The following is a 57671-nucleotide window of genomic DNA, read 5'->3' on the forward strand; positions in this document are numbered from 1 at the left end:
TCCGACCATCTGATCGTAGATCAGGTCCGGCGTCATGCGAATGAGCGTCAGATCCTTCCGCCCCTGCCGGATCGCCTCGTGCGCAGCGGCGTGCGGGATCAGATGCGTGAACCCCTCGAAGGCGACGCTATCCCCGTCAGAGAGGTTTTCTGCGACGGCGTCGGCCAGAGAGCAGAACTTGGCCATGATTCCAGGCTCCGGGTTGTGTTATTTGGGTCGCGCAGGACCCGACCGCGTTGGCTGTGGTTACAAACAAGGTTTGATCTTACGCAGCGCGTCGAGGACCAGGGCCGCCATGTCGTCGACATCCTGCTCCGACATGGCCGTAGACAGGAATCCGGTGCCCGTCTCGACGACGAGAAGGCCGCCCTCGAAAAGATGCCCGACAAATTTCGAAAGAAGCGCAGCCCTATCCGGCGAGAGGTAAGCCTGCCGGTAGTTCTCAGGCCCCTCTGCGGATAGGTGAATCCGAAACATCGATCCACGACCGGTGACACAGGCGGGCACGTCCGCTGTCCTGATCGCCTCGCCGATCAAACTACGTGCGCGGTCGCCCAATGCGTTGAGCCTGTCAACAGCTTCCCGGTCGTACAATTCCATTGCCGTATGACCGGCGATCATCGTGACCGGGTTTGCCGAGAACGTGCCATAAAGCGGAAAAGGTGCCGGGCCGTTCAGCGGGTTCATCACTTCCATCACCTCGGCGCGTCCGGCAATACCCCCGACGGGAAAACCACCGCCTATCATCTTGCCCAAGGCAGTGATGTCCGGCTGAACATCATACCATTGCTGCGCCCCTCCGACGTTGGAGCGGAACGTGATGACTTCGTCAAAAACCAGAAGTGCCCCGTTCTGCTCGGTCCAGCGTCTCAGCGCACGAACGAAGTCTTTGGCGGCCGGGATCACACCAATGCGATGCGGGAGCAGATCGACAAGCACACAAGCCAGTTGGTCGCGATTTCCATCGAGTATCGCAAGCGCGCGTTCCACGTCGTTGAACGGAATGACCACGACGTCGTCGAGCGCGCGCCGAGGTGTCCCGCGCGAGACCGCCACGCTTGACGGGTGTTCCGGCTGCCCCCAGTTTTCCGGCTTCGCCGTCTGACTTACCTCGGCGTAGTCGTAGAGGCCGTGATAGGCTCCTTCCACCTTGGCGATCTTCGGCCGCCGGGTAAATGCCCGGGCGGCTTTGAGGCTCGCCATGACCGCCTCGGTTCCTGAATTGACGAAGCGGATTTTCTCGAAGGCAGGATTTCGGCCGCACATGTGCTCGGCATAAGCAATCTCGGCTTCGGTGCCGACGGTAAATGCGGTTCCTTTCCGCAGCTGCTCGCCGACGGCGGCAACAATCGCCGGGGGGGCATGTCCGTGAATCAGCGAGGCGACATTGTTTGCAAAGTCGGTTCGACGGACGCCCTCCACGTCATAGACGTGGCACCCCGCCCCGCGCTCGGCGTAGATCGGATGCGGCTTGCGCAGAATTGTATTGCGGCTGCAGCCGCCCGGCATGACCGCTTGCGCGCGCTCAAAAAGGGCGGCACTTTTCGATAATGTTGTATGCACCTTCGCGTCCATGCGCGTCTCCCGTTGGCAACTAACGCTCCAAATGGCTTAGCTTGCCCTGTACTCCATCCCACTCCGCTGCGTCGGGAAGCGGTTCCTTGGAATCGGTTATGTTGGGCCACAGCCGCGAGAGCTCTTCGTTGAGCTCCAGAAAGTGCTTCATGTCCGCCGGCAAATCCGTGTCCCGGTAGATCGCCTTTGCCGGACACACCGGAGTGCAGGCGTCGCAGTCAATGCATTCGTCGGGGTGGATAACGAGGAAGTTCGGCCCCTCGTAGAAGCAATCGACCGGGCACACATCGACGCAGTCGGTATATTTGCACTTGATGCAGTTCTCGGTGACGACGTAAGTCACAACCGGCTCCCGTAAAGTTTGAAAATGCCGGATACGTCTACCGGTGCCTACTCCGCGGCCTCGAGGAATGCTGGCTTGATCCCGTACATCGAATAGAGCCCAGCCTCGTCGAAGATCACGCGATCGTCGTAGCCGCTGAACCAGATTGCATCCGGGTTTCGACCGACGATGGTCACCTTGCACCGGTCCCTCGCATCCGCGGCGGAACGCAGCAGCTTGAAGATCACGACTCCTTTTTCACCACCAGGGACGCCCGGTACGGACTCGTTGGTGACGGCCGCCACTTCGGTCTTGCCCTTGTAGTGAGTGATCGAAAGCCGCGCATGCGCCTCGACGCCCGATAGGCCCTTCTGCGACTCGTTCAGGAGTTGCCATGCTCGCTCGATTGGGACATTGAACGCCTTGTGCCCGACTATGTCGCGACCGCAGAAAAAGTAGTGGTTGTGGATGCCGTTTCGAAGCATCTCGCGTTGCATGATCCGCAGCGCTTCGGCATCGTCGTTAATATCGCGAATGATCGGCGACTGATTGTGGATAGTGATCCAGTCGCGCCGGGCGAGTTCCTTGACCGCAACCCGCGTTTCGGCAATCCATTCGAGCCCACCGCCAGGATTGTCGAAATAGCCGCCATCCGGTGTCTTGCGGAGAAACTCGTCAGGATGGTTGAAGTGCACCATCATCCGCATGCTGACCTCCGGGTAGGCCTCATGAAAGGCATCGAGCATCGTAAAGAAAGTCTGGTCGAACCGCTGCGGATGAAACGCCAGTTCCTTGGTCCCGATGCGAATATTTTCGACGCCGGCTTCTGCGAGCCCGGCCAGCCAGGCAGCGATGTTCTTGTTCCCCAGAACCATGGGATCGCCGCCTGACATCAGGATCTCGCGAAGCTTCTCACGGCCGGTTTCTGGATGGCGGCCGCCATTCGCGGTCACCGCCCTGTTGTGCTCGCGAATGTATTCGACAATCTCGCTGAGCTGCGCCAAGCCTTTAGGAGCAACTGTCCCATCCTCGCGGGTGATTTCTTTGCGGCCGATCAGTTCCTCGCGATAGCAGAAGCGACAGTGGGCGGAACAGGTGGACGCCACATAGAGTAGACCAAGCTCGTACTTATGGATCAGCCCCTCGCGCGGGCTGTAGGTCATCTGCTTGCCCGGATCTTCGGCACCGTCGAGATCATAGGTTTCTTTCGGGCTGGCTTTCACCAGCGTCTGCATGGGTCGGCTGTATTGCGCCTGCTCATAATAGTGCCGTGTGATCTTGATCGGCATCCGCGCCTCCAGATCTCTCACGGTGCCTTTCAGCTCCAGGATCCGGTCTAATTCTTCTTGTGAATAGAACCGGCTCATATCCTGGGACACGTCACCGCTGGCGAACTTGGCTATGCCGGTGATGATCTGCCGGTCGTATTTACCGTTGACGACTTTGTCCAGAAACGCCTGCTCACGCTGCGAGGGCATGTATTTTTGTACGGTGCTCACGGCGCACTCCTCCTAGGCTGTGACATGCCACGTTGGCCCGAGACCAACGACTTGATTTCACTGCTTCAGTTTTGGATGCCTTGGCCCGACATACAAACGTATATTGATCACCAGTCAGTGACTCGCGCTCATGAGGACAGCTCGGGGTTGTGTGCGTCAAGTTCATGTGTGGATGGCAGCCGTTTTGCAAGGAAGAACCTGAAGCATTGGACGTGTGATCGAGTGCGGTCATGTGTCAGGCCTTTGGTTGCGGCCTTCCCATATGCCGCGGGCCGGTATGGTGATGCGCGGATCAGGTCCAAATCAGCAAAGCGAGCTTGCTTGGGCTCTCACCTTGACTCTGGTTTTCCTGACCCCGATCTGATCGATCATTTGCCCATGCAGTTCATGCCTTCCTTACTTCCCCGACGTCCCGGTCTCGAGTGCGCCGCGCGGGATCACGCAGGCACCGTCGCCGGATCCCGGTAGTTCTCTCGTTTCGTCAGCATGGCCCCGATGCCACGCGCCATCTTGTTGGCCAGCGCGATTGCCACCAGCATGCGCGACTTCTTCACCATCGAGCCGGCAAGCCAGGAGCCGTCGGGCGCGCCCTCCGAGATGCCCATCGAACCACAGCCATGGCGCCGATAATGAGCAACCGCCGAATATTCGCGCTGGCCCATCTTCGATACCTTCCCTAATCGTTGCTTGCCGGCGGTCGACCTCTGCCGAGGGACCAGCCCGCGCGAGCGGCGAAATCGCGACCGCACTTGAAGGTTTCCATCGGCGGTGCAAAGGTTTCGATGGCCAGAGCAGTGATAGGGCCAACATCGGGCATGGTTTGCAAGCGTCGAGAAGTTGCAGCTTCTTTTGGACAGCGCGTCGATCTTCTTCTTCAATGCTTCGAGCCGGCTACTCAACTGGTCAACTGGTCAATCTGGTCCAGTATGTCTCTGCAGATGTCGCGGACCAGAGCCGGCAGTTCTGCGCTCTCGTCCTCGACGATCTCTGCCGGACGCCGCAGGTGGCCGATGCCCTGCGGAGCAACATAACCGAACTCATAGAGGTGCGCGCAATGCATTGACCAATTCGGTTCGCTGATTCACGAACTGTTGTCTGGTGCTCTGGTGCGAAACACGATGGCCCGGGACTGCTGCCCCTCGGTATTCGGTTCGACAAGCGCATCGTCGGTCGTTGCGTTGCTTCGACGATCGCCGCCGCATCTGCGGCGTCGTTCTTTTGGCGCTTGATGAACGGTTTGACATAGCTCGGCGCAATCAGTCTCGGCTCATGGCCAATCAGCGCGGCAATCGCCCGCGCGACCCTTTTTGGCTTCCAGCAGGCCGATCTCTTCGGCGCCATGGCCGATGTCGCCTCAAGACTCGATCTGCTTACGCCTATCTCTCCCTGCCAACGGGGTCATCTAATGGCAAGGCGACCCCCGCCGGATGATTACGCCTTAGTGTTGGCCGGTCTGGCACGCCAGCGGAATGCTTGCTCCCATGGCGCCCTCCATTCGCTCCACGAGCTGGCGGAATCGTTTGCCCAGACGCTCATCCGCAAACCTACAATCGGCAAGCTCACGATCAAACCATGCGTCTGTCGCCCCGTCCCCCGTCCATGGCACCGTCCTCCGCGATTCGGTGCCAAACAAGGAATCATGGGCGATTCATGCCGCGCAAGAGTTGTGGGTAATTGAAAGCCTTATCGGACGGTTACGCTAAGCCAGGCATTTAGTGGTTTAGTGGTCCCGGCGAATGCAACTACCGACGCCGGTGATTGGGTGATTGATGTCTTCCGCTGGTTTGACGGTTTGACGGAAATCGCCATTAACTCCATTAACAGAAGAAGCAAGGCCTTGGACAGGCGCAGCAGATCCTTAGGCTCAGCATCCCGAACTCGGGTGCGCCTCAATTCAAGACGATGCAGTTGTCCACATTCCAGGAAAGAGTGACCGGCGTTCCGCCGGCAAGTTGGGTCTGCCCCCGATTTTGCTGCTTGACCGTAATGGTTTCATGTTCGCAGCGAACCGCATACCGCGTCATTTCGCCCAGAAACAGGGCATCCTCAACGACCCCGTCAAGGGCATTTTGAGCATGGGAGGTTACGCCGCGCGGGCTGATATCGACATGCTCAGGCCGCACAAAGAGCCATCCCGCATCGCCCCGCAACTGCCCGGACAAGCGAGCGACGCCTGCGGTGAGGTCGCCGATGGTCACCTTGCCCGCGCCATTTTCGACGCGGTGGACACGGCAGGGGAGAAGGTTGGATTCGCCGACGAACGACGCGACGAAGCGGTCTTGCGGACTGTAGTAGAGGCTCCTGCTGTCGGCGACCTGAACGAGTCTGCCTTCGTTGATTACAGCAACTCGGTCCGACATGGTGAGCGCTTCGTCCTGATCGTGCGTTACGAACACGACAGTCATATTCAGCTCGTCCTGGATGCGCATGATCTCGATCTTCATGTGTTCGCGCAGATTGCGGTCGAGAGCGCCAAGCGGTTCGTCCATGAGCAGGATGCTCGGATTGAAGACAACGGCGCGTGCCAGCGCAATGCGCTGCTGCTGTCCACCGGAAAGCTGATTAGGATACCGGTCGCGGTATTCGACCATCTTGACCAATTGCAAAGCGCGCAAGACTTTTTCCTCCGTCTCGGCCCGCCCGACCTTGCGGACCGTGAGAGGAAAGGCGACGTTCTCAGCCACGGTCATGTGCGGAAAGAGCGCATAATTCTGAAACACCATGCCGATGCCGCGCTCGTAGGGGGGCACGTCCACGATGGAGCGCGGACCGAGCAACATGTCGCCGCCACTCGGCGGTTCGAAGCCGGCGATCATCTTTAGCGCTGTGGTCTTGCCGGAACCGGACGGCCCGAGAAAGGTCAGGAATTCGCCCGGCTCAACGTAGAGGTCGAAGTCGCGCACGACGTGAAGTGCGCCATACCACTTCTGGATTTTCTTCATCTCCAGGCTTGTGGACATCATTGTCTCCTGTCGTTCATTTTCTGGCACTGGTTGAGGTACGAATTTCATGCCGTACCCTGATCCACTGAACAGTCAGGATCGATACGATTACGAGCGCGACGATGAAAGTCGAGGCCGTACTGAGGAGAGGGTCAACCTGGTACTTAATGTCGCCCCAGAACTTCATCGGCAGTGTTGGCGTCTGTCGTCCAAGCAGAAAGATGCTGACGAGCAGTTCGTCGAACGAGGTCAGAAAGGCGAGAAGACCCGCGGTAAGCAGCGCCGGCTTCAGGATCGGCAACGTTACAAGGCGAAGCACCTGCGTAGGGCGCGCGCCATGGACCGCCGCGGCCCTCTCGAGCGACTGGTCGAAACCGCGCAATGCGGCTGCCATGACCACGATGACATAGGGCACGGATAGAAGAACGTGTCCAAGCACCAGCCCAATGAAGCTGCCGAGCACGTGGATGCGCGCTTCGAAGACGTAGAGTGACGTGGCGACGATGACCACCGGTACCATGAGAGGAGATAGAGAGAACAGGAAAAGTGCCCTCTTAATAGGCAGTGTCGTCCGTACCAGCCAAAAGGCGCCCATGGTGCCGATGATCGTGGCAAGTAACGCAGAGGTGAGCCCGAGTTTGGTCGAGAAGAGGAAGGATGCCTGCCAGTCCGTGGCATTCGCCAACTTCTCCCACCACCGCAGCGAAAAGCCTGGAGGAGGAAAAACTACGAAGGAAGACGAACTGAAGGAGAGGATGACAACGACTATCAGGGGGGCCGTGAGAAACACCAGGACGACGACCGTATAGGCCCAAAGCCAACGCGATTTGTGGGTCAATAGGGGCTTGGTCGTCGCATGAACCAGAGTTTCGACAGCAATCAGAAGCGGTTGCAAGAACCTTTTCGCGCCTTTTAAGGCACGGGATCTCGCGCCAGGCGGCTGGTTTGACAGTTCGGCGATCGCGGGAGACCATATCATTTCGAGAGGAATAAAGAGGCTTGCAAGGAAGAGCGTAGCAATTGTCACTAGCAGGAGTACGATCGACGACGCATAGCTGAGTTCGAAATTCAGCAGTGTCGTCATCTGCGTGACTATCAGTTGCGATATCATGGTGTCGCTCGGCCCCCCGAGAAGGGCCGGCGTGATGTAGAAACCAATAGCAACGATGAAGATCAGGATCCCAGCGGAGAATACGCCTGGAAGCGACATCGGGAAATAGACGCGCAGGAATGCCTGGACCGGTTTCGCTCCAAGAATTTGCGCCGCGCGGGCGAAATCGTGATCGATCCGCGTCATCGACGAAAACATCGTGAATATTGCCATGGGAATAAACACATGTGTCATGCCGATGACCACTGCAAAGGTGGTATTAAGGAGCGGTAATGGCTCGCTGGCAATGCCCAGCCGGACAAGCGTGTTGTTGATAATTCCCTCACGGCCCAGGATTATGATCCAAGCGTAGGTTCGGATAAGAAAGGCGGTGAACAACGGGACGAGAATGAAAATCGTCACAATCGATAATGCGCGCGGCCTGATTTTCGTCAGCAGATACGCAACCGGGTAACCTGCCGCCAGTGACACTACGGTCACGATCAGCCCGATCTTCAGGGTATACAACAGGATCCTCAGGTTGGTCTCGTTGGATATTATGCGCGCGTAGTGCCCAAAATTCAGTTTGGTACCTTCGACGCTGCCCCACAGGACAAACGAAAGCGGAATCACGAGGAACCCAACCAAAAGCGCAACGAGCGGACCAGCAATGATGCTGCCACGAATCCAGCGATTTGCCAGCAGGATGTTCATGTGATTTCGCCCCTTGCTCGCGGGTGATGTGGCCGAAATAGCGGCTCTTTCTGTTGTTAACATCACACTCATGCAATATCGCTCCTGGTCGCATTGCCTACGAGGCCCGCATGGATGTTTCCGGGACGGCGGGTACCGAGCCCTCTTTTGGGATGGCCGGATGCGTCTGCGCCTAAGGAGCAGCCCCTCCTTTGCTCTGATTTCATTAGCGTCTTGCCGAATGTGACCGATCGCCCGGCTCGACACTGTATAGTACTCGCCAGCTACCTGGCAGTCGATCAGTCGATCTAAAGCTCTTCATTGCACAAGCCTCGGGCTTTTGGGATGGGGCTGAGGCTTCGAAGTCCAAAGATGCGCGCGACGTTTGGAGCCTCCTTTGGCGGGGAAGGAGGTGAACCCTCACCCAGCAGGCCGCCTGCCCGCCATCCGACACCAGCGCATTTGCCGGCGGTCGACGTCCCGTAGCCTCGTTGGCTGTACCGCTACATTCTGAGCCGCAGTCCGCTGTGGCATAAGTCTGCCTCTAAATCATAGCTTTATTTTCCTCGATACCTATCGCCCCCGCAAAAGAACCCTCTTTGATTGAGGGGTGCGTTACACGCCAGAGAACGAAGCCGGACTCCGGCGCGCTAAGTTCGGCTAATGGCTCGCCAAACATATTGGTGATCGTGCCGAGACGCTGCCCCTTAGTCACCCGGTCACCGGGTTCTACCTCAGAGTGGAAGTCTCCCCCCGCTGGGCTATAGATCCACAGGTAATCACCACAATGAATCTGAGCGTTTCGGGCTTCTGAAAGGGGTGTGCTGATGATACCGAGAGTGCGTGCAACGTTCAAAACTCCCTCAACGAAGAAGGAGACCGTATCTTCGGTGACTAGACCGTTTGCTCCAGCTTCCGGAAGCACGGCGAGTCGACCGTGGCGAGCGAAAGCCGAGGGAGAATATGTCCCCGGCCTATCCATAAAGGGCGCCGGTAGAGCAAGAACAAACTCGGCGTCAAAGCACATCGCTATCTGCCGCGCCCGGGCGTTGAGCTGAGGGTCCGGCGCATGTTGAACGATCACGAACTTCGAGACGTTCTCTCGCAAGTTGCCCCCGTGCATGTCTATGAGACAATCCGCGCCGGTGCACCATTCGTTCATGATCGCATCGCAAAGGGCTTCAGAAAACGTGCCGTCCTTCTTGCCAGGAAACGTGTGTTCGATATTTTTGCCGTCAAGCGGACAAACATAATCTGGATACTCAAAGAGCCCCGGCTGGTTGATGAATGGAATAATCGAAACACTGCCTTCCATACTCTCCGGGTCGAACGCTCTTTGAAGTCGCACGGCGGCTTCTATTGCCGACACCTCATTTGGGTGAATACCGGCGCATATACAAAGGCGTGGACCGGGTCTTTTCCCGCGGATTTCGCAAATCTCCCATTTGTAGCCTGCGAGCCGCGGACTTTCGAAACGTGCATAACCGCGGAAAAAGCCAGGTTGGCCGTATTCGCCGCTATTTCTAAGCGCAGTGACTTCCATACTATTTCCCTTTACTTTCGAAGTAGAATGTTCGCGCGCGCTCCGAACAAGGCCGACGGCATAATTGCCGCTGCAGGAGAATTGATCCTGCAGCGGCACACACATCACTGCGTAAGCAGAGCAACGCAGCGTTCCATCGCAACATCATAGTTGGTGCGGCCATCGGGGCCCTTCGTGCCCCACCATTCGTAGTTTTGGAAAACTTGGTTCTTCACAAGGTCTGGCGCTCCGGGCAGCGTCTCGGCCAATTCCTTCGGAAGAAACTTGAACGCATCTGGGTTCACGGGACCGTAGGAAATCGCCTCGGCAAATACTGCCTGCGCTTCGGGGCGGGACATGTAGGCCAGCAGTTTCGCCGCGTTTTCCTTATTGGGAGAATTCTTTGCGATTACCCAGTATCCATACTCCAACAGCGACTGCTCCCACGACATCGCAAGCGGCGCGCCTTCCTTCTTCGCAGCCACAATTCTTCCGTTGAAACTCGAAGCCATGTCGACCTCGCCGGCAATAAGAGCCTGCGGCCCGTCGCCACCTGCGACCATCCACCGACCCACATGTGGCATCAACTCCTTGATCTTGGCAAAGGCGCGATCCATGTCGAGAGGATACAGATTGTCCACTGGGACCCCGTCACCTAGTAGCGCCCCTTCGAGCAAACCACCCTCAACAATCTTTTCGCATTTCGACAGCCCACGCTTCCCTGGAAAGTCCTTTACATTGTAAAAGTCTACCCAGTTTTTTGGGTGCTTCCCGTCTTCAGGGAATTTGTTGGTGTTGTAGGCTATAACGGACGAATACGTGTAATTACCGAGCCCGTACTCGTTTCTCAACAGCTCCGGTATGCTGGCCAAGGTCTCCTTGTCGAAGTAGCTGTAGTCTATCTTCTCAAGAGAGCCGTTGGCGACCCAACTCGCAAGCTGACCGCCCGCAATGTCGGCGATGTCATATGCGGGTTGCCCGAGCTTCACCGAGGCCAACAGCTTTGCGCTATCCTCTGCCACTAGCACGACCTTAATGCCGGTGTCGCGCGTGAACGGATCGAAAAACGCCTTCTTTTCCGCTGCTTCTAAGGTCCCTCCGATCGAACCAAAAACGACTTCGCCGGTACCTTTGAGGTTATCAGGAATCTCCTGCGATTGCGCCGAAAAGGGCAACGCTGCCAACAGCAGCGCCGCACTGAGTGCAAAATGGGTTGTCGTTGTTTTCATAATCTCATTCCCCTGTTTTTGTGTTGGTGGCTCTTACTACCTCTTGTCGGTCCCGCACGATCTGAGCCTTTGACCTGCGGCGCACTGGCGCGCTACTTGCCTCCTTCTATGAAACCATGACAGCAAAACGCGACTGGTCCGGTCATGCGGACTTTGTCGCCATCCAGAAGTTCGATATCCAGCTTTCCGGCCGGAAGATGAACGGCGATTTTGTTGGAGGTGACGAGACCCCGCTTAAGAGCCGCATAAGAGGCAACGCAGGCGCCAGTTCCACATGCCTTGGTGAGTACGCCTGGTCGTTCCCAGACCTGGAGCCGGAGTGTCTGTCCGTCGAGGACCTGAGCTGCGCCCACGTTAGCACCCTCTGGGAAAAGAGGATCATTCTGCACCGCGGGCGCATAGCGGCCCATGTCGACGCTATCGAGTTGATCGACAAAGAAAACGGCATGCGGGTTGCCGATGTAGAGGGCTACGCCATCCGAGAGCGGTCCGCTTTCGATGGGCAAATGCAGCGTATCAACCTCTCGGGATAATGGAATCTTGCGCCAATCCATGCTGATCGGTCCAAGCGTGACGCTGACCTCCATTGGCCCCGCCCGCCGGCAGTGGACGGCGCCCCCTGCCAACTCCATCACCACCTCATCTTTCCCGGATTCCTCGAGCAGCAGATACGCCACGCAGCGAGTGGCGTTGCCGCATGCCCCAACTTCCTTGCCGTCGATGTTGAAGATCCGCATTGCCGCATAAGCGCCGGCGCGCAGCCCCTCTTCCGAGGCCCGTTCAATGGTCAGCAGCTGCTCGCCCCCAACGCCGACGTTAGTGCTGCATATGCGCACAATGTCATCATTGTTTAGAGGTTTGCTGCCGTCTCGACGGTCGAGAATAACAAAGTAGTTTTCCAGGCCGTGCATCTTGATGAATGGCCACTGGGGCGGCAACTCACCCGGGGACGGTAGTGAGAGAAGATCCGTATGCTTCATTGGCCAATCAACTATCATTTGTGGCAGGCCTGCGCCGCACGGTCAGCGCGATATATTTGCCACTGCTATTCTTCCTCGAGCGCAAGCTTAGGGCTCCTGTTGCAGATTGGTCTTCCCATTTTCCAACCAAAGATTTCCATAAATTTCTTAGGTTGGAAAATAGAATTTCACGGCGCTTTAATCCACTCTGGATATATGGAGGGGCCGCGCGACTTAGCCAGCGCCAGATACAGTTCGCGCACTAACAGAAGCCGTTCGGCATGCTCTCGGCCCCAATCAGGCGTTCAATCGTATTCGGCTCCTGAAGCGGCACGGAGATCCAGAAGCCGCTCGGCGACAGTGACAAATCGCTCGGCGAGGGCGCGTAGGCACTGGTCACGCCCCTCGCGGCGATCAAGATCGCGGTTCCGGTTTGTGGCCGCCTCAGTGAATGCAGCAAAACACGCGCCGGCGCGCCGGATATGTCCCCCGTCGGCCTCTGACGCTGCATCCGCAGGTTCTCATCCCATGCGCTCTGAAGCATAGGAGCCTGGCGAAGCGGGGAAGACCACCGTCTTGTTCCCGTTGAGGAAGACGCGGCGGCGAATATGCGCATGGATCGCGCGTGCGAGAACCTGGCTTTCAACGTCGCGCCCGAGCGATACATAGTCGGATGGGCTCTGGGCGTGGGTGACGCGCACGGTATCCTGCTCGATGATCGGCCCCTCATCGAGGTCGGCGGTCACATAGTGTGAGGTCGCGCCGATCAGCTTCACCCCGCGTTCAAATGCCTGCTTGTAGGGGTTCGCTCCTTTGAAGGAGGGCAGGAAAGAGTGATGAATGTTAATGATGCGGCCGGACATCTTCTCGGACATCTCATCCGACAGCACCTGCATATAGCGGGCGAGCACGACCAACTCTGCGCCGGTCTCCTCGACGATGCGCATCTGCTGCGCTTCGGCTTCGCGCTTATTCTCCTTCGTCACTTTGATGTAGTGGAACGGGATGTCGTGGTTCACGACCGGCTTCTGATAGTCCAGGTGGTTCGAGATCACCGCCACGATATCGACTGGCAGCGCTCCGATGCGCCAGCGGTACAGAAGGTCGTTCAGACAATGGCCGAAGCGCGAGACCATGATGATGACCTTCATCTTGCGGCTCTCGTCGTGGAAGGCGAAGTCCATTCCGAACGCCTCGCCGGTGTCGGCAAACCCATTGCGCAGTGTGTCGAGCCCAATGCCCTCTTCGGAACTGAAGCTGACGCGCATGAAGAAGTTGCCGGTCTGCGTATCGTCAAATTGCGAACTGTCGGTGATGTTGCAGCCGTTGTGGGCGAGATACCCTGCGATGGCTGCGACAATCCCGCGTTTTGACTCACAGGTGACCGTCAGGCAGTATTTGTCCATATCGATATTTCTCGCGTTTGAAGTAAAGATCCGCTCGGGCGCGTCGGGCGGAAGACCGGATGAAGGGGCTCATAAGGTCAGGCCCTCTGGTGCGGGCAACCCATGAACACGGCAGCAGGCGGTTATCGAATTGGCGAGCAGACACGCGATAGTCATAGGACCGACACCCCCGGGCACCGGCGTTATCGCGCCCGCTACCTCCACGGCGCTGCTGAAATCCACGTCGCCCACCAGTTGTTGCTTGCCGTCCCGCGCGATCCGATTGATGCCCACGTCGATTACCGTCGCGCCCGGCTTGATCCAGTCGCCGGGTATCATTTCTGGGCGGCCGACGGCAGCCACAAGAATGTCGGCCCGACGGCAGATTGATGCCAGATCGCGTGTATGCGAATGAGCGATGGTTACGGTGCAGCTATCTCGGAGCAGGAGTTGTGCCATCGGTTTCCCGACGATGTTTGAGCGCCCCACGACCACCGCTTCGAGCCCGGATAGATCGCCCAGATGGCCGCGCAGCATCATTAGACAACCCAACGGGGTACACGGCACCATCGCATTTTGTCCCGTGCCGAGAAGTCCGACATTCAAAATGTGAAACCCATCGACATCCTTTGCCGGATCGATCGCATTGATCACCAGGTCGGCGTTCAGATGTTTGGGTAGAGGTAGTTGGATGAGAATACCGTGAATCTCAGGATCGGAATTCAGCTGCTCGATTAGAGCAAGTAGATCGGCCTGAGAGGTTTCAGCAGGCAGCTTGTGCTCAACACCTTTCATGCCAGCTTCGATAGTCTGCCGTCCCTTGTTGCGTACATAGACTTCCGACGCAGGATCGTCGCCTACGAGAACGACAGCCAGGCCCGGCGTAATGCGGTGCTCCTCCTTTAGCCAGGCCACATGCCCAGCAACCCTCGACCGTAGCTGCACCGCGAACGCCTTTCCGTCGACGAGCTGCGCGGTCACAACACCTTCTCCTCCAGCCGCTTCGCCGCCGTTTCGAGTGCATGCCAGAGCGATCCGGCGGACGAGCGCGCGCCAAGCAGGGCAACATGAGTATCGCTGCGGCGGATAACGAAACAGCGCATATGCTCAAGGCCGGTACTTGTCGCGCGGCCCGGACCAAAAACCGCGAGATCGATGTTGGCGAGCTTCGACAGCAGGGCCTCGAGGGGGGCTGTTCCGCCCTGCGAGACAATCTCGAACGCGGCCCAGCCATCGGTCTGCTCGGTCACAGAGCAACCGGGGACGACCTGCCTAATCTCGGCGACGAAATCCTGCTCGCCCCTGCCTTCGGCCTCGATCATCCACTGATCCAGCCCGATCCAAAGGGCAGCGACCCCTTGCCCTGAAACCCAGCGGCCCGGGCCGGGAAGTGTGAGCCCGAAGGGCATGGGCTCACCGATTCCGCGGCGCAGCCCCAGCGACGCAAGCGCAAGATCCGGATTCTCCCGGATCTCCAATGCCCCAAAGGATGCCAGACGGGGCTGGGCGGCGCCGAGCGCCGTGAAGGCGTTAAGGTCAGTCACGCAGACGTGCTCCTTCAGGATCGACGAAATGTGCCGGCACAATGCGTAGGCGTTCGCTTTCGCCTTCGACCGGGTTCGCGGCGACGACCACCTCGCCTATGCGCTCGTCGCCGTTTTCCAGAAATCCGAGTCCGATCATGGACCCGACATGCGGGCTGTAGCAGGCCGAAGTGATCCAGCCCTGGTCGGTATCGAGATTTTGCGCTGCACCCTCGGCGAAGAGATGTGACCCGGCAATAACTTTGCCCTCATGCTCGACGGGCTGCAGACCCACAAGACGACGCATGTCTGCCACCAAGCCTTCACGCCGGGACATGATCGCGCCGATAGAGTCCTTCTTCTGCGACACCATCTTGCCCAGCCCAAGCATCGCGGCCGTGGTCTGGCCATTCAGTTCGGCACCGCCGACGTGGCCCTTTTCGACGCGCAGCACGGATAGTGCTTCAACCCCGTAGGGTGTCACTCCCAGATCAAATCCGCTCTGCACAAGCCGTTCCATCAGCGCATGGCCGTAGCGAGCGGGCACCGCGAGTTCGTAAGCGAGTTCGCCAGAAAAAGAGATACGGAAGAGCCGCGCACGCAATCCACTGCAGACTGTCAGTTCTGCGCAGGCCATGAAGGGGAAGGCTTCGTTCGACAGGTCGAACTCGTCTGCTATGCGGGCGAGCAGGACGCGCGATTTCGGCCCCGCGACGGCAATCTGCGCCCAGGCATCAGTCGTGGAGATTATCTGCACATCGAGTTCCGGCCACAGGCATTGCCGCGCGAAATCCATATTGCGGTAGACCAGCCCGGCGTTGGCGGTCGTCGTGGTGACCACATAGTGATCCTCGGCCAGTCGGGCGCAGGTGCCGTCGTCATAGGCAAAGCCGTCTTCGCGCAGCATAAGCCCATAGCGCACACGACCGACCTTCAGCGTGTCAACCACGTTGCTGTAGACCCGGTTCAGAAATTTTCCTGCATCCGTGCCCTGCACGTCGACCTTGCCGAGTGTCGAAACGTCGCACAAGCCCACCGCGCTGCGCACTGCCTTGGTCTCACGGTCGACGCTCTGGCGCCAGTGCGTTTCCCCGCGACGGGGGAAATATTCGGCTCGCATCCACTGGCCGGTCTCGACGAAAACTGCACCTTGCGCTTCTGCCCACTGGTGTGTCGGCGTCAGGCGGCGCGGCTGGAAATGCGGCCCTATATCGCCGCCGCCCAAAACCGAGATCGTCACTGGAGTGTAGGGCGGGCGGAAAATCGTTGTTCCCGTTTCCGGGATCGTACTCCCGGTAAGCTCCGCCATCACGGCTAGCCCGGTCACGTTTGAGGTTTTGCCCTGGTCCGTCGCCATGCCCAAAGTCGTGTAGCGTTTCAAATGCTCTACCGGCCGCATGTTCTCGGCATGGGCGATCTTGATGTCCTTCACCGTCACGTCGTTTTGGAAATCAAGCCAGGCGCGTTTCTTGCCCGGCACGTGGAAGATCGGCGCGATTCCGTAGCGCGACTCCTCTGCTCGCGGCAAAACGGGCATCGCTGCCGCAATTCCGAGTTCGTTCAGCGTGCGCAGTGCCGCTTCTGCGCCCGAGCGAAGTGTCTGGGCAGTCGAAAAATGCCCCGCCCCCGCGCCCGCTGGAACCAATCCCGCGGGACCATCCTCGCTTGGCAGGAACGCCTGTAACGGTTCATTCCAAACAGGCTGACCGCGATGATGCGAGGTCAGATGAACATTCGGGTTCCAGCCGCCTGAAACACCCAGCGCGCCGCACTCGATCCATTCGCGGCGGCCATTCGCGGAAACCTCTATCGCTGTCAGCCCGAGCCGCCCCCGTGAGCCGGTGACCATGCCACCGGCGATCACCCAGTGGTCGCCCGAGATTCTAGCCTCTGGGCGCGCGTCGATAACGGCCGCAACATGGACACCCTTGGAGGCAAGATCGCGCGCGGTGCGATGACCGTCGTCATTATTGGTGAACACGGCGACCGTCTTGGACGGGCAGGCCGCCCAGCGATTGGCGTAAGCTCGCATCGCACCTGCCAGCATAATGCCTGGTCGGTCATTGTCTGCGAAGGCTATAGGACGCTCTGTAGCGCCCGCCGCCAATATCACGCGTTTGGCAGTGATGCGCCACAGCGTCTGGCGGACCTTGTCGCCCGGCTCCGGAAGGTGATCGGAAACCCGTTCCACGGCACCGTAGATTCCGTGGTCAAAGACACCGAACACGGTGGTGCGACGCATCACGCGAATGTTCGGCAGGCTCTCAAATTCAGCCTCCAACGCGGAGATCCAATCGGTAGCCGGCGCCCCGTCCAGCGCGTCCGTCTCGGCCAAGAGTCTGCCGCCCAAACGGAAATCCTCATCTGCCAGGATCACGCGTGCACCGGAACGCGCCGCTGTCAGTGCCGCCGCAAGTCCGGCCGGGCCCCCGCCGATGACCAGGAGGTCGCAATGCAAGAAGCCCTTGTCATAGGCATCGGGATCAGCCTGCATGGACAAGCTTCCAAGGCCCGCCGCCTTGCGGATCGCAGGCTCGTAAAGCTTCTCCCAGAAGGCTTTCGGCCACATGAAGGTCTTATAGTAGAATCCCGCGGTGAAGAATGGCGACAGTAGATCATTGACCGCCAAGGCATCGAAGCTGAGCGAGGGCCAGCGATTCTGGCTTCGCGCCACAAGCCCTTCGAACAACTCCGCCACGGTGGCGCGCGTATTCGGCTCCTGACGAGCGCCCGAGCGCAACTCGACCAGGGCATTGGGCTCCTCGGACCCGGCCGAGAGCACACCACGCGGACGATGATGTTTGAAGCTGCGCCCCATCAGGCGCACGCCATTGGCCAGTAGCGCTGAGGCAAGCGTGTCGCCTGGATGACCCTGATATCGCTTGCCGTCGAAGGTAAAGTTCAGGATTTGAGAGCGGTCGACCAGCCCGCCGGCCAGCCGGGTCATTGACCGCTCCTTTTGCGCGCCACCGCGACCTCCCGTGCCAGTTCAGCGCCGAGGATTTCGTGCGTTACTGTGTTGCGGGTGATTAGCAGCCATGACCGATCGCCCTGCTCATGGAACCATAGTTCACGATGCACGCCCGCTGGGTTGTCGCGCAGGAAGACGTAGTCGCAGAATAAGTATTCGGCGTCGGGCCTGGTCGGATCGGGTCGGTCGAGGAGCCTGACATCGCCGAGATAAATGAATTCTCGCGCATCGCGCGAACCCAGAATCGGATGGGGAATTAGCATTCGGTTGACCTCAATGCAGGTTGGGCTGTGCCCCGGTGCCGGTTTCGTCAATTACATACCCGCGCGAGAATCGATCGAGCCGGTAAGCGCGCGCGGTTTCATGGGGGGATCCGGTCGCAAGAAGATGGGCAAAGGCATAGCCGCTGGCAGGTGTCGCCTTGAAGCCACCAATGCACCAGCCGCCGTTGAAAAAGAGGCCGTCAATGTCCGTGCGGTCAATGATCGGTGAGCCGTCCATCGACATATCCATCAGGCCGCCCCACATACGCAGCAGTCGCGCACGCCCAATCATTGGCATCAGCGCCATGCCGCATTCGGCCGCATGCTCGACCACAGGCAGGTTGCCGCGCTGGGCGTAGGAATTGTAACCGTCGATATCGCCACCGAAAACGAGGCCGCCCTTGTCCGACTGGCTGATGTAGAAATGTCCCGCTCCGAAGGTGATTACTCCGGGAAGGATGGGCTTTAGACCTTCCGAGACGTACGCCTGCAGGACATGGCTCTCGATCGGAAGTCGCATCCCCGCCATCGCCATGACCCGGCCCGAAGAGCCCGCCACCGCAACACCGACCTTACCGGCACCTATATAGCCGCGCGAGGTCTCGACACCGCGGATCTTGCCATCGACAATCCGGAAGCCCGTCAACTCGCAGTTCTGGATCAGGTCCACACCATGCAGATCGGCGCCACGAGCGTATCCCCACGCGACACCATCATGACGCGCCGTTCCCCCGCGCGGCTGCAACAAACCGCCACGGATTGGAAAGCGCGCATTGTCGAAATTCAAAAAAGGAACCATCGCGCGTAAATCTTTACGGCTCAACAGACGCGCGTCAGCTCCGGCGAGTATCACTGCGTTTGCGCGGCGTCGAAATGAATCGCGCTGCGAATCCGAGTGAAGAAGGTTGATCACTCCACGTTGAGAGACCATCGCGTTGAAGTTGAGTTCCTGCTCCAGTCCTTCCCAGAGTTTCATCGAAAATTCGTAGAAAGGCTCGTTGCCGGGAAGAAGGTAGTTTGAACGGATAATGGTCGTGTTGCGGCCAATATTCCCGGATCCCAGCCAGCCCTTCTCCAGCACAGCGATACGGGACTGCCGGAACGTCTTGGCTAGATAGTAAGCGGTCGCAAGACCGTGGCCGCCTCCGCCGACGACGACATAGTCATAGTCTGATTTTGGCTCAGGATTGCGCCAAAGCGGGCGCCACCCGGTGTTCCCTTTGAGCGCTTCGGCAAATACGCGGAAGCCCGAGAATTTCATTCCTAAAGTCCCTCTTATCGAAAATTCTTCGAATTGGTGCCAGTCGAGCGAATGAAGTGCCTAGTCTGCGTGGAGAGCAGACCCGACGGGCGGGCCCTTCCCGGTTTTTCGTCGGCCTTCCGTTTCTTTCAACCCGAGTGAGTTATTTGTTGGCTATGCCTGGATAGCGATGCTTGGCAGCCTCAAGCAGCCCAGAAGCGATGGTGCCGAGTTCCCGCGAGTTATTGGAAGCGACCTGAAGTGCGTCATCTTTGCTGGCGACCCGATGTTTCCTCGACTGCGACCGCTCCTATGGGCGATCCCTTTGGAATCGTGGGATGCGTCATGCGCCACAGAAGGAAACCTGTCTCCGGGGCGGTGACTTCTGCCAGCGTCTCGCCGAAGAGATTGCGGATCGTACCGAGACGCTGGCCCTTGGTAACCCGATCGCCCGGCTCGGCCTCAGCGTGGAACTCCCCATCCACCGGGCAGTCAAGCCAGAGATACTCATCACATGGAATTCGGGCGTTCAGGAACGGTGCCAGGGGCGCATCGATGATCCCGAGAGTGCGGGCGATATTGAGCACCCCTTCGAGATGGAAGGAGATCGAACCCTCATCCAGAAGCCCATTCGCACCCGCTTCCGACATCAAGGCAAGCCGGTTGTGACGAGCAAAACCCGTCGGAGCCCGACCCGACTTCTCCATATGCGCAGCCGGTAGGCCCATCACTATCTCGGCGTCGAAGCACATTGCCATCCGCCTTCCCATAGCGTCGAGCTCGACATTATGGGTGCGCTGGAAGATTGAGAACTTTGAGACGTTCTCTCGCAGGTCGCCGCCGTGCATATCGACGTAGCAATCAGCGCCTACGCACCATTCGTTCATGATTGAATCGCACAGCGCCTCCGAAAAGGTTCCATCGCTATTACCCGGGAATGTGAAGTTGATGTTCCGGCCGTCGATCGGGCAGACTAATTCGGTGTACTTGTAGAACGCCGGCTGGTTGATCAACGGAATGATTGAGACTGAACCCCGGATCGTCTCCGGATCGATCATTCGTTGCAAGCGAACGGCGGCTTCGATGCTGGATACCTCGTTGACATGAACTCCGGCGGATACGCACAGCCGTGGGCCCGGTTTTCTGCCGCGGATTTCACAAAGTGGCCAGCTGTAATCCGCGAGACGGGGATTGTCGAAACGCAAATGTCCTCGAAAAATGCCAGGTTGCCCATAGGCACAGCTGTCGTTGGATGCGCTGATTTCCATTGTCTTATCTTCCGGTCTGATACTCGCGCTTTTCTGGCGGGGGTGCTTATGCAAGTACGATGCTTGGGCATAGCCCAGAGGAACTATGGCCATATTGGCTACTGCTTCTTGCCCGCTTCGAGAAAACCATGACAGCAAAATGCGACCGGTCCGGTCATGCGGACTCTATCGCCATCCAGAAGTTCGATATCGAGCTTCCCGGCCGGAAGATGAACGGCGATTTTTTTGGAGGTGACGAGGCCTCGTTTAAGCGCCGCATAAGCAGCAACGCAAGCGCCGGTTCCACATGCCCTGGTTATTATTCCTTGCCGTTCCCAGTACTTGAGCCGAAGGGTCTGTCCGTCAAGGACCTGAGCTGCGCCCACGTTAGCACCCTCTGGGAAAAGAGGGGCGTTATGCACCGCAGGCGCGTAGCGGCCCATGTCGATGCTATCGAGTTGATCGACAAAGAAGACGGCATGCGGGTTGCCGATGTAGAGGGCGACCCCATCTGCGAGCGGCCCGCTTTCGACGGGCAAATGCAACGTATCAACCTCTCGCGATAATGGAATCTTGCGCCAATCCATGCTGATCGGTCCGAGCGTGACGCTGACCTCCAATGGCCCTGCCCTGCGGCAGAGGACAAGGCCCCCTGCCAACTCCATCACCACCTCATCCTTGCCGGATTCCTCGAGCAGCAGATACGCCATGCAGCGAGTGGCATTTCCGCATGCCCCAACTTCCTTGCCGTCGATGTTGAAAATCCTCATCGCCGCGTAGGCGCCGGCGCGCAGTCCCTCGTCCGAAGCTCGTTCAATGGTTAGCAGCTGCTCGCCCCCAACACCGATATTGATGCTGCATATGCGCACTATGTCTTCGGCATCTAGAGCTTTGTCGCCATCGCGCCGGTCGAGAATAACAAAATAGTTCTCCAGACCATGCATCTTGATGAATGGCCACTGGAGCGGCAACTCAACCGGAGAAGGTAGCGAGAGAAGATCTGTGTGCTTCATATCTCTTTCCATTCATGTCTTGGATCTATCGCAGCGTGGAGGGAGATCCGTGCCACTCCGTCTCTTCCTCGAGGGTCAGCAAGGCTTTGGTGGTCTGCCTACGCCGGATCACCCGGAACCGATCCCCGTCGACAAGAACTTCAGCTGCGAGATCGCGCGCATTGTAGGTTGATGCCATCGAGGCTCCGTAGGCGCCGGCGCACCCAAAGGCGAGACGGTCACCGGATCGCAGCGGAGCCAGATCGCTATAGGTACCGAAGATGTCCGAACTCTCGCAAACGGGACCGGCAATCTGATAGGTGTGAGAGCCTTGCCGAACCTGCTTGAGAGGAAAAACTGGATGAACGGCCCCATACATCGCAGGCCGCATAAGATCGTTCATGCCCGCGTCGACAATGGCTGTAAGGCGGTCAGCGGTCTCTTTTATGTAAAGCACTTCGGCCACAAGAATCCCGGCCGGCCCAACCAACCAACGTCCTGGTTCGACCGTCAGCTCACAATCGAGACCGCCAACTGTCTCGCCCACGATCTTGGCGTACTCGCCCAAGTCCGGACTGCTGCCATGATCGTAGGGGATGCCTATGCCGCCACCCAGGTCAAGGCGACGGACGGGCAAACCTTGGGAACGCAGCGATCTTACAAGGTCAGCAATGCGGGAATAAGCCGAGCGATACGGCGAAAGATCAAGAATTTGCGATCCGATATGCACGGCAAGGCCTACTGGATCGAGCTCTGGCGCAGCTAATGCTTTGGCATAAAGAGCGGGTATGTCCTCGAAGGAGATTCCGAACTTGTCATGCTTCTTGCCGGTGCTGATTTTGGCATGCGTCCCGGCGTCCACATCTGGATTCACTCGCAGCGCAACTGGCGCACGCACGCCCAATGCCCCAGCTACTTCAATGACAGCGTCGAGTTCCGCTTCAGATTCGACGTTGAGCTGGTGGATGCCCACCTCCAGTGCACTGGCGATCTCGGAACGCTTCTTACCAACACCGGAGAAGATGATCTTCGATGCAGGGACACCCGCCGATTCCGCGCGTTCCAGTTCGCCGCCCGACACGATGTCCATGCCGCTTCCTAAAGCTGCCAACAGTCCGAGAACGGACAGGTTTCCGTTCGCCTTCACCGCGAAGCAGACTGAGGCGCCAATAGGCTTAAGGGCGGCGCTTAGTGTAAGGTATGCGGTTCTTATCGCGTCAGAGGAGTAACAATAGAACGGCGTGGGAACTGCCCCAGCGATTGTGTCGATGCAAACGCCCTCCATTTGCAGGGTTTGATCGCGATAGACCAGCTGGTTCGAACCGGTCTCCGCGCCTGCAGCGGCAACCAATGCTATGGCATGTTCAGCCATTGGGGTCCTGTCAATTTGCGCTTGACGCTATGCACTCGGGAAGATGATTGCAGAAAACCCTTGGCAAGAAAAATAGATTGTCATAGGGCTCTAATTTAGTTTTGATATATGGGGGGGGGCGGCAGTGCGTCTCAATCAGCGCCAGATAGAAATCTTCAACGCAATCATGGTGCATAAGAGCGTGACGGCAGCGGCGGCGGTCTTGAGAACGTCTCAGCCAACCGTTAGTCGCGAATTGCGCGATCTTGAGAAGCAAATAGGTTTCGATCTGTTCAACAGGTTCGGCAAGCGCCTAACGCCGACAAGCCAGGCGCAACTGCTGCATTCGGCTGTTGCACGATCATTTGTCGGAATGGAAGAAATCAGCCGGGTAGCCACAGCTATCAAAGGACGTAACGCCGCGCACCTTCGAATCGCTTGCCTTCCGGCCTACGCGGAAGCGCTTTTGCCTGATGTAGCACACCGTTTTTTAAAGACCCGTCCCCAAGTACATCTTTTGGTACATTCGCTGGGTGAAGTAGCGCTCCGGCATGACATGACGACGCAATTGTTCGACATCGGTCTAACTGAAGGGAGCTACGATTACGACGAAGCAACATCTGAAAACGTTGATGTGGGTGAACTCCTATGCGTTCTTCCTGCGGAACATCGTTTGACCACGAAGGTAATTATCGATCCACAGGACTTCGAAGGGGTCGACTTCGTCTATTACTCCGAAGATGATCCTTACAGACGCAAATTAGACGAGGTCTTCGATGCTGCAGGTGTTGCGCGTCACTACACGGTCGAAACGACCACTGCCACCGGGCTTTGCTCAATGGTGGCCGCTGGAGTGGGCGTTTCGATTGTGAATCCGCTCACTGCCGCGCATTACGCGAACAGAGGCATCGTCTTGCGCAAGCTGAGCGTTCGTGTGCCCTACCACGTGTACCTATGGAGACCCGCAAACGGACTTCGCTCTGCGCTAGCGGATCAGTTTGTTCGAGTGCTGCGCCAGGTCACTGAAGAGATGAAGCAGCGAATCAAGCTGCTATTGGCAGATTGATCGAGACAGAACACCTCACTGCGCATGGTCTGACTTACGTTCGATGATTTTGGATACTGCCGTGGCGCTGTTTTCTGAGGGAAATCAGCGTCATGCAAGAAATTTGCGTTATCCGGCCTTGATCCCTGCGGGTTTGGTGGTCGAGTGGTATGACCCAAATGTCATCGAGAGTGCGTCAGACCCAGTTTTGAACGCCGTTTGACACCGCCCTGCGGATGATCACCGATAAGCGGCCGAGCACCGCTCGCACAAAGGTTGCTAAACGACTGAACTCGCCCAAGGCTTGGCCTCACCTTACCTACCGGAGCACAGACGGCGGCTGTGTCCCATGTGATGGTGTAGGAGGCCGCGCGCGGAGCCATCGGCGTAGCGCAGCGCGCGGCCGACCGTAACGCTGGCGGTCATCGCCGATCTTCGAGAAGGTTCGGGTTGCAACACCTGGAACCTGAAACGGAGACGACGATGACCGACGAGAGAATGGCGCTGATCGAGCTGATTGAGAAGCAGGCCGACAGCGACTTCGTGCGCGACATGCTGGCCTTTGCGGCCGATCGCATCATGGAGATGGAGGTGGAAGCGCGCACGGGCGCGGCGAAGGGCGCGCTGGGACACCCGCGCCGGGCGGATCGCGTTGGAGATCCCGAAGCTGCGCAAGGGAAGCTATTTCCCGAGCTTCCTCGAGCCGCGCCGAACGGCCGAGAAGGCTCTGGTGGCGGTGATTCAGGAAGCATACGTCCATGGGATCGCGATGAGCCCGGTGAGTGCCATGCGGCGCGCAATTGGCGAAACATGGTTACCTAGCCTTACGTCGCCCACGAAGCCCCACCAAATCCGCTGCATCTTGCGGGCGAGTTCCTTGCGCTCTCCAAGCGTTTCCACGTCTGCCCACTTGGCCCGAAATGCGTCGAACTCGTCGTTCTTCGCCAGGCGAACCATGCCTTTTCGCCACTCGCAGCTCAAAAAATCTGATCCTCCAAAAGAATGTTGAAGCTTTCCTGGATCTCATGCGCGAGCGCCGTCACCTGCAAAACCGTGTCGGTGCCGCGTAGCTCTCGCGAACATAAGAATTGGAGAGAGACCGCCTCAGCGACCAGGTTCGGTCCCCCGCGAATCGATCGGTGTGGTACGGCGCAGGTCTAAGACATTCTCCAGAACTTTGGCGCCAGCAAGTAACCGAGCCTCGCCGCCCGGCGAGGCCACGATTTGCAATCCGACGGGCAGGCCAGACTCAGTGAAGCCGCAGGGCAACGACAGCGCTGGACAGCAGGCTAACGTAATCGCATAGGCGATGCCGAGCCATTGCACGTAGTTATCAAACATTTTGCTGGCACATTCGTTAACATAGCGATTTTGTACTGGAAACGGCTCGACGATTGTGGCGGGTGTCAAAAGCAAATCGTATGTCTCGAAAAATTGCACCGCACGCGCAGTCATAGCCACACGCTGCATCTCGGCGTGCGCAACCTGTTCGACGGTGAGCCTCAAACCCTCCTCGATGTTCCAGATGACCTCTGGTTTTATCAGTTCGCGATGTTTACGCAAAAGCGCTCCCATGCCGACATAGTCGAACGCTCGTAGTACATGGAAGCACTCATGCGCTTCACTAAAATCCGGATGCGCTTCTTCGACGATCCCGCCTGCCTCTTCAAATCGCTCTGCTGCTGCGCGTGTGATTGCGGCGACTTGTGGGTCAACAGGCGTGATCCCGAGATCAGGCGAATAGGCGACGCGTTTGGGTTTTTTGCCTAAGCGTGCGGCGGATAGGAAGGAGACGGCCAGCTTTGGCAGCGACAGTGGGTCACCGGGGTGCTGGCCGCTCATTGCATCAAGCATCAAAGCAACATCTTCAACGTTGCGCGCCATCGGTCCGGACACCGAGCCGAGCGTGGTGTCGACCTTACCGTTTGGCGTACGCGCCACCCGACCAATGCTGGGCCGCAGACCCACTACGCCGCAAAAACTTGCCGGATTCCGCAACGAGCCACCACAATCTGAGCCATGTGCAAGCCATGCCATGCCAGTGGCGAGCGCTACCGCCGCACCGCCGGAGGATCCGGCGGCGGAACGTGATGTATCCCACGGATTGAGTGTTGCGCCGAATACCTCATTGAAGGTATTGGCGCCGGAACCGAATTCTGGAACATTCGATTTGGCATAAATCAATGCGCCATTTTCCTCCAGACGCTCGACCAAGATATCTGACCCCGCCGGAATGTTGTCCTTGAAGATCCGCGAACCTGAGGTGGTGCGCACGCCTGAGACGTCCGTGAGGTCCTTGATCGGCACCGGCAGCCCCGCCAGAAGGCCGCGCTCGCTTATGGGCTTTTTCATGAGTTCCGTTGCTGATTTCCGCGCACGGTCGAAACATAGGATCGGCAAAGCATTGACCTTGCCGTCGACGTCCGAGATCCGCTTCTCCAAGACATCCAGCAGGTCGAGTGGCGTCACCACACCGCTTGTTAGCTTTTCAACGATTCCGCACGCACTTTCACGGATCAATTCCTGCTGGCTCACCTTGATTTCTCCGGCTTCGCTGTTCATTCGTATGCGTTGGATTTTCCATGCTCGGCACACATCTCCACTCTATGGTGACGGCGACGGTCGAAACCATTCTGCGAAGAATGCGCCCGCTGCTTCCGAACACCGTCTGCTCTTCGCTCTGCTAGAGAAACGATGACGGCAGCGAAAAATGGACCGCGCCCTGCGGCCCATGGCACTGACGGCTATGGGTCCTACACTTGACGACTCACGCGCCAACGGCCGCCGCGCGCGGGCCGCACTTGCGCGTCCCCATCCTCGAGTGCGCCCGGCATATCATAGATTTTCCTGTGATCTCGTGGGCCGTCGATGCGCAGGCGAATCTCAGAGATTTAGCGGTCGAGCAAGATAAACTATCTCCTCGTCGGCGTCGACATGCCCTCCGGATCGGATCATGCAGACGATAGATGTGGTAGGCGCGCGAACACGAATGGAATCAGCCGACAGCGACTCCATCGGATGTAGGACGCCTATGAGATCTCCCTGCTTCACTTCGTCCAACACCGAACGGCGAGGTTCGAAGATGCCTCGTGTGGGCGATCTTAGTAGGTCAGACGAGAGCGTTTCAAGTGTCCGGCTCGACTTCTGTTGCCGGAAGGTCGGATACTCGGCTTCTCCCTCAACGAGTCCGAGCGTGATAAGGGCGTTGCGTACCCCAGCTTCGTAAATCGCCAGAGCTTCGGCGCCGACCGTGCCGCCGCCGAATTCAGCACAAATGAATACCTTGCCTTGGCTATGTGCCCAGGTATCGAACATTCCAAGCGTGTCGTGGTATTGCCAGACCAATGTCATGGGTAATTTGAATGCCTCTGCCATTCGGAGCGTCTTGGCCATGAGATCGGCATCAGCAATAGGATGCGTGATGACCGCCGGAGGAAAATCCATCGTTGGTCCAGCGCTGTGCAGATCGAACACGGTGTCGGCCATTGGCAACAACAGACGCGAAACCGCATCCGCAATTCGTTCGGTTGCCGACCCGTCGGCGCGGCCCGGAAACACTCGATTGAGATTCTTCCCATCAATCGGCGTGTTGCGGGTCCATGCTTGCACGGCCAGTGGATTGATCTCAGGTACGATGATCACCCTTCCGCAGGTTTGCGCTTCAGGCAGCCACTCTACAAGCCGTCGGGCGACAATTGGCCCTTCCAATTCATTGCCATGATTTCCGCCAGTGATAAGGAGGCGCGGCCCCTCCCCTTTATTGAGGCTGAAGACTGGAAGAGAAAGAGCTTCGCAGTCGGAGCCTTTGGGGACAACAAGATGCCCCGTGCTCAGGCCGGGCGTGTCGAGATCGAACGTAAGGTGCGGTGCTTCGCTCATTTTCGGCCTCCATTTGCAGTAGAATTTGCGACGCTAAGCGTTCAACTATGTTGGTGTTGGAAACTCAATCCAGAGTATCTCGGCTTATAATACATCGCGGTTGCTAGTATGTCGCAAATCACTTGGTTGCGGTTGCGGATACCGCTTCTGATTCACGCCCATGTAACGTCATAGCGACGAGGCGGGCTTCAGCCTTATGACTCCAGTGTCGTCTTCGATGGCAATTTGGGTCCCGAACGGCGCCGAGAGCTTCTGAAGGCGCTCCAGAATGACCTTTGCCTGTGGCCCGGTTACTAGCCGCGGGATACCCCGATTAGCAAATCGCTTCGAATAACCGAGCTCGATCGGATAAAGTCGCAATTCAGCGAGCTGGTTTTGCTCAAAACGACTGACGGTGACAACGCTCTCATAGAAGACCGGGGCGGATAGCGCGCCTACAAATCCTTCTGCCGTCGGATATCCTTTCGCCTCTTCGTCAACCGTCACCTCGGCATCTGTGTCCACCCGCGGGTCCTTACCGTAGGCCTCGAACATGTCAGCGCCCGCAGGCGTCCGGAGGTCGTCATAGAAGAAATTTCCCAAGCTATAAAAGATCGGCCGGCCCCTGTAGATTTCGATACCGCGCAGCAGATGCGGTCCGTGCCCGATATATGCATCTGCTCCGGCATCGATCATCTTACGCGCAAAGGATTGCTCGTAATCCGCCGGCTCTTGGCTAACCAAATCACTCCAATCAGGCTCGTGACCATGATTCGTGACGATGCAGAAGTCTGAGAACTGTTTGCCCCGGCGAACGTTTCTTAGGATATCGGCGACATCGCGCGGGTTTGCTTCGTAGCTAAAACTGGGCTGATCGCCTGCCTTAAAAGTCTGCCCAAGGAGCACGACTTGGCTTTGATCTACTTCGCCGGCCTTGATGCCTGGCAGCACATCACGCACCCGCCTCAGGCTCTCAACCATCTCCGGCGGAACGACGATGCTTCGCGTCAAACGAAGTGCATTGAGCCCTGGCCTGCCCGGCGCCTCGCCGGCGGAATCGCAGGCTCGAGACATTGGCATGTAGGTTGTGGCGAGCGACACCATTGCGACCCGACCTCGAACCGTCTCCAGAAAGCGAGCAACACCGGCTTCTGCAAGATTCTCCCCAACACCCGCATGTACAATGCTGCTCTCATCGAGCACACGGCTCGTTTCGCGCATACCTTCAACGCCCCAGTCAAGCGTATGGTTATTTGCGCGGCTCACTAGATTGAACCCCATCGCCTTCAGATCAGGCCCGAGTTCTGGTAGGCTGATGTGATACGCACCGCCGTACTCAGCCTCCGGACTTCCCCTGAACGATCGGATATCGAAGATCAGGGTTTCCATGTTGCCGAACGTGACATCGGCATCACGAAGGATCTTGACGAGGTCACCGAAGCCGGGATGTTCATATCGGGTCAGCGGTCGCGATACGATGAGGTCGCCGACTGCGACCATCGTGAAGCCGTCTGCAACGTTCGTTTCGATCGAGCCGACCGTATCGTAGCCATCAGCCCGCCGGGCTGGATGAGAACCGTTGTCGTGCGAATTTTCTTCCATTGCTTCCTCAATAGGTTGACTGCTTACCTAAACCGCCGAAACTGTCGTGACCTAGGCATTCGCCGGCCGAGATGCTGGTAGCCGGAGCGCGCACGTGACATGCCACGACGCGCCCGTCTGACATCGGCACCAAAGGCGGTACATCGATGCGGCAGCGATCGACCGCAAGTGGGCAGCGCGGGTGAAATGCGCATCCGCTCGGCGGGTTGATCGGGCTCGGCACCTCGCCATCGACGGGCGCCTCCAGCCGAACGCGCGTCGGATCCGGAACTGGAGCTGCCGCGATCAGCGCCTCAGTGTACGGATGGACAGGTTTCGCGAAGAGCGCCTCGCTCGGGGCGAGCTCCACGATCCGCCCCAGATACATGACCGCGACGCGATGCGCGATATGCTCCACGACTCCGAGGTCATGCGAGATGAAGACGAAGGCGATGCCCATCTGCTGCTGGAGATCCAGAAGCAGATTCAGAATCTGCGCCTGCACGGAGACGTCGAGGGCGGACACCGCTTCGTCGGCGATGATGAGTGAGGGGTTGAGCGACAGGGCCCGTGCAATGCCGAGCCGCTGGCGCTGACCGCCCGACAATTCGGACGGAAGCCTGTGCATCATCTCAGGCGACATTCCGACTTTTCGGAGAAGGTCCGCGGCGAGTGCCTGGCGCTGCTTCCGGCTGAGACGCTCAAAGTTCTCGACGGGTTCGGTGATAATTTGCCCGGCAGTAAGGCGCGGGTTCAGCGACGAGTAAGGATCCTGAAAGACCATCTGCATCCGACGTCGCCACGCGTGAAGCGCGTCCTTCTTGAGGCCCGCAATGTCGGTCCCGTCGATCAGCACGCGGCCAGCCGTCGGCTCGACGAGCCGCATCAAGAGCCGCGCGACGGTGGATTTTCCACAGCCGGATTCACCGACGATGCAGAGCATCTCGCCCGCCTCGACGGAAAAGGATACATCCTCCACCGCCCGGATCACCGGGATGCTTTTCTTGAAGATTCCCGCGCCAAGCGGATAGTGCTTGGTCAGATTCTCGACTTTCAGCAGAGGACCGTTCATGCGCCCATCACCTCTTCGGCGCGCCAGCAAGCTGCGGCGTGGCTCGACCCAACATCACGCAGGGCGGGCGTCTTGTCGCGGCAAATGTCGATCGCGAACGGGCAGCGAGGCGCAAAGCTGCAGCCGACAATGGGCTGGCGCAGGCTTGGGACAATGCCGGGAATTTCCGGAAGGCGGCGCTGTCGGCCGCGCCGCCGGTCAGGCACCGATCGCATTAGGCCCTGAGTGTAAGGATGCGCCGGTCGCGCAAACAAATCGATGACGTTCGCTTGTTCCACGATACGGCCAGCATACATCACGATCACGCGTTGGCATGTCTCGGCGACAACGCCCAGATCATGCGTGATGAACATCACGGCCGTTCCGGTGCGCTCTTTCAGATCGACGATGAGCCGCAGGATCTGCGCCTGAATGGTGACGTCGAGGGCCGTCGTCGGCTCGTCGGCAATCAACAGTTCCGGCGAGCAGGCGAGAGCCATGGCGATCATGGCGCGCTGGCGCATGCCGCCCGACATTTCATGCGGATAGTTGTTCACGCGACGCTCGGGGTCCGCGATGCGAACGAGACGAAGCATCTCTTCGGCCTTTTCCATGGCCACGGAGCGGGATGCTTTGGTGTGGATTTGAACCGCCTCCGCGATCTGGTGGCCGACTGTATAGACCGGGTTCAGACTCGTCATCGGCTCCTGGAAGATCATGGCGATCCGATCCCCGCGGATCTTTCGCATCTCCCGATCGGACAGCTCAAGCAGGTCGCGTCCCTGGAAGCGAACCTCGCCGCCGACAGTCCTGGCGGTCAGCTTCGGCAGCAGACGAAGGATCGAGAGGGCAGTGACGCTCTTGCCGCATCCCGATTCGCCGACCACGCCCAGCGTCTCGCCTTTCATCACCTGGAAGCTGATGCCGCCTAGCGCGCGGGTGACGCTTTCCTCGCCGTAAAAATGCGTTTCCAGGTCTCGAACCTCAAGAAGCACATCATCCTTCGTGGATTTTTGCATGAGCACGTCAGCGCCTCCGCTGTGAGCGTGGGTCGAACAGGTCGCGCAAACCGTCGCCGAGCAGATTGACGGCAAGGACTGTGACGGCAAGGCAGATACCCGGGGCGAAGATCGTTAATGGGGCGATGGCCAGATACAGGCGCGAACTGGCGATCATGTTGCCCCAGCTCGGAATCTCGGGCGGCACGCCCACGCCGAGGAAACTCAGCCCCGCCTCCGTCAGGATCGCGCTGGCGCAGACAGTAGCGCCCTGGACCATCAGCGCCGGAATGGTGCTCGGCAGGATATGCCGCCACAGCACCTTGGGCAGGCGCGCACCGCCGCAGAGCGCAGCCTCCACATAGGGACGCTCCCGAACACCCAGAACCACCGAACGAACCAGTCGCGCGACGGCTGGCGTCTCTGGGATCGCGATGGCGACGATGAGGATACCGATTCCAGGGCCGGTCAGAGAAATGAGTGCAATGGCGAGTAGAATTGTCGGGATCGACATCAGGCCGTCCATGACCCGCATGACGATGTTGTCAAAGCTGCGGCTGTACCCTGCGATGACACCGATCAGGAGGCCGACCACGGCCGCGCTCGCTGCCGACAGCAACCCGACCAGGAGGGAGATGCGGGCACCGAAAATTGTTCGGGCAAACACGTCGCGGCCCAGATTGTCACTCCCGAACCACATCTCGGCCGAAGGTGGCTGGAGCCGCTTGAACGGATCCATGTTCACTGGATCGCCGGCGTAAAGCGGGGCGGCGAGCGCCAAGATGATCAGCAGCACCACGAGGCCACCGCCGATCAGGACCAGCGGGTGCCGCCTTGCGAGACGGGGAAGGTCGGATAGCTGAAGCCAACCCATCGGCCCGGCTTCAACTGGTACGGAGAGGAGCGTCATATCAGTACCGGATCCGGGGATCGATCAGCGTGTAGGCCAGATCGACCGTGAGATTGATGAGGACGTACAGACCCGAAACCAGGATGAGCACGCTCTGAATGATGGGGTAGTCGCGGTTGTTGATCGCATCGACTACCAGACGACCGATACCGGGTATGTTGAACACCGTTTCCGTGAGGACAACTCCGCCGATCAGATAGGCGAAGCTTATGCCGATGACGGTCAGGATCGGGACGCCGGCATTCTTTAAGGCATGATGGAAAAGCATGGCATAGGACGAAGCGCCCTTGGCAGCGGCCGTTCGCATATAGTCTTCCGACAGAACCTCGAGCATGCTCGCCCGCGTAACTCGGGCGATGAATGCAATGTAGCCAAGACTTAACGCCACGGTGGGCAGGACGAGATGCCCGAACCAAGGGCCGAGGCCACCATCGATCGGCACATATCCCTGGACCGGTAGCCAGTGTGTCCTGATGGCGAAAAAGTATATGAGAAAATAGCCGATGACAAAGACCGGGACGGAATAACCAAGTGCCGAAAACGCCGCGAGGAGGCGGTCGACGAGCCCGCCAGATCTCCACGCGGCAAGAATGCCGAAAGAGACCCCGATCGAAACCGAAAGGATCATCGTCAGAATCGACAGGGAAAGGGTCGGTTCAAGCCGCTGCGACATGAGCTCCAGAACCGGTCGTCCGGAAAAGATCGAGATGCCGAAATCGCCGCTGAGCATGTCGCGCGCCCAATGTATGAACTGAACTGGCAGAGGATCGTTCAGGCCCAGCTTTTCGCGGATGCCAGCGATCATCTCTGCCGTGGCCGACTTGCCTGCGATGATCGCCGCCGGATCGCCTGGTGCCAACCTCAGCAACAGGAAGACGAAAATCCCGACCATCGCCATGACGGCGATGGTCGAAACCAGTCTACGAAGGATGTATGCCGCCATTAGGCGGAGGCTTTCTGCATGTTCCACATGGGGACGATCTGCGGCATGCCGATGAGGCCCGAAAGGGTCTTGCGGTGCGCGATCGGCGAGACGTATTTTCCCAATCTCACATCGCCGACGAAGTCCCACCAGATTGCTTGCATCTTGCGTGCCAGTGCCTTGCGCTCTTCGAGCGTTTCGACCTCTGCCCATTTGCCCCGAAGAGCCTCATATTCTCCATTCTTCGGCCAGCCATACCAAGCCGCGTCGCCATTCGCGAGGAGAATGGGGGTAGCGAGGGGATTGCTGAGGGAATAGTTGGATTCCGCCGTGATGAACATGCTCCAGCCGCCGTTTTCAACCGGATCCTTTTTGGCCCGGCGGGTGCTGACGCCGCCCCAGTCGCTCGGCGCAAGTTCGGCATTGACGCCGATCTTGCGCAGCTCTGCTGCCAGAAACTGCGAGGCATTGTCGGACTCGTGCCAGTCGGTCGGATCGAGAATGACGACCTTCTCGCCGGCGTAGCCGGCCTCCTTGAAGAGCTGCTTGGCCTTTTCCGGGTCGCCGCCCTTCTTGTACCATCCCGTGTTCTCATCGTTGGACACCGGCGTATCCTTGCCGAATATCGAAGTGACTGTGTCGATGTATTTTGGGTCTGGGTACATGACGCGCATGAACGCCTCCTGATCGATCAGGTGAAGCACCGCCTGGCGCGCTTTGATGTTGTCAAACGGCTTCTGAAGACAGTTCATGCGCACCAGCACATTCCAGCCCGGCTTGTCCAGAACCTGCAGTTCAAGATTGGGATCGCTCTCGATCAAGGAGTAAAGATCGGCCGGCGGCGTCTCGAAATAATCAATCTCCCCCGCTTGCAAGGCCGCCATCGCTGTCTGCTGGTCAGCGATAACGTCCCAGATGACGCGATCAACGTTGACGATCTTCCCGCCGGCCAATCCGTCGGACGGCTCCTTGCGCGGTACGTATTTTTCATTGCGATCATAGGTGATGCTCGCGCCTGGCTTTGCAAGGGCTTCATTGAACCGGAATGGTCCCGATCCGATATTCGCGGTCACCTGTTCCGTTGCGGGGCGACTCGCGTCCTTCTCGCGCATGATGAACAGGCACGGGGGCGTCAGGTCCGCCAAGACATCGATAAGGATCCCCATCGGCTCCTTGAGCGCGATCGTGAAGGTCTTGTCGTCCTTCTTCGAGATGTCGTTGGCGCGCGCCATGATCAGCTGCCCGCCAGGATGCACTTGGCCCCAGCGACGGATCGAGGCGACGCAGTCCGCTGCGGTGACGGGGGTGCCGTCGTGCCAGCCTAGCCCGTCCCGCAATTCGAACGTATAAGTCTTCCTGTCGTCAGAGACGTCCCATTTCGCGACCATTTGCGGCTGTGGCATAAACTTCGAATCGAGCGAGAACAGCGTGTCGTAAATCGCCGCGCCGTGGTCGGCGGTGATGTTCGTCGCCGTCCAGATCGGATCGAAAACGCGCAGGTCGCTCGCCTTCACCATATGCACCGTCCGCGAGTCGGCTGACGCTGTCTGTGCTCGCACAACTGATGGGATCGATATAGCCGCTCCGGCGGCCAAGCCTGCCTTCATGAGGTCGCGTCTAGAGATTGCCATATTCCATTTCCCCTTTTTTATCAGTCGCGGGTTGATCCCACGCGATGGAATGCAGATGATGATTTGCGCCTACCCGCTATCGAGATGCTTGGCAGCCACAAGCCACGATCGCAGAAAACCCTTGGCCAGAAAAATAGATTGTCATAGGGCTCTAATTTAGTTTTGATATATGGGGAGGGGCGGCAGCGTGCGTCTTAATCAGCGCCAGATAGAAATCTTCAACGCCATCATGGTGCATAAGAGCGTGACGGCAGCAGCGGCGGTCTTGAGAACGTCTCAGCCAACCGTTAGTCGCGAGCTGCGCGAACTTGAGAAGCAAATAGGATTCGGAGTTTGGGGGGAATTCGGCTATGAGGATTTTCAAACCCTAGCGAAAAGGCCATAACTTTGTCATCAACTGCCAAAGGTACACCCGGCTCATAGCTCTCTGCCACGATCCGGGTGCCTCATAGCCGGCCAATTTCGTCTCTCAGCGCCGGTGAACACCACGAACCGGCGCACCGGCTGTGGACATCACTCCTTGAAGCCGCCGCCCGACAGATGGATCTGAACTATTTGACATAGTATAAGTATGTAGAACCGGTATGGAAGCGTTCGGACGGGACTCGGCTCGCCGAGATGATAGCATACTCTACGGTGGGGATATACGGCAGATCCTTCTCGAACAAGGCGTTGACCTTATCGGCCGCCTGGTGCCGCGAGGGCTCTGTTGCAGCTCCCAGCTGGCGGATCAGTTGCTTCATCTCTGGACTTGAATAGCCCGTGTGGCCGGGCCCAAGTGTCCAGTCGCTGCTAGTGTATAAGTCCGGACTATCACTGAATTCGTAAGAACCGGTAACAAAGATGTCGAAATTTCCATCCTCACTCCACTGCAGCGTCGTGGCTGAATCGGCCATCACGATGTCGGCGTGGATGCCGATCTTCTTCAAGTTTTGTTGCACCACGAGCGCGGTGTCACCATATTCCTCGTTACCGCTGCTGACGATGAGCCGCAGCTCGCATCCGTTCGCGCACTGGGTGCCAGCGAGCAGTTCCCTGGCTCGCTCGACCTCGGTACCTGCCGGAAGGAATGCGTCGTAGTATGTCGAGGAGCTTGCAAACAGGCCGAGCGCCGGCTGATTGCGGCCCGCATAAGCGACCTGATTGATCTGGTTGCGGTCGATCGCAACCGCGATCGCCTGCCGGACACGCACATCACTGAGCACGCTGTTGTTGCGATTGTTCAGATGCAAAAAGTTCGTGCCGATGACGTTATGAGCTGTGCGGACCTCAACCGGAGGGGAAAGTCGGCCGACCTGTTTGGGCGAGATTCCATCGGCGAAATCGATCTCGCCAGCTTGCACCTGAGCGATGCGCGCGGGGGTGTCGACAATCTTCTTGAAGACGAGTGTCTTGGTCGCAGGCTGCGATCCTGCGTAGTTCGGGTTTGCTTGCAAGGTGATCTGGTCCTGACTGAAAGACTTGACCTCGAACTGGCCCGCGGCTGGTAGCGGGGCCCCTTTGTAAAGCTCTTTGCCCTTAGCCTCGATGGACTCCGAAGGGATGATCGCCGATGTCGAGTACGCGAGGATGAACGGCAGGGAAGCGTAGGGCTGCTTGAGGTCGAAGTTGACAGTGAGGTCGTCAGAGGCGGTCACCTTGCTGATCGGGGCGAATGAATAACTCGCCCAGGTCGTCTGGTCATTGAGGTAGTGCTCGAACGACGCGACAACGTCTGTTGCGGTAAGTGCGCTACCGTCGGAGAACTTCAGGCCCGGCTTGAGCTTGACGATGTACCGGTCATCGCCTTCGGGCGTCACCGACTCCGCGAGTCCCATATGGACGTTATTGCCGTTTTCGTCCAGAATGGTGAGCGTCCCTGAGATGAGCTGCATGATGCCGATCTGCGTCCCGGAGCTGTTCTGGCCCGGGTCGAGCGTCGTCGGAATGAGTGGTACGCCAATTCTGAGCGTGTCAGTATTACTGTCTGTGGCGCCGGATGAGCCGCTGTAGGCGGTCACAGCTAGGACAATCCAGAGCGTTAGGAGCCATCCGGCCCCCTTGCGTATCATTGACATGTTTACTTACTCCCCATTCTAGACTTGACGTGTTTCGGTCATTCCCAGGCCGCCGTGAGGCGTGTCATCTGTTTCATCTGGTGCGCATGTTCGGCTCCTTTTCATAGGGTTCCATCTCCAGTGCCGTCACAACAGTGCCCGGTGAGCGCAGGTGAACTTAGACGGCGTAGGTTGGGTAGTTGCACATGGTCCTGCCTGCGAAGATTTAGAGGATTGAGGCGATCAAGCTTCGCGTATAATGGTGGGCCGGCGATTGGAGCAGGTCCGTGGTGAGGCCTTCTTCGACGACGACGCCTTTCTCCATCACTATCGCGCGCTCGGTCAGGTAGCTAACAACGTTGAGATCGTGGGAAATCAGCACCAGGGCCACGCCCTGTTCGTGGCGGAGGTCTTTGAGCAGATTGAGGATCTGCGCCTGCACGGAGACGTCGAGGGCAGAGGTTGGTTCGTCTGCGACGATTACCGAAGGGTTCGCCGCGAGTGCTCGTGCAATCCCGACACGCTGGCATTGTCCCCCGCTGAGGTCGCAAGGGCGTTTATCGAGCGCTACACGGCTGATCCCTACACGATCGAGCAGAATCCGGGCACGTTTGGCCGCATCGGCTTTGGTGGCACCGCTGCAGCACTGGTAGACCTCGGCAACCGTGCTCAGCGCCGAAAGCCGCGGGTTGAGCGCGCTATAGGGATTCTGAAACACCATCTGCACGGCGCGCCGCAACGGATCGCGGCGACGCACCGCACTCCACGGCCGTCCACGTACCGTCACGGTCCCGGTGGTGGCAAGCAGCATGCCGACGAGCAGGCTGGCCAGGGTGGTTTTGCCGGAGCCGCTTTCACCAACGATGCCGATCGCTGCTCCTTCAGGGATAGTCAGGGTGACATTCTTGACGACCGCCGGTCCCATACCGTAGGCGAACGTGACGTCGGAAGCCACCAGAGCGGCCTGTGACGATGGCTCGCTGATATGACCACCGTCTCGGTTCGTCGAGACCTCTCCGATGAGACTCTTCGTAGTCGACGCCACAACGGAACTCTCAGACTCAGCGGGTGATTTTGGCGGGAGGGATCTCATGCGCTTGCGCCCACTCGATCGTCGGTCGTGAGTTCGTGGACGCGGCAGCAGGCCACGACATGGTGGGCATCGAGCGTTTCCAGTGCCGGGACGGAGGCATTGCACTGGGTCAGCGCGTGCGGACAACGAGGTGCGAAGCGGCAACCGCTCGGCCACGCATCTGGGCTGGCTGGGATACCAGGGATCCCGATGAGGCGTTCCGTGCGCCCGATCGCTGGACGGGCTCGGAGCAACGCCTGGGTGTAAGGGTGCCTGGGATGCCGCAGCACAGTTTCGGTGGTTCCGTGCTCGACGACCATCCCGCCGTACATCACGGCCACGGACTGCGTCGCCGCTTTGACGACACCCAAGTCGTGGCTGACCAAGATGAGGCCCATGTTCTCCTCGTGGTTGAGCCGGCGCAGAAGCTCAAGGATTTCCTTCTGGACGGACACATCCAGCGCTGTCGTAGGTTCGTCGGCGATCAACAGATGGGGACGGCCGGCGATCGCCAAGGCGATCATGACCCGTTGCCGCATGCCGCCCGATAACTGGTGCGCATACTGCCGCAGAACGCGTTCGGGTTCGCGCAGCCCGACGCGGTCGAGAAGCTCCGTCGCACGTACCTTGGGTGCAATGCCGCCGTCGGCATCAAGTGCCTTGATGGTTTCGGTCAGGTGGGTGCCGATGCGCATCAGCGGGTTCAACGCCGACATCGAGTTTTGCGGCATAAGCGTGACGACCCGGCCGTACAGCCCCGCCTCAGCGTGCGCCCTCGGTGAGGTGACGTTCCTGCCCGCGAGAGACAAGGTGCCGCGGCTGATGCGTCCACCGAGCACGGCCAGCGATCCCGCGAATGCGCGGCAAGTCAGGCTCTTGCCCGAACCCGTCTCACCGACGATCCCAACCGAGCCTCCCTTGTCGACCTTGAGGTTGACCTGGGAGACCAGCTCAAGGCCAGCGATCTCGATCGCGACGTTCGAAGCATGTAGCAGCGTCTCGGTCATGGCAACCTAGCCCTTCGTATGCTGGAGGCGAGGGAGTCGACCACCAGCATCACCCCGATGCCAAGAACCAGCACCACACCCACGGCGCTCAACGAGATCCACCAGGCATCTCCCAGGTAACCGCGACCCTCATACATGATGCTGCCCCATTCCGGAGTAGGTGGCTGGATACCGGCCCCCAGAAACGGCAACGCAGCAATGAGGGACACCATGAAAAGCGCGTCGGCAACCGCGTAAGTCACCGTGGTGGGCCACACCAATGGCAGCAGGTGACGTGCCACGATCCGAACGTGGGAGAAGCCGAGTAGTCGGGCGGCCGCGACGAAATCTTCCTCTCTGAGGACGCGTGTGCGGGTGCGGGCAAGGCGCGCGTAGATCGTCCAGTTCACCATCCACACGGCCGCGAGTATCGAGGCGCCGCCCGCCGGCAGCGGCCAGACCCGTGTGCCCGCGCCGGTAATGAGCACGATGACGAGGACCAAGATAACGAAAGGAAACGCGATGACACCGTCGGTCAGCCGCATCGCAACCGCATCCACTGTTCGGCGGCGCGACGCGCCCACCATCGTGCCAATCACCGTGCCGAAGACCAGCGGGACTATCACACCGAGCCCCGCGAGCGCGATGTCTATGCGACCGGCGGTGAACACTCGGATGAAAACATCGCGGCCCACCGAGTCGGTACCGAATGGATGCTCACCCGACGGCGGCTGCAGCGGAGCGGCGACCAGGGCGTTCGGATCCGTGCTATTCACGATCGGAATCAGCAGACAGGCGAGCACTACAGCAGAGATCAGCCCCACACCAATGCGCAGCTCGATTCGTGCTGGCCGGCGAACGGAGACGCGGCCGGGTCCTGCGAATTCAGCGGTTTCTGCAGCCATTAGGCACTCCTCCTCAGGCGGGGATCGACAGCGATATTGAGCAGGTCGGCCAGCAGATTGAACACGACCACCGCGAGAGCCGTGAGCAGCGCGATGCTCTGCACGACCGGAAAATCCCGCGTGCCCATGGCTTGAAGCAGCTGGGCTCCAAGTCCGGGCAGCGCAAAGACCGTCTCGACGGTCACCGCACCACTCACCAAAATACCGGCATTGAACCCGACCAACGTGATCACCGGCAACATCGCGTTAGGAAGGACGTGACAAAACACGATGCGGTACCGGGAAACACCACGTGTGCGGGCCGCTTCAACGAACGGCTGCCCGAGCGCATCCAGCGCAGCCTGACGCACCGTGCGCGCGATTAGCGGTCCGAGATACAGCGAGAGGGCGACGGCAGGAAGCCACAGATATTCGAGGTTCGCAGGCCACGACCCGGCCCAACCACCAGCCGGCGCAAGCCCGAACCGCAGCGCGACGACGTACAGCACGATGAGACCGGCCATGAAACTGGGCAGCGCTAGCAGGATGGTCGTGCTAAGCCGCCCGAGCAGGTCTGCCTCTGAGCGGCGCACCATCGCAAGCCATAAACCAAGGGGGACCCCGCCGAGCAGCGAGAAGATAATGGCCATGGCCGCCAGGCTCCCCGTCACCACCAGCGCCGGACCGATCAGCGACGTAACCTCCTGCCCTCGATAAGCGAACGACGTGCCAAGATCGCCCTGCAGCAATCTGCCCAACTCTCCTGCAACCTGCTGCAACACCGGCCGGTCGATGCCGAGCTCGTGGCGAAGGGCGCTCAGCGACTCAGCTGATGCCCTGTCACCAAGCATGGTCTGCGCCGGATCACCCGGCACAACCCGCACCAGCAGGTTGGTGCCGACGGTCACGAACAACGCAACAATCCCGATCTGCAAAGCCCGCACCGCAATTGCACGAATCACCATCATCCTCTCACCCCTTCGCGGAAATGTTCGCCTCCGCGGAAGGCCGTAATCCTGCCTTCGCGCCGATTCGCCGCACTATGCGGTACCCCCCTCGCCAAGTTCGGCGTTGCTGAATGCAAAGTCACGCCACTGTTACGTGGGAGCATCCCCGGCGGGCACAACCGGCAGTACAATACATGAGGGATACTCAGCCTCATGAAATATCGTCTGCTCAGCGAGAGCGTAGCTTGTGTCTTCGCCCTTCTGCAGACCTGTGTTCGGGTTCGGTTCGAACCACGGGAAACTGCTGCTCGTGACTTCCAGTCGAATGCGGTGCCCCTTCTTGAAGAGGTGGCCGATCGACCAAAGATCGATTGTATACTCGTAGACGTCGCCAGGAACGATGAGTTCCTGCGTCGCAAAAGAGTTTCGATATCTGGCCCTGATGTTGCCTGTTGCAAGAAGTGTTGCGTAACCGCTCGGGTCAACGTCAACCAAGGACACGATAAAGTCTGTATCCGGCGCACTCGATGCCGCGTAGATGTGGGCGAAGATACGGCCGACCACTTGAAGCTCGCGCTCAAGCGGCGCGCTTGTGTACACGAGGACATCGTCGCGGCGCTCGACCGGCCGACGGTCCTGCGGACCCGACATATTTGGTTCTAGACCAGTCCAGACACCACCTCCTACCGTAGGCACCGGATCGGCCGGATCATACACAAACCGGTCGGCGGGCTCCTTTACTGGCTTCATCTCGCTGAGCTGACCGTTTCCGAAAAGGCTGTTGGCGTGGCCACCGCTGCGTAGGTAGAAGTTGGTACTGAGCGCATCCGGTACAGGCCACGACGGGTCGGCGCGCCAGCGATTCGCTCCGGAAATGAAGACGTGCACCGGCGGTTCCTGGAACACACCATTGTCCGTGCCTTTAAGCCAATAGTCGAACCACCGGAGCTCCAGTCGGTGAAGATCAACTTCAGCATCCGCCCCGTAGTCTCGATCACCCACCTGTGGATGGGTCCAATTATGATCCCACGGTCCAATTATGAGACGGTGAGACGTCCGCAATTCCTCAGGGCCATAGGCCACCATGCCGAGGTAATTGTTGATCGTGCCCTGCAAATCGCAGTCATACCAACCTGTGATGTTTAGTGTCGGGACATTAACTTTTGGATAGTTCCCGGTGGTCATCTCCCCGACATGATATCGAGCACCGGGGCTACCCAGACGCCAATAGTCATCGTTGTTGGGATGGTCAAAGAAATCACCCCAGATCTGTGATTTCTTCCCGAGCAAGGCCTCGTCCATCGTTCGAAGCGGCAGATGCCGATAAATCCGCTCCCAGTCGACGAATTTGTTCCAAAGGTCGCCCTCGTTCGTCCGCTGCTCGCCAATGACCATCAATCTGATTGCTTGGCTCAGCAAGAGACAACCGTCCCTATTTATGTTTTGGAAATGGTCATCAGCGCTAGCCATTGGGACGATTGTTTTCAGGTACCGACTGCCAAGCATCGCACCCATCCATTGCACCGTGGCGAGATACGAAACTCCGGTCATAGCGACCGCGCCCGACGACCATGATCGTGTCCCAAGCCACTCGATGCAGTCGTGAACGTCGTAGCCCTCGTGGCCGCCCGTGTGCCAGTCTTTAAAAAAGAACAGATATGGATCTCCCTCTGAGCCATATCGTCCTCGCGTATTTACAGAAACAATTGCATAACCGCGGGGAACAAAGTATTTCGCCCGACCGATGATATCACTCATCGGTTTCTCTGGGCTCGCAGTACTATTGTCATACGGAGTAAATATCAGGATGACGGGGAACTGCCCTTCGGCTTTGGGCCGCCAGATGTTTCCCCGAAGATGGATCCCATCGCGCATGGGAATCTCGACCTGATGATAGAAATCTACGTCATGTTCCGGCTGCGAAAGAGCGTGGGTCCATGTGCCTGAGCTATCGATGAACCACGCCCAGGGAACTCCGCGGCGTTGAGCTTCGAGGCGATCGATCTGCGACATTGCTACCTCCACCGCTCAAAATTTCCAGCCGAATCCAGAGCGGGAGCCGCCGTAGGCCTGCCTAACGACCAAAGCGCCCTCCGTTTCGTCGCAAGTGCGAACGATTGTCTTGGCATCAATAAGATCTCACTTTGATGAACCCCGAGGAGGGGAGTCACGTCCACGAAATGCTACCGCTACTTCCAATCTCGGCAGATCATTTCAGAAAACCCTTTGCCAGGAAAATACGTTCTCATAGGGCTCTAATTTAGTTTTGATATATGGGTAGCGGCAGCGTGCGCTGGATCAGCGTCAGACAGAAATCTTCAACGCCATCGTGGTGAATAATAGCGTGACGGCCGTGGCAGCCCGATTAAGAACGTCGCAACCACCGTTAGCCGCTCGTTGCGCGATTTTGAAAAGCAGATAGGCTTTGATCTGTTCAATCGGTTCGGCAAACGCTTTGCGCCGACAAGTCAGTCGTAACTGCGGCGGCGTGGAAGAATTAGCCGGTTGGCTACGGCAATCAAAGGACATAACGCCGCGCACATGCGGATCGCCTGTCTTCCGGCTCCCGCCGAAGCGTTCTTACACGGCGTAGTAAATCGTTTCTGAAAGACCCGTCCGCAGGTCCATCTTACTCCGCCGTCCATCTTACGGTGCACTCCATTCGCGTAGGCGAGGCGATTTAGGCGGTGCAGCCGATATTGCCAGTGACACACTCGTCGTGGTATTTCTCTCTGCCCCACCAGACGAGAATCGACCTTCGGTTGTAGGTCTGCTTCCGATCTTACTCGCTCGAGATCTCCATGTCTGCTCAGGATGACCATTGTCGGGTTTCGCGGGGCAGAATTCGAACGCGGTAGACCTTGCCGAACAACTTCGTGCCCAAGTGGATGTTGGCGCATTTGTCAACCAGGTCGGGCGTCAGCTCCAAGACCTCGGTTACCCCGAGCCCCCGGGTATTGAGTGATCCCGACCCGCGCGACGGCCCTGCCGACATGCTGCCGGATGAGGGCCACGGCTTCATCCGGCGTGCTTGGCGGGGAACCAGCACCACACGACGCCGGATCGAACGGTGTGGATCGAGCGAACCCGCCTCGGCGATGAATCTCTCGAGGATCGCCGGCTTCAGACCGGGATCGGCGCATTGCTGGATGAGGGCGGCGTCGATCATGGGCGGCTCCATGTTCACGTGTTGAAGGCTGTGACGAGCGGCAGGCCGAACAGCCGCGCCCAGGCGATCGTGCTGGCGTTCTGGATGGCGACGATGATAGTACCGGCGGTCCACCAGCCATTGCCGACGGCCACGATGGTGTCGGGCCGGTGCAGCATCGACTGCAGGACGGGCCAGACGACGAGCTGCTCGTAGCAGATGAGCGGCGCGACCCGCCGGCCGGCGAGCTCGACAACGGGATTGGCGAAGAGATGCGCTCGGGCGCCGCCGCCCTGCCCCAGCCAAAGGCGCCAGGGCTGCCACATCGAGACCGGGACCGGCATGCGCTCGCGATAGAGGATGCCGGCCTCATGCGCCGATACTTCGATGAGGACGTTGTCGTAGCCCTGAGGCTCGACGACGGCTGCGCCGGCGATCACGGTGACGCCGCTGCCGCTCAGAGCATCGCGCCAAAGCTGCGCGACGCTCGGCGTCCAGAACCCGAGCGCGCTTTCGGGAAGCACGACGATCTCGCCGCCGTGCTGCGCGGTCCGCATGACCGTGGCGATCAGGGCACGCTGTCGCTCGAGCGTGCCGTCGCGGCCGAGACTTCGCCCCATCTCCAGGTCGACGCCACGGAAACCGTCGGGGAAAGCCGGCTCCGTCCAAAACGCGGCGGACCAGAGCCAGATCCCTCCCAGCGTGATCGCGGCAGCCGGCCATGCTCTCGTCGTCATGACGAGCAGACCGGCGGCCGTGGCTGTCAGGCCAAGCCATCCCCATCCCGGGAACAGCACGCCGGCGGCCGTCAGCGGATGCGCCCAACCCACGATCCCGAAGGGCGGCACTGCCATCAACACGGCCGCCAAAGCAAACCGTGCTGCCTTCACCCATCCCGGACGCTTCGTCCAGAGGGGCGTATGGACGGCAACGAAGGAGAGCGATGCCGCGACCCACAGCAGCAGGCCGGGCCAGAGATCGGAGCCGTAGAAATTGGCGACACCCTGCGGCAGGCCGTGTGACGCGGCCAGGAAATAGGCCGCAGAGACGAGCGCGACCATGACGCGCCCCCGCGCCAATGCCCACAGCGCCGGAAACAGCATCGCCAGCGGCAGCGCCAGCGGGTCGCCGCTCCAGGCAACCACGCCGATGAGCGCGGCGCTCGCGATCAGCACCGCGCCGTGCGCCATATCATGGCTCGAAGGTGAGGAGCGGTTGCGCGCGGCCAAGCAGGCCGCTGGCGGGGATCGGCCCGAAATATCTCGAATCATAGGAGCCTGCGAAATCGGAGTGGAGAAACAGGAAGCCGGCTGGAACGTGTCCGCCGGCGAAGGGTGCAAGCGCCCTGCCCGCGGCATCGCGTGGCTGAACATCGGAACGGGGAAGCGGCTTGCCGTCGACGGAGACGCCAGCGCCGATCGCAATCGCCTGCCCTTCCGTCGCGACGACCGTCTTGATCAGCGGGCTGAACCATCCCGGACAGAGGCCGCGGCTGAGATAGAAGCGATCCCGCGCCATCCGGAGTACCGCGGTATCCGGCGGGCAGATGAAGACAAGATCGCCCACTGCTGCAGTCCGTTCGAGCGGCTCGATGCGCCAGAGGCCGAGCGGATAGCTGCGCGTCAGATTGGTGCGCAAGCCACCGAGCCAAGCGATGGCCGGAAGAATCACGAGGCTCGCCGCCGTGACCGCGATGATCACGATGGCGCGCCGCCGCCTCATTGCTTCATCACCGGCGTCTGGCGCTGCGTCTGCCGCAGGTTTTTCGACTGCTTCAGGGTCTCGGCCGTGCGTTCATGGGCAGCGAGCTGCTGGGCTGTGCGCATGATCGGCCATGCCTCGGCGAGCTTCTGCCGCTCGCCCGGCGCGAGCCCCTCAGCCGCCTTGTCGAACGCCCTGCCCGAGGGTTCGCGCGCTGCATTGGTCAGCAGCGTGCGCTCGCCGAACCGCTCGGCGATCACCTTGTTGAAGCCCTCGATCTCGGCCTTCGCCTCGCGGTTGGAGATCGCGAAGCCGAGCGCCGCCGGCAGGTCGTTGCGGTCGATCGCATCGCGCACGCGCTCGAGCACTTGGATAGCGCCAGGCGACAGCGCCGGGATGTCGATCGAGACGCGATGGCGCTTCGCCTGCTCCTCGGCCTCGATCTTCCGCACGGCCGACTGGCGCAGGCTGAGATAGCGCTCGATGTCGCGCTTCAGCGCCGGGACATTGTGCTCGGCGACGCGCCGGTCCTCGCGATCGGCCTTGCCGGCGAGAAGGCCGGTCCTGCCCTTGAGGGCGCCGAGGGTCTGCGGCTCCGACACAAGCCGGTCAAGCGCCGCTTTCGCCGCGGCTGGATCGGACAGAACCGCGTCGAAATTCATGGCGCGGAACGCGGTTTCCGGATCGGCGAAGACATAGCGGAAGCGCGTGGAAACCTCGTCCCATTGCTTCGAGACGGCGGGATCGGAGCGCAGTTTCTCCTCCACCGTTTCCTTTATCGAGTTGGCGAACAGGGTGACGCCGGCGACCATCGGTACGGCCTCCTTCTGTCTCTGGGTCTGGCGGGGTTCGAAGAGGCCGAGGCGCTCGCCCACACCGCGCAGGCGCTGGGTGAGATCGGCGAGCTGTTGCTTCTGCCGGATCGTCCAATCGACGCGATCGCGGAGCAGGGTGCGAGCCACGCGAACAATACTGAGGCCGCGGTTTTCGGCGAAACGGAGCGCCTGGCGGTAGAGCGTGCCGCGCTCGTAATCGAGCGTGGTTTCCTTGGCGTTTCGCCGGGACAGCACCTTGACCAGTCCGCCATGGAAGCCGAAGGAGCGGCGCCCGTAATAGAGCGTCATGTCCTCGCGGTGCCTGGTCATCGCGACATAGGTCAGATGCCGGTCGAGCGAGAGCGAGGCCAGCACCTTCACCCGGTCGACGGTGGCGCCTTGGGCCTTGTGGATCGTGGTTGCGTAGCCGTGGTCGACGTTGCGGTAGGTCTGCTGGTCGACGGTGACCTGACGGAGCCGGTCGCCCTCGCCGATCGCCGCGACGATGCGGCGGGGCGCGGCCTCGACGATCCTGCCGATCATGCCGTTTTTGACGCCGAGCGCGCTGTCGTTCTTCAGGAACACGATCTGGTCGCCGACATCGAATTTTCGGACGCCGTCCTCCGTGCGGAAGACATGTCCCTCTCCGACGATGCCGCGCGCGACGAGCTTCTCGCGCGCCATGGTGTTGAGCAGGCGCACGTCGCGGCGCAGATGCGCCAGGATGAGCGAGCTCTTCGCGGGATCGTAGTCCCGATCCCAATCCGCGATCAGGCCGGCGACCGCTTCGGCCTTCAAGTCGGAGCCGAGCACCCTGCCCTGCTGCCGGTAGGCCGAGATCGCCTCGGCGATCCGGCCGCGCGCCAAGTCGAGCGAGGCGGTGCGCATCCATTCCTCGCGCTGGCGGTAGATCGTCTCGAGCTCGGCATAGCCGATGCGCTCGACGATCGCCCGGAACGCGGCGCCCGCCTGTATCGGCTGGAGCTGCTCGGGATCGCCGACCAACACCAGCTTGGCGCCGGCCTTCACGGCGGCTTCGACGAACAGCGCCATCTGCTTGGAGGCGACCATGCCGGCCTCGTCGAGGACACAAACGGTTTTTTCGTCGAGCCTGTCCCTGCCTTCTTTCCAGCGCAGCTCCCATGACGCCAGCGTGCGGCTTTGGATCCCCGCTTCCTTCTCCAGACCCTCGGCCGCTTTGCCTGCGAGCGCGCCCCCGACCACGCGGTAGCCGGCGAGCTCCCAGGCCTCGCGCGCGGCCTTCATCATGGTAGTCTTGCCGGCGCCGGCGCGGCCGACCACCGCGGCGATCCCATCCGCCTTCGTCACATGCTCGATCGCCATTCTCTGCTCGGCCGACAGCCGCTCATGGCGCGCGAAGACGCTCTCCAGCACCTTTCCCCGAACGCCATGCGAGCCCTGGTTCGACAGCCAGATCGCCCGCCGCGCCATACCGGCTTCGAGGCGGATCAGCGCGCGCGTCGTATAGCGCGCCGGCATTCTTTCGCCGGTCGCGAAGTCGACGCTTTCGCGCTCGATGCGGAGCAGTTTCGGGCTCTGAAGAATGCGCGCCATCAGCTGCCGGAAGGCGCTGGCATCGTCGATATAGCGATGCAGCACCTTGGCGATGTCGCTCTCGGCAAAGACGCTTTTCTCCGACGAAAGAACATCGAGCACGATCTCCGGCCGGCGCAGGATGCGTTTGCGGTTTTCGGCCTTGCGCTCCTCGAACAGCTCGACGCGTTCGAGCTTCGGAGACCAGCCGGGCTTTTCTCGCTTGCGGTCGATCGCCTTCGTCGCCACGCCGATATGCGTGGTCGGCACCAGATCGATGCCGTGCTCCGCATAGGAGCGCCCGTCGACGCGGATCTCGAAACCGCCGAGCGCCAGATGCTGGTTCTGTAGATCGAGCCAGCCATTGCGCTGCTCCAGGAACTCGGCCTTCTCGCCGGACCAGAGCCGGTAGACGATTTTGCCTGCCTTGTTGCGCAGGACCTCGCCGTCTTCGCCGATGACGGCGACCTTCTTCGGGCCGAATCCGTCCTCGGTGAGCGGCCGCAACGTCGTCATCAGATGGACATGCGGATTGCGCGCGCCGATCCCATCCTGGCCTTGGCCAGGACGGGAGGTATCGGCGCCACCAGGAGAGATCTCGTTGTGATAGACCCAGTCCGCGACCTGCCCGCGCGCCAGAACCTGCTCGGCCACGAACTGGCGCATCAGCGCGATGTTCTGCTCCTTCGACAGTTCGACCGGCAGCGCGATGATGAATTCCTTGGCGAACTGCGCGTCCTCGCGCTTTTCGAACGCCTCGACGCGATTCCAGAAGGCTTCCGCGGCACCAGCGACCGAGCGGTCGGCAATCAGCGCCCTCACCCAGGCCGGCGCATCGGGCGGCAGCAAAAATTCCTCATGGGCGAGATTGCGCTTGTTGGAATAGTCGACGGTGCGCGCCTCGGCCTCGTATTCCATGCGCGCGCAGTGGCGATACGCGGCCGAGAGCACGGCGCTGCGGCCTGAGCCGCGTCCGATGAGCTGGGGCGTGAAATGCGTGATTGCCACGGTGACGGCGCCTCCGACGAGAAACGAACCCGGTGTTCGTCGGGAGTGGCACGGCCCCGCCAGGGCCCGGCGCCATTCACGTCGCGTCAGCGACGTATTACTGCGCCCTTGGATGCCGCTCCTTCGGAACGGCCGGGATCATCTCAGGCAGCGTCGGCTCCGCCGACTAGTTTTTTTATGAGTGGCGACTGTCCCTCATCCGGGGAAAGCTGGGTCTCAACCGAGCAGAAGCTGAATGCGGAAGGTCGTCCGGAATGAAGAAGCCGTCATCCAAGATCAGGGAAGAAATCGCCCGCTTGCAGGACCAGCTCAAGGCGGCCGAGACGCGCGAGGCAGAGCGCATCGGGCGCGTCGCGCTCAAGGCCGGTCTTGGCGAGATCGAGATTGAGGAGACGGCGCTGCTCGCGGCATTCGAGGACCTTGCCGGGCGGTTTCGCGCTGCCGGCGGGAAATCGACCGGAAAGAAAAATGCCGCTGCGGGCAGGAGCGCCAGCGATGCGACCGCTGCGCTCGCGTCTGGCGCGGATGCGGGCGGCGATCACGAGGCTTGAGCGCATGCGCCGGTCGAGCTCATCGGAAGCCCGCAAGAAGGACACGCGCGAGAAGATCGAGCTCGGCGGGCTGATCGTAAAGGCGGGCCTGCGCTATGAGAAGCGGGCGCTGCTCTTGGGCCTGCTGATCGACGGCGTTGACCGGATCAAGGCCGATGAGGCGGAGCGCGCGAGGCTGCTGGCGATCGGCGCGGAAGCCTTCGGGCGCGACCATGAATAGGGTGCTGCTCGTCCTTGCGCCGGCGGCGCTGATGCTGGCGGTCTGCATCGGCATGACCGGCATTGAGAGCTGGCTTGCGAGCTTTGCAACAAGCGAGAACGCGCGGCTCATGCTCGGAAGGGCCGGCCTTGCCCTTCCCTATGCGGTGGCCGGGCTTGCTGGCGTGATCTTTCTGTTCGCGGCCGCTGGTGCGCATGCGATCCGCTCCGCGGGCTGGAGCGTGGTAGGCGCAGCCGTGGTCGTCGTGGCGCTCGCCGTGACGCGCGAGACCGCCCGGCTGATTGCACTCGCCGATCCGGTGCCCGCGGGCGAGACGGCGCTCTCCTATGCCGATCCGGGAACGGCGGTCGGCGCGACGATCGCGCTGATGTGCGGCGTGTTCGCGCTGCGCGTGGCGATCAAGGGCAATGCCGCTTTCGCGGCGGCCGGTCCCCGCCGCGTCCGCGGAAAGCGGGCAATCCACGGCGAGACCGACTGGATGAGAATGGAGGCGGCCGGAAGGCTGTTTCCTGAAACCGGCGGCATCGTGATCGGCGAGCGTTATCGTGTCGATCGTGATCATGTGGCGGGGGTGGCGTTCGACGCCGACAGTCGCGAGACATGGGGAGCGGGCGGCCGCTCGCCGCTGCTCTGCTTTGACGGCTCGTTCGGCTCCTCCCATGGCATCGTCTTCGCCGGCTCCGGCGGCTTCAAGACCACCTCGGTGACGGTTCCCTCCGCCCTCAAATGGGGCGGCGGGCTCGTAGTGCTCGACCCGTCATCGGAGGTCGCGCCGATGGTGATCGACCACCGGCGCAAGGCAGGTCGCAAGGTGATCGTGCTCGACCCGGCCGATGCCGCCACCGGCTTCAACGCTCTCGACTGGATCGGACGTTTCGGCAGCACGAAGGAGGAGGACATCGTCGCTGTCGCGACCTGGGTGATGACGGACACGGCGCGGCACGCTTCGGCGCGCGACGACTTCTTTCGCGCGTCGGCGATGCAGCTTCTCATCGCGCTGATCGCCGATGTCTGCCTGTCCGGTCATACGGAAAGAAGGGACCAGACTCTCAGGCAGGTCCGCACCAATCTGTCGGAGCCGGAGCCGAAGCTGCGCGAGCGCCTGACGAAGATCTACGAACAGTCCGAATCGGATTTCGTGAAGGAGAACGTCGCGCCCTTCATCGCCATGACGCCGGAGACCTTTTCCGGCGTCTATGCCAACGCGGTGAAGGAGACGCACTGGCTCTCCTATCCGAACTATGCAGCACTCGTCTCCGGCGACAGTTTTGCCACAGACGAGCTCGCCGCCGGCGAGACCGACATCTTCATCGCTCTTGACTTGAAGGTGCTGGAGGCGCATCCGGGGCTTGCCCGCGTCATCATCGGCGCGCTGATGAATGCGATCTACAACCGCAATGGCGAGGTGAAGGGCCGCACGCTGTTCCTGCTCGACGAGGTTGCCCGGCTCGGCTTCCTGCGCATTCTCGAGACCGCACGTGATGCCGGCCGCAAATACGGCATCACCATGACCCTGCTCTACCAGTCGATCGGCCAGATGCGCGAGGCTTATGGCGGGCGCGACGCCACCTCGAAATGGTTCGAGAGCGCCTCGTGGATTTCCTTCGCCGCGATCAACGATCCAGAGACCGCCGACTACATCTCGAAGCGCTGCGGCGACACCACGGTCGAGGTCGACCAGCTGAGCCGCTCCTCGCAAATGTCCGGTTCCTCGCGCACACGCTCCAAGCAGCTCGCGCGCCGGCCGCTGATCCTGCCGCACGAGGTGATGCGCATGCGCGCCGACGAGCAGATCGTCTTCACGGCCGGCAATCCGCCGCTCAGATGCGGGCGCGCCATCTGGTTCCGTCGCGCGAACATGAGGGCCTGCGTCACCGAAAACAGATTCCACCGGAAGGAGATGGCGCAATGAGGCTTCGCCGCGGACCGATGCCGGAGCTGCCGTCGTCAGCAGGAGCATCGACGGTCCGGCCGGACGCACACGCCCCGCGAGATGGATCGTCACGCGCATGCGCGGAGACCGCGGAGCGGGCTCCGGGAGCGACGCGAAGGGTCGCGACTAGAGCCAGATCGCCGCAGGCGGCTCGCCCAAATCCGCTTCAGCTCCAGGTCGCCATTGCTGCCCCTGAGATGCGGGGAAGTTGAACGATGCCCGTAAGACGATCGAAACCGCATCCTGCGAAAACCTCGGAAGCCGAGCAGGGAGGCATGAGTTGAACACCGTCGTCAGATTCCGCCAGAAGAAAAAAACGCGCTTCGGGCAGCCGAAGACGCCGCGCGGGAAACAGTCCGTCTATCGGAAGAGATCATCGCGTCGGAAACTCGGATCGGCGATTGCGAAATTGATAGTCGGCGCACTCGTCGCAGCAGCGGCGTTCGGCGCTTACCAGCTCAGCGGAGCGGGTGGGATCGCTGGTGTGGCGGCCCTCGTCTCGGCACCGCGACAGGACTTGCTTTCGGCTTCGTTTCCGATATGCGGCGAGGGTCCCCGCGTGACCTGCGTGGTGGATGGCGACACGTTCTGGCATCAGGGTGTGAAGATCAGGATTGCCGATATCGACACGCCGGAGCTGAGCCCGCCCCGTTGCGAGGCAGAGCGGACAAAGGGTGAGACGGCGAAGCGCAGGTTGCGGGAATTGCTGAATGCAGGAAAGTTCTCATTGGTGGCCGGCTGGCGCGACGAGGATCGACATGGGCGGAAGCTCAGGACCGTGACCAGGAACGGGCGATCGATCGGCGAGACATTGATCGCAGAGGGCCTTGCACGCCGATGGGACGGCGGCCGGCGGTACTGGTGCGACTGACGCATCAGCGGCGTGAATCGGTCTGCCGGGATCGATTCAGGAAAGTCGTTGGACGGCGCTTCCAAATGAAGCGAGACTCGGGCCAATGTCGAGCAAGGAACCCGGACGCGTTCATCTGCGCCGCGTCGACCCTACACAAAACATGCGGCGCTTCTATGTGCTGGCGATCCAGCCAACGCTGTTCGGAGGCGTTTCGGTCATCCGCAGCTGGGGCCGCATCGGAACAAACGGCCAGTCAATGGTCCAGACATTCGATCAGTCGGAAGAGGCGGACAGCGCCCTGGTCCGCCTCGAGCTGAGCAAGAGGCGAAGGGGCTACCGCGATGCCCAGCCGCCGGAAGCCTGAGGACTCTTTGCGCCCATTTGGCAGCACATGCTGTGAACCATGCGATCGAGCCCGAAGCGGCCCAAGCCGTTCGGGCAAGATTAGATCAATGCTTGCGGTTACTTGAGTTCCGCCTTTAGATCCAGCAAGGCAGTAACCGCTGCTCTCGAGAATTTCGGGACGGCGAGAACGAAATTGCTGCTGATGAACTGGTCGGCCGCCCCAAATTCCGGCAGTTCTCGCAATTCATCATCCGCTATGGCAGATCGAAGCGCATTGCCGATCTGAAGGGAATCGACAAACCGGAACGGTCGGTTGTGAAGCGACCCGACAGACGGAGCAATCGCGCCGGGCACGCCTCTTGCCATTTGCAGCTCGGCGATGAACCAGCAAGCGTCGAAGAGTCCGGCTTCACGCTTCCGCCAGTCCGGAGCCGACAGGATTTGCTCGAGAGTCTCTGTGAGTTCGGGTGCGCAGGGCAATCGGGCAAAGGCCGTGCCAAGCCATTTGGGATAAGGCGCATACTGGCGTTCGACCAGCATGGCGAGGCGCATGATATTTCCGACCATGCGCGCGGCGATTACGCGGGAGCCAATCTCGTCACCGGCATCACCGGTTCGACCGATATAGGCGCGTTCCTCGGCGATGCGTCCCCACTGGGCCGCGAGCTTGTAGAGCCACACGTCACGTGGGAAGTAGCGAAGGCGATCCCTAAGAGCGCTTAGTTCGCCGATGTCGTCTCGAAAAACCGCACCAGCCGTCACGGTCAAAAACAATTGCTCGGGATAGGAAAGCCAATCGTGCGTGGTGACGTCAGCTGTAAACTGCCTCCCGAGAAAGCGATCGCACCAAGCCGACAATGTATATAGTTCAACACCGTGTTCTGATCCCAGCAGACCTGCTCCGGCATCGGCAGCGGACGGACGGACATTGGTGGGGTAGCGAACTGGCCAGCCGTCGAATGTATCGGGCAAGCTGAGGTCCAGGATCCGCATTATCTCCCGGGCTGTCTCGGAAAATTCCGCTTCGGGTAGAAAGATCTGCACGCATGGACCGTAGTCGTGGTCTGCGGACATATCAGTGTCGTAGCCAAGCACCTCCGACCCGAGGCCGATTCTGGCCGCCGCGTGGGGCAGTTTGGGAAAATGCTGTTGGAGAATTGGTGCAACGAGGCTTTCGTAGAACCGTTGCGACAAGCCAATGCCAACGCCATGAATCATCGATGACCTCGCAGATATTGGTCCAGCCCAGAGCAAGCCTCGGCGAACAAGGAAGAGCACAGGGGGTTCATTCTCATTCAGCCCTGTGGCACCTTTGCTCACCCGGCAATGCACCGCTTCACGATAAGACCATGCCCGAGATACCCCCTTACGAAGACAGCCCCCCGAATGTCGACGCGATAACCGATTACGACTGGCGCCACAGGATCACTTATCTGCGCCTCTTCGACGCAGCGCGGGACGGGGCCGACTGGCGGGAGGCTGTCGAGATCATTTTTGGGTTCGATGTCGATGCCCACCCGGAACGCGCCAAACGCATCTATGATAGCCATTTGGCCCGCGCGCGCTGGATGAGCGAAGTTGGCTATCGCTATCTGGTCCAAGGCCGTTTTGTGCAGTGACCATAATTGCGGGAGGCAGCGATTTTCACACCGGCATGGGGGGCCGCAGCCCTTGTTTCTCCGACGGGATCAGACTGGCTGCCGCTTCAACGGTCGAATTGAAGTCAATCGGTGCAACTCTGATGAAGCCGATGAGTGGACGTCTCAGGTCCAGAGGGTGATGGAAAGCGGTGAAAAGCCCCGCCCGGTCAACCTGATCGGTGACGTCAAAGGCAAAAGAGCGTTGATCGTTGATGACGAAATCGCTAGCGGCGGCACGCTGATGGAAGCAGCTGCGTTCGTCTTGAACCGGGGAGCTATCTCCGTTGAGGCGGCGGCAGTGCATCCTGTGCTTTCCGGCGCAGCAACGTCAAAGATCGCCTCCTCGCAGTTAGCTTCCCTGGTGGTTACTGATACGCTTCCACTATCGCCCGAAAGCGCATCGGCAAAATCGAGGTCTGCTCGGTCTCGTAACTGTTTGCTCATGCGATTCTAGCAATTCACAACGGCTCAAGCATCTCAAGCCTATTTCGCTAAAAGATATGGTTTCGCCTTAGTAACGGAACGACATCTGCCCTTTGGGAATGCGGATACGAAAGCATTCCCGTCAGAATGAGAGAGCGGAACTACTTTGTCCTCGCCGTCAGCCACAATCTACACAATCTGTCGTGAAACTGTCAGGGTAAGTCGCTGTATGTGCTACTCGGCAATCTCGGTCAAATTTCCGCGTGGCGCGGCACCTTGGGGTGGTTTACCAGCGAAGAGAAGATGGCCGCGCGGGAGGCTCTTGCCCGAGTTGGTATTTCCGAGGTTGCCTGGCAGCGCGCATCAACATTGTCAGGCGGCCAGCAGCAGCGCGCGGCAATAGCGCGCACTCTGGTGCAGCGCTCCGATGCGGTCGGTGATCTTCGGGCGGCATATAGCTTTTCGCGACTACTTGCGCGCCAATCCCGACGTGACGAAAACATATGGGCTTCTCAAGAAGCGCCTTGCCGACAGGTTCGGCTCTGATCGGGAAGGCTACAGCAACGCCAAAACGGCGTTCATCGCTGAAGCGCTGTCAAAGCGATCGCGGAACTCCTGACTTCCCGGCCTGGACTACGAGCTGGAAGGCGTGGCTTTAGGCGAGGGAAAGATCTTGCGACATCTGAGGGCTCCATTTAGAGCGGGCCAATTTCCCGCTCGATGGCTCCTCAAAGGTCGGGCTCCGGGCACGATCACCGCAAAGGCGAAACCGGCGCGGCTGCAGCTTGCTAGATCCCATGGGTGGAGGACGGCCAGCGGTTCTGCAAAATGAGGTTGCTGGACAATCAACGTACCTTGGAGGCGACCGCGCTATGAACGCAACTGTAAATCCTGCGCCCATCCAGACCGATCTAGGCGCCATCTTCGTTTCGCTCGAACTCAGCCGCTCCACGTGGTTGGTGACCTCGTTGTCACCGGCAAGCGGAGAGAAGATGTCAAAGTTCTCGGTCATTGCCGGTGATGCTGCGGATCTCCTCTCACGGATGTCAGTCCTTCGGGATAAGGCCTTGCACAGAACAGGGCGTGCTTACCCGATCATCACAATCCAGGAGGCCGGTCTGGATGGCTTCTGGCTCCATCGTTTGCTGACGAGAGAAGGGATTGAAAGCAATGTCGTAGATCCAGCGTCGATCACAGTATCCCGCCGGCGGCGGCAGGCTAAGACTGATCGACTTGACGGCGAGACGCTCCTGCGAGCTTTGATGGCACATAAGCGAGGTGAGCCGCGCGTTTGCGCAATGGTGCACGTCCCATCACCCGAGGAAGAGGATCAGCGGCGAGTTTCCCGCGAGCGCAAGACACTGACCGGTGAGCGCGTTACACACGTAAATCGGATCAAGGGACTGCTGTATTCACAGGGAATATCGGGCTACGAGCCGCTGCATAAAGACCGCCGCAAGCGCCTCGACGAGTTGAAGACTGGAGACGGGCGCGACCTACCTGTCCACCTGAAAAGACAGGTCAGCCGAGAGCTGGATCGCCTGGAGCTGCTGCTCGAACAGATCAAATCTGTAGAAGCCGAACGCAATGCGCTCCTTGGGTCTCAGGTCAAGAAAGCCAACCAGCCTCAGGTCGAAATGCTCCTGGGCATCAAGGGAATTGGCGCTGAGGTCGCAACGATTTTGTGGACGGAGGCACTATATCGCCATTTCGATAATCGCCGCCAGATAGCCTCCTACGCGGGTCTTGCCCCTACGCCGTGGCAAAGCGGTTCAATCGATCGGGAACAAGGCGTGTCGAAGGCCGGCAATCCCCGACTCCGGGTCACGCTTGTTCAGACGGCTTGGCTCTGGTTGAGGCATCAGCCGAATTCCGCGCTCTCCAAGTGGTTTCGCGAGCGTACGCAAGCCAATCATGGTCGTCGGAAGAAATCGACGATCGTGGCGCTGGCGCGAAAATTGCTCGTGGCACTTTGGAAGTACGTGACATCAGGTGTGCTGATGGAAGGCGTCATCACAAACAAAGTCTAAGTTCTCGATCCTTCTCGAAATCTACCGGGACCTGATCAGTTCTGGCAGATCCAGGTCGACGAACCGGGGGTCCGCATGGCTAACCGCCGTTTTGCTAGAATGGTCTCGTCGTCCTGAGCCTGGCCGCCGTATGCGGGATATTGGTGCCGCCGAATTTTAACGGCGACCGGATGTGAGGTTGATAGGCTCAGCTGTGAGCCGTGTCATGGAATTGGCTCAGACCTGGGTTCTGAAATTCTCCGGAGGTTAGCATGCAGCATTGATAACAAACGTCCCATGTGAGCGGACCCCTTTAGGGGTTGGATCGTGGAAGATCCGGGCTGGACCAGGAAGCCATCTCAAGAGAGCGGGGATTGGGCTGCGGGCCGAGCCCGCGTGCCGCCCAATCGGCTCGCACATTGAACACGAGCTGGACTTGGCAGATTTCCACCACGAGGTCCCTTTCCAGATGTTCGAGTTCCGAGGCGGGACACGCGCAGCAGCCGCCCGCAGTCGAAGCCGAAAGTTTGTAGTTGTCTTCGACATGCATTGCGAATGGCACGATCGAGCCTGTTGCGGACATCAGCGGATTTGATGCTTCTGCCATTCCGGCTCGACAGGCCGAAACAGCCAGAGGCCACCGCAGAGCGCCGTCAGATAGACGACCGCTGCTGCCCCGAATAGACCCTGCGCGCCGAGCGCATTCATCATGCCGCCGGCGACGGCGGGGCCGATGACCGCAGCCAG

General features: G+C 59.8%; 52 protein-coding genes and 3 pseudogenes (2 of these 55 running past the window's edge). 13 read left to right on the top strand and 42 right to left on the bottom strand.

The window, feature by feature from the left end; all coding sequences use genetic code 11:
• The 22 genes from BQ8482_RS11700 to lysA form a co-directional block, all read right to left on the bottom strand.
• On the bottom strand, nucleotides 1-186 hold the beginning of the coding sequence (locus tag BQ8482_RS11700) for a CoA transferase subunit A (RefSeq protein ID WP_123147754.1). 672 nt of this gene lie to the left of the window's left edge; the window shows 186 of its 858 coding nt (coding positions 1-186); it begins with the start codon at nucleotides 184-186; the stop codon falls past the left edge of the window.
• A 60-nt stretch (nucleotides 187-246) separates the two neighbouring features.
• Nucleotides 247-1575: an aspartate aminotransferase family protein gene (locus tag BQ8482_RS11705; RefSeq protein ID WP_123147755.1), complete on the bottom strand. Its 1329-nt coding sequence runs from the start codon at nucleotides 1573-1575 to the stop codon at nucleotides 247-249.
• A gap of 19 nt (nucleotides 1576-1594) precedes the next feature.
• Nucleotides 1595-1918, bottom strand: coding sequence for a ferredoxin FdxA (fdxA, locus tag BQ8482_RS11710; protein WP_123147756.1), 324 nt, complete (start codon nucleotides 1916-1918; stop codon nucleotides 1595-1597).
• A gap of 47 nt (nucleotides 1919-1965) precedes the next feature.
• The gene (locus BQ8482_RS11715; protein WP_133254748.1) at nucleotides 1966-3396 is read right to left on the bottom strand and encodes a KamA family radical SAM protein; all 1431 of its coding nucleotides are present in this window, start codon (nucleotides 3394-3396) and stop codon (nucleotides 1966-1968) included.
• A gap of 437 nt (nucleotides 3397-3833) precedes the next feature.
• Nucleotides 3834-4058, bottom strand: coding sequence for a hypothetical protein (locus BQ8482_RS11720; protein WP_123147758.1), 225 nt, complete (start codon nucleotides 4056-4058; stop codon nucleotides 3834-3836).
• A gap of 14 nt (nucleotides 4059-4072) precedes the next feature.
• On the bottom strand, nucleotides 4073-4222 hold the full coding sequence (locus BQ8482_RS11725; protein ID WP_133254749.1) for a hypothetical protein: 150 nt from the start codon (nucleotides 4220-4222) through the stop codon (nucleotides 4073-4075).
• A 69-nt stretch (nucleotides 4223-4291) separates the two neighbouring features.
• On the bottom strand, nucleotides 4292-4456 hold the full coding sequence (locus BQ8482_RS38075; RefSeq protein WP_165848520.1) for a hypothetical protein: 165 nt from the start codon (nucleotides 4454-4456) through the stop codon (nucleotides 4292-4294).
• 378 nt (nucleotides 4457-4834) lie between these two features.
• Nucleotides 4835-5002: an IS4/Tn5 family transposase DNA-binding protein gene (locus BQ8482_RS40060; RefSeq protein WP_280178823.1), complete on the bottom strand. Its 168-nt coding sequence runs from the start codon at nucleotides 5000-5002 to the stop codon at nucleotides 4835-4837.
• Nucleotides 5003-5285: 283 nt separating this feature from the next.
• A complete protein-coding gene (locus tag BQ8482_RS11735; protein WP_244602749.1) occupies nucleotides 5286-6407 on the bottom strand; it encodes an ABC transporter ATP-binding protein in 1122 nt (373 codons plus the stop codon).
• Complete coding sequence (locus BQ8482_RS11740) at nucleotides 6373-8142, bottom strand: ABC transporter permease subunit (RefSeq protein WP_123147761.1); 1770 nt, start codon at nucleotides 8140-8142, stop codon at nucleotides 6373-6375. Before BQ8482_RS11740 ends, BQ8482_RS11735 begins: the two co-directional genes overlap by 35 nt.
• A gap of 523 nt (nucleotides 8143-8665) precedes the next feature.
• Nucleotides 8666-9664, bottom strand: coding sequence for a succinylglutamate desuccinylase/aspartoacylase family protein (locus tag BQ8482_RS11745; protein ID WP_123147762.1), 999 nt, complete (start codon nucleotides 9662-9664; stop codon nucleotides 8666-8668).
• A 104-nt stretch (nucleotides 9665-9768) separates the two neighbouring features.
• Nucleotides 9769-10872: an ABC transporter substrate-binding protein gene (locus BQ8482_RS11750; protein WP_123147763.1), complete on the bottom strand. Its 1104-nt coding sequence runs from the start codon at nucleotides 10870-10872 to the stop codon at nucleotides 9769-9771.
• Between the two features lie 92 nt (nucleotides 10873-10964).
• Nucleotides 10965-11852 carry a diaminopimelate epimerase gene (gene dapF / locus BQ8482_RS11755; RefSeq protein WP_165848522.1) on the bottom strand — a complete coding sequence of 296 codons (888 nt, stop codon included), beginning with the start codon at nucleotides 11850-11852 and terminating at the stop codon, nucleotides 10965-10967.
• A gap of 500 nt (nucleotides 11853-12352) precedes the next feature.
• Entirely contained in the window at nucleotides 12353-13237 is an 885-nt protein-coding gene (gene purU / locus BQ8482_RS11765) for a formyltetrahydrofolate deformylase (RefSeq protein ID WP_123147765.1), read from the bottom strand.
• 69 nt (nucleotides 13238-13306) lie between these two features.
• The gene (folD, locus tag BQ8482_RS11770) at nucleotides 13307-14197 is read right to left on the bottom strand and encodes a bifunctional methylenetetrahydrofolate dehydrogenase/methenyltetrahydrofolate cyclohydrolase FolD (protein WP_123147766.1); all 891 of its coding nucleotides are present in this window, start codon (nucleotides 14195-14197) and stop codon (nucleotides 13307-13309) included.
• A complete protein-coding gene (locus BQ8482_RS11775; RefSeq protein ID WP_123147767.1) occupies nucleotides 14194-14760 on the bottom strand; it encodes a sarcosine oxidase subunit gamma in 567 nt (188 codons plus the stop codon). The genes folD and BQ8482_RS11775 overlap by 4 nt, the downstream gene beginning before the upstream one ends.
• A complete protein-coding gene (locus BQ8482_RS11780; protein WP_123147768.1) occupies nucleotides 14753-17686 on the bottom strand; it encodes a sarcosine oxidase subunit alpha family protein in 2934 nt (977 codons plus the stop codon). Before BQ8482_RS11780 ends, BQ8482_RS11775 begins: the two co-directional genes overlap by 8 nt.
• Nucleotides 17683-17973, bottom strand: coding sequence for a sarcosine oxidase subunit delta (locus BQ8482_RS11785; RefSeq protein ID WP_123147769.1), 291 nt, complete (start codon nucleotides 17971-17973; stop codon nucleotides 17683-17685). Before BQ8482_RS11785 ends, BQ8482_RS11780 begins: the two co-directional genes overlap by 4 nt.
• 10 nt (nucleotides 17974-17983) lie before the next feature.
• Nucleotides 17984-19234, bottom strand: a complete 1251-nt coding sequence (locus BQ8482_RS11790) for a sarcosine oxidase subunit beta family protein (protein ID WP_123147770.1) — start codon at nucleotides 19232-19234, stop codon at nucleotides 17984-17986.
• A gap of 245 nt (nucleotides 19235-19479) precedes the next feature.
• Nucleotides 19480-20481, bottom strand: coding sequence for a M14 family metallopeptidase (locus BQ8482_RS11795; protein ID WP_123147829.1), 1002 nt, complete (start codon nucleotides 20479-20481; stop codon nucleotides 19480-19482).
• Between the two features lie 98 nt (nucleotides 20482-20579).
• A complete protein-coding gene (gene dapF, locus BQ8482_RS11800; RefSeq protein ID WP_165848523.1) occupies nucleotides 20580-21473 on the bottom strand; it encodes a diaminopimelate epimerase in 894 nt (297 codons plus the stop codon).
• Between the two features lie 25 nt (nucleotides 21474-21498).
• Complete coding sequence (lysA, locus tag BQ8482_RS11805) at nucleotides 21499-22824, bottom strand: diaminopimelate decarboxylase (RefSeq protein ID WP_123147771.1); 1326 nt, start codon at nucleotides 22822-22824, stop codon at nucleotides 21499-21501.
• Nucleotides 22825-22948: 124 nt separating this feature from the next.
• Between lysA and BQ8482_RS11810 the strand changes: the two genes are divergently transcribed.
• Both BQ8482_RS11810 and BQ8482_RS11815 read left to right on the top strand, forming a co-directional pair.
• Nucleotides 22949-23869: a LysR family transcriptional regulator gene (locus tag BQ8482_RS11810; protein WP_123147772.1), complete on the top strand. Its 921-nt coding sequence runs from the start codon at nucleotides 22949-22951 to the stop codon at nucleotides 23867-23869.
• Between the two features lie 462 nt (nucleotides 23870-24331).
• Nucleotides 24332-24653 (top strand): annotated as a pseudogene (locus tag BQ8482_RS11815) (transposase); the annotation flags it as partial.
• A gap of 299 nt (nucleotides 24654-24952) precedes the next feature.
• On the opposite strand, the gene BQ8482_RS11820 reads toward BQ8482_RS11815, so the two are convergent.
• The 8 genes from BQ8482_RS11820 to BQ8482_RS11855 all read right to left on the bottom strand — a co-directional run bounded on the left by BQ8482_RS11820 (nucleotide 24953) and on the right by BQ8482_RS11855 (nucleotide 34799).
• Nucleotides 24953-26410 carry an amidase gene (locus BQ8482_RS11820; protein ID WP_123147773.1) on the bottom strand — a complete coding sequence of 486 codons (1458 nt, stop codon included), beginning with the start codon at nucleotides 26408-26410 and terminating at the stop codon, nucleotides 24953-24955.
• A gap of 321 nt (nucleotides 26411-26731) precedes the next feature.
• A complete protein-coding gene (locus BQ8482_RS11825) occupies nucleotides 26732-27727 on the bottom strand; it encodes a succinylglutamate desuccinylase/aspartoacylase family protein (protein WP_123147774.1) in 996 nt (331 codons plus the stop codon).
• Between the two features lie 168 nt (nucleotides 27728-27895).
• Nucleotides 27896-29308: a CapA family protein gene (locus BQ8482_RS11830; protein ID WP_123147775.1), complete on the bottom strand. Its 1413-nt coding sequence runs from the start codon at nucleotides 29306-29308 to the stop codon at nucleotides 27896-27898.
• Between the two features lie 7 nt (nucleotides 29309-29315).
• Entirely contained in the window at nucleotides 29316-30359 is a 1044-nt protein-coding gene (locus tag BQ8482_RS11835; protein WP_208867640.1) for an ABC transporter ATP-binding protein, read from the bottom strand.
• Entirely contained in the window at nucleotides 30356-31357 is a 1002-nt protein-coding gene (locus BQ8482_RS11840) for an ABC transporter ATP-binding protein (RefSeq protein ID WP_244602750.1), read from the bottom strand. The genes BQ8482_RS11835 and BQ8482_RS11840 overlap by 4 nt, the downstream gene beginning before the upstream one ends.
• A gap of 7 nt (nucleotides 31358-31364) precedes the next feature.
• Nucleotides 31365-32246: an ABC transporter permease gene (locus BQ8482_RS11845; RefSeq protein WP_123147777.1), complete on the bottom strand. Its 882-nt coding sequence runs from the start codon at nucleotides 32244-32246 to the stop codon at nucleotides 31365-31367.
• 1 nt (nucleotide 32247) lies between these two features.
• Complete coding sequence (locus tag BQ8482_RS11850; RefSeq protein ID WP_123147778.1) at nucleotides 32248-33189, bottom strand: ABC transporter permease; 942 nt, start codon at nucleotides 33187-33189, stop codon at nucleotides 32248-32250.
• A complete protein-coding gene (locus tag BQ8482_RS11855) occupies nucleotides 33189-34799 on the bottom strand; it encodes an ABC transporter substrate-binding protein (RefSeq protein ID WP_123147779.1) in 1611 nt (536 codons plus the stop codon). The genes BQ8482_RS11850 and BQ8482_RS11855 overlap by 1 nt, the downstream gene beginning before the upstream one ends.
• A gap of 169 nt (nucleotides 34800-34968) precedes the next feature.
• Between BQ8482_RS11855 and BQ8482_RS11860 the strand changes: the two genes are divergently transcribed.
• Complete coding sequence (locus BQ8482_RS11860; RefSeq protein WP_280178820.1) at nucleotides 34969-35184, top strand: LysR family transcriptional regulator; 216 nt, start codon at nucleotides 34969-34971, stop codon at nucleotides 35182-35184.
• A 166-nt stretch (nucleotides 35185-35350) separates the two neighbouring features.
• Here the strand turns inward: BQ8482_RS11860 and BQ8482_RS11865 are convergent, their stop codons facing one another.
• From BQ8482_RS11865 to traA, 10 genes and pseudogenes are all read right to left on the bottom strand, one after another.
• Entirely contained in the window at nucleotides 35351-36799 is a 1449-nt protein-coding gene (locus tag BQ8482_RS11865; RefSeq protein ID WP_165848524.1) for an ABC transporter substrate-binding protein, read from the bottom strand.
• A gap of 262 nt (nucleotides 36800-37061) precedes the next feature.
• Nucleotides 37062-37790: an ABC transporter ATP-binding protein gene (locus BQ8482_RS11870; RefSeq protein ID WP_208867646.1), complete on the bottom strand. Its 729-nt coding sequence runs from the start codon at nucleotides 37788-37790 to the stop codon at nucleotides 37062-37064.
• Nucleotides 37791-37924: 134 nt separating this feature from the next.
• The gene (locus tag BQ8482_RS11875) at nucleotides 37925-38914 is read right to left on the bottom strand and encodes an ABC transporter ATP-binding protein (protein WP_123147781.1); all 990 of its coding nucleotides are present in this window, start codon (nucleotides 38912-38914) and stop codon (nucleotides 37925-37927) included.
• A complete protein-coding gene (locus tag BQ8482_RS11880) occupies nucleotides 38911-39798 on the bottom strand; it encodes an ABC transporter permease (protein ID WP_123147782.1) in 888 nt (295 codons plus the stop codon). Before BQ8482_RS11880 ends, BQ8482_RS11875 begins: the two co-directional genes overlap by 4 nt.
• Nucleotides 39798-40745 carry an ABC transporter permease gene (locus tag BQ8482_RS11885; RefSeq protein ID WP_123147783.1) on the bottom strand — a complete coding sequence of 316 codons (948 nt, stop codon included), beginning with the start codon at nucleotides 40743-40745 and terminating at the stop codon, nucleotides 39798-39800. The genes BQ8482_RS11880 and BQ8482_RS11885 overlap by 1 nt, the downstream gene beginning before the upstream one ends.
• Nucleotides 40746-40874: 129 nt before the next feature.
• Nucleotides 40875-42737: a CocE/NonD family hydrolase gene (locus BQ8482_RS11890; protein ID WP_123147784.1), complete on the bottom strand. Its 1863-nt coding sequence runs from the start codon at nucleotides 42735-42737 to the stop codon at nucleotides 40875-40877.
• A gap of 835 nt (nucleotides 42738-43572) precedes the next feature.
• Nucleotides 43573-43893, bottom strand: a pseudogene (locus tag BQ8482_RS11895) (lysozyme family protein); the annotation flags it as partial.
• 14 nt (nucleotides 43894-43907) lie between these two features.
• The gene (locus BQ8482_RS11900) at nucleotides 43908-45062 is read right to left on the bottom strand and encodes a conjugal transfer protein TraB (RefSeq protein WP_123147785.1); all 1155 of its coding nucleotides are present in this window, start codon (nucleotides 45060-45062) and stop codon (nucleotides 43908-43910) included.
• A 1-nt stretch (nucleotide 45063) separates the two neighbouring features.
• Entirely contained in the window at nucleotides 45064-45594 is a 531-nt protein-coding gene (gene traF, locus BQ8482_RS11905) for a conjugative transfer signal peptidase TraF (RefSeq protein WP_123147786.1), read from the bottom strand.
• A complete protein-coding gene (traA, locus tag BQ8482_RS11910) occupies nucleotides 45591-48950 on the bottom strand; it encodes a Ti-type conjugative transfer relaxase TraA (protein WP_123147787.1) in 3360 nt (1119 codons plus the stop codon). The genes traF and traA overlap by 4 nt, the downstream gene beginning before the upstream one ends.
• A 254-nt stretch (nucleotides 48951-49204) precedes the next feature.
• On the opposite strand from traA, the gene traC reads away from it, so the two are divergent.
• The 5 genes from traC (at nucleotide 49205) to BQ8482_RS11935 (ending at nucleotide 52871) form a co-directional block, all read left to right on the top strand.
• On the top strand, nucleotides 49205-49501 hold the full coding sequence (gene traC, locus BQ8482_RS11915) for a conjugal transfer protein TraC (protein ID WP_123147788.1): 297 nt from the start codon (nucleotides 49205-49207) through the stop codon (nucleotides 49499-49501).
• Between the two features lie 4 nt (nucleotides 49502-49505).
• Nucleotides 49506-49721 (top strand): type IV conjugative transfer system coupling protein TraD, encoded by a 216-nt coding sequence (gene traD / locus BQ8482_RS11920; protein ID WP_165848525.1) that lies wholly within the window; start codon nucleotides 49506-49508, stop codon nucleotides 49719-49721.
• The gene (gene traG / locus BQ8482_RS11925) at nucleotides 49714-51633 is read left to right on the top strand and encodes a Ti-type conjugative transfer system protein TraG (protein ID WP_123147790.1); all 1920 of its coding nucleotides are present in this window, start codon (nucleotides 49714-49716) and stop codon (nucleotides 51631-51633) included. Before traD ends, traG begins: the two co-directional genes overlap by 8 nt.
• Before the next feature lie 496 nt (nucleotides 51634-52129).
• On the top strand, nucleotides 52130-52525 hold the full coding sequence (locus BQ8482_RS11930) for a thermonuclease family protein (protein WP_244602758.1): 396 nt from the start codon (nucleotides 52130-52132) through the stop codon (nucleotides 52523-52525).
• 85 nt (nucleotides 52526-52610) lie between these two features.
• Nucleotides 52611-52871, top strand: a complete 261-nt coding sequence (locus BQ8482_RS11935; protein WP_123147791.1) for a WGR domain-containing protein — start codon at nucleotides 52611-52613, stop codon at nucleotides 52869-52871.
• 98 nt (nucleotides 52872-52969) lie between these two features.
• Here BQ8482_RS11935 and BQ8482_RS11940 read toward each other — a convergent pair whose 3' ends face one another.
• Nucleotides 52970-54070, bottom strand: coding sequence for a DUF4037 domain-containing protein (locus BQ8482_RS11940; RefSeq protein WP_123147792.1), 1101 nt, complete (start codon nucleotides 54068-54070; stop codon nucleotides 52970-52972).
• 2 nt (nucleotides 54071-54072) lie between these two features.
• Between BQ8482_RS11940 and BQ8482_RS11945 the strand changes: the two genes are divergently transcribed.
• From BQ8482_RS11945 to BQ8482_RS11965, 5 genes and pseudogenes are all read left to right on the top strand, one after another.
• Nucleotides 54073-54471: a hypothetical protein gene (locus BQ8482_RS11945; RefSeq protein ID WP_342210941.1), complete on the top strand. Its 399-nt coding sequence runs from the start codon at nucleotides 54073-54075 to the stop codon at nucleotides 54469-54471.
• Nucleotides 54472-54523: 52 nt separating this feature from the next.
• The gene (locus BQ8482_RS11950; RefSeq protein WP_123147794.1) at nucleotides 54524-54946 is read left to right on the top strand and encodes a phosphoribosyltransferase family protein; all 423 of its coding nucleotides are present in this window, start codon (nucleotides 54524-54526) and stop codon (nucleotides 54944-54946) included.
• Nucleotides 54947-55218: 272 nt separating this feature from the next.
• Nucleotides 55219-55332 (top strand): annotated as a pseudogene (locus BQ8482_RS40555) (ATP-binding cassette domain-containing protein); the annotation flags it as partial.
• Nucleotides 55333-55342: 10 nt separating this feature from the next.
• The gene (locus tag BQ8482_RS40560) at nucleotides 55343-55534 is read left to right on the top strand and encodes a GrpB family protein (RefSeq protein ID WP_123147795.1); all 192 of its coding nucleotides are present in this window, start codon (nucleotides 55343-55345) and stop codon (nucleotides 55532-55534) included.
• A 253-nt stretch (nucleotides 55535-55787) separates the two neighbouring features.
• Nucleotides 55788-56945: an IS110 family RNA-guided transposase gene (locus BQ8482_RS11965; protein WP_123147796.1), complete on the top strand. Its 1158-nt coding sequence runs from the start codon at nucleotides 55788-55790 to the stop codon at nucleotides 56943-56945.
• Nucleotides 56946-57506: 561 nt separating this feature from the next.
• Here BQ8482_RS11965 and BQ8482_RS11975 read toward each other — a convergent pair.
• Nucleotides 57507-57671, bottom strand: the 3' end of a protein-coding gene (locus tag BQ8482_RS11975; RefSeq protein WP_133254751.1) for an MFS transporter. Its footprint extends 1233 nt past the window's final position; 165 of the gene's 1398 nt are visible here — the last part of the coding sequence; its start codon lies off the right edge, out of view — the gene reads right to left on this strand; the stop codon is at nucleotides 57507-57509.

This window comes from Mesorhizobium delmotii (genome assembly GCF_900149755.1).
In the GTDB taxonomy this organism is placed as follows: domain Bacteria; phylum Pseudomonadota; class Alphaproteobacteria; order Rhizobiales; family Rhizobiaceae; genus Mesorhizobium; species Mesorhizobium delmotii.

What these genes read in the sequence shown, in the direction of transcription:
- BQ8482_RS11705 (WP_123147755.1), bottom strand. Translation starts at nt 1,575, where the DNA reads ATGGACGCGAAGGTGCATACAACATTATCGAAAAGTGCCGCCCTTTTT.
- BQ8482_RS11720 (WP_123147758.1), bottom strand. Translation starts at nt 4,058, where the DNA reads ATGGGCCAGCGCGAATATTCGGCGGTTGCTCATTATCGGCGCCATGGC.
- BQ8482_RS38075 (WP_165848520.1), bottom strand. Translation starts at nt 4,456, where the DNA reads ATGCATTGCGCGCACCTCTATGAGTTCGGTTATGTTGCTCCGCAGGGC.
- BQ8482_RS11735 (WP_244602749.1), bottom strand. Translation starts at nt 6,407, where the DNA reads ATGAAATTCGTACCTCAACCAGTGCCAGAAAATGAACGACAGGAGACA.
- BQ8482_RS11740 (WP_123147761.1), bottom strand. Translation starts at nt 8,142, where the DNA reads ATGAACATCCTGCTGGCAAATCGCTGGATTCGTGGCAGCATCATTGCT.
- BQ8482_RS11745 (WP_123147762.1), bottom strand. Translation starts at nt 9,664, where the DNA reads ATGGAAGTCACTGCGCTTAGAAATAGCGGCGAATACGGCCAACCTGGC.
- BQ8482_RS11750 (WP_123147763.1), bottom strand. Translation starts at nt 10,872, where the DNA reads ATGAAAACAACGACAACCCATTTTGCACTCAGTGCGGCGCTGCTGTTG.
- dapF (WP_165848522.1), bottom strand. Translation starts at nt 11,852, where the DNA reads ATGAAGCATACGGATCTTCTCTCACTACCGTCCCCGGGTGAGTTGCCG.
- purU (WP_123147765.1), bottom strand. Translation starts at nt 13,237, where the DNA reads ATGGACAAATACTGCCTGACGGTCACCTGTGAGTCAAAACGCGGGATT.
- BQ8482_RS11780 (WP_123147768.1), bottom strand. Translation starts at nt 17,686, where the DNA reads ATGACCCGGCTGGCCGGCGGGCTGGTCGACCGCTCTCAAATCCTGAAC.
- BQ8482_RS11785 (WP_123147769.1), bottom strand. Translation starts at nt 17,973, where the DNA reads ATGCTAATTCCCCATCCGATTCTGGGTTCGCGCGATGCGCGAGAATTC.
- BQ8482_RS11790 (WP_123147770.1), bottom strand. Translation starts at nt 19,234, where the DNA reads ATGAAATTCTCGGGCTTCCGCGTATTTGCCGAAGCGCTCAAAGGGAAC.
- BQ8482_RS11795 (WP_123147829.1), bottom strand. Translation starts at nt 20,481, where the DNA reads ATGGAAATCAGCGCATCCAACGACAGCTGTGCCTATGGGCAACCTGGC.
- dapF (WP_165848523.1), bottom strand. Translation starts at nt 21,473, where the DNA reads ATGAAGCACACAGATCTTCTCTCGCTACCTTCTCCGGTTGAGTTGCCG.
- lysA (WP_123147771.1), bottom strand. Translation starts at nt 22,824, where the DNA reads ATGGCTGAACATGCCATAGCATTGGTTGCCGCTGCAGGCGCGGAGACC.
- BQ8482_RS11820 (WP_123147773.1), bottom strand. Translation starts at nt 26,410, where the DNA reads ATGAACAGCGAAGCCGGAGAAATCAAGGTGAGCCAGCAGGAATTGATC.
- BQ8482_RS11825 (WP_123147774.1), bottom strand. Translation starts at nt 27,727, where the DNA reads ATGAGCGAAGCACCGCACCTTACGTTCGATCTCGACACGCCCGGCCTG.
- BQ8482_RS11830 (WP_123147775.1), bottom strand. Translation starts at nt 29,308, where the DNA reads ATGGAAGAAAATTCGCACGACAACGGTTCTCATCCAGCCCGGCGGGCT.
- BQ8482_RS11835 (WP_208867640.1), bottom strand. Translation starts at nt 30,359, where the DNA reads ATGAACGGTCCTCTGCTGAAAGTCGAGAATCTGACCAAGCACTATCCG.
- BQ8482_RS11840 (WP_244602750.1), bottom strand. Translation starts at nt 31,357, where the DNA reads ATGCAAAAATCCACGAAGGATGATGTGCTTCTTGAGGTTCGAGACCTG.
- BQ8482_RS11845 (WP_123147777.1), bottom strand. Translation starts at nt 32,246, where the DNA reads ATGACGCTCCTCTCCGTACCAGTTGAAGCCGGGCCGATGGGTTGGCTT.
- BQ8482_RS11850 (WP_123147778.1), bottom strand. Translation starts at nt 33,189, where the DNA reads ATGGCGGCATACATCCTTCGTAGACTGGTTTCGACCATCGCCGTCATG.
- BQ8482_RS11855 (WP_123147779.1), bottom strand. Translation starts at nt 34,799, where the DNA reads ATGGCAATCTCTAGACGCGACCTCATGAAGGCAGGCTTGGCCGCCGGA.
- BQ8482_RS11860 (WP_280178820.1), top strand. Translation starts at nt 34,969, where the DNA reads ATGGGGAGGGGCGGCAGCGTGCGTCTTAATCAGCGCCAGATAGAAATC.
- BQ8482_RS11875 (WP_123147781.1), bottom strand. Translation starts at nt 38,914, where the DNA reads ATGACCGAGACGCTGCTACATGCTTCGAACGTCGCGATCGAGATCGCT.
- BQ8482_RS11880 (WP_123147782.1), bottom strand. Translation starts at nt 39,798, where the DNA reads ATGGCTGCAGAAACCGCTGAATTCGCAGGACCCGGCCGCGTCTCCGTT.
- BQ8482_RS11885 (WP_123147783.1), bottom strand. Translation starts at nt 40,745, where the DNA reads ATGATGGTGATTCGTGCAATTGCGGTGCGGGCTTTGCAGATCGGGATT.
- BQ8482_RS11890 (WP_123147784.1), bottom strand. Translation starts at nt 42,737, where the DNA reads ATGTCGCAGATCGATCGCCTCGAAGCTCAACGCCGCGGAGTTCCCTGG.
- BQ8482_RS11900 (WP_123147785.1), bottom strand. Translation starts at nt 45,062, where the DNA reads ATGGCGCACGGCGCGGTGCTGATCGCGAGCGCCGCGCTCATCGGCGTG.
- traF (WP_123147786.1), bottom strand. Translation starts at nt 45,594, where the DNA reads ATGAGGCGGCGGCGCGCCATCGTGATCATCGCGGTCACGGCGGCGAGC.
- traC (WP_123147788.1), top strand. Translation starts at nt 49,205, where the DNA reads ATGAAGAAGCCGTCATCCAAGATCAGGGAAGAAATCGCCCGCTTGCAG.
- traD (WP_165848525.1), top strand. Translation starts at nt 49,506, where the DNA reads ATGCGCCGGTCGAGCTCATCGGAAGCCCGCAAGAAGGACACGCGCGAG.
- traG (WP_123147790.1), top strand. Translation starts at nt 49,714, where the DNA reads ATGAATAGGGTGCTGCTCGTCCTTGCGCCGGCGGCGCTGATGCTGGCG.
- BQ8482_RS11935 (WP_123147791.1), top strand. Translation starts at nt 52,611, where the DNA reads ATGTCGAGCAAGGAACCCGGACGCGTTCATCTGCGCCGCGTCGACCCT.
- BQ8482_RS11940 (WP_123147792.1), bottom strand. Translation starts at nt 54,070, where the DNA reads ATGATTCATGGCGTTGGCATTGGCTTGTCGCAACGGTTCTACGAAAGC.
- BQ8482_RS11945 (WP_342210941.1), top strand. Translation starts at nt 54,073, where the DNA reads ATGACCTCGCAGATATTGGTCCAGCCCAGAGCAAGCCTCGGCGAACAA.
- BQ8482_RS40560 (WP_123147795.1), top strand. Translation starts at nt 55,343, where the DNA reads ATGCGGTCGGTGATCTTCGGGCGGCATATAGCTTTTCGCGACTACTTG.
- BQ8482_RS11965 (WP_123147796.1), top strand. Translation starts at nt 55,788, where the DNA reads ATGAACGCAACTGTAAATCCTGCGCCCATCCAGACCGATCTAGGCGCC.